Origin of the sequence: Paraburkholderia phymatum (assembly GCF_038900715.1) — a bacterium.
Taxonomy (GTDB): domain Bacteria; phylum Pseudomonadota; class Gammaproteobacteria; order Burkholderiales; family Burkholderiaceae; genus Paraburkholderia; species Paraburkholderia phymatum_A.
The window spans coordinates 1-57,671 of sequence record NZ_JAYMRZ010000036.1; the positions used below are offsets into that span (position 1 = coordinate 1).

The 57,671-nt window shown below is 61.9% G+C and carries 47 protein-coding genes and 4 pseudogenes; 33 read left to right on the forward strand and 18 right to left on the reverse strand.

What is annotated here, in order from left to right; genetic code table 11:
* Positions 1-331: 331 nt before the first annotated feature.
* Positions 332-1,183, forward strand: a complete 852-nt coding sequence (locus VSR68_RS39035; protein WP_342944852.1) for a fumarylacetoacetate hydrolase family protein — start codon at positions 332-334, stop codon at positions 1,181-1,183.
* A 276-nt stretch (positions 1,184-1,459) separates the two neighbouring features.
* The gene (locus VSR68_RS39040) at positions 1,460-2,926 is read left to right on the forward strand and encodes a bifunctional 3-(3-hydroxy-phenyl)propionate/3-hydroxycinnamic acid hydroxylase (RefSeq protein ID WP_342944853.1); all 1,467 of its coding nucleotides are present in this window, start codon (positions 1,460-1,462) and stop codon (positions 2,924-2,926) included.
* A 122-nt stretch (positions 2,927-3,048) separates the two neighbouring features.
* Here the strand turns inward: VSR68_RS39040 and VSR68_RS39045 are convergent, their stop codons facing one another.
* Complete coding sequence (locus tag VSR68_RS39045; protein ID WP_342944854.1) at positions 3,049-3,789, reverse strand: SDR family oxidoreductase; 741 nt, start codon at positions 3,787-3,789, stop codon at positions 3,049-3,051.
* 126 nt (positions 3,790-3,915) lie between these two features.
* Here VSR68_RS39045 and VSR68_RS39050 point away from each other — a divergent pair, with 126 nt between their 5' ends.
* From VSR68_RS39050 to VSR68_RS42955, 12 genes and pseudogenes are all read left to right on the forward strand, one after another.
* Positions 3,916-5,301, forward strand: a complete 1,386-nt coding sequence (locus VSR68_RS39050) for an MFS transporter (protein ID WP_342944855.1) — start codon at positions 3,916-3,918, stop codon at positions 5,299-5,301.
* A 41-nt stretch (positions 5,302-5,342) separates the two neighbouring features.
* Entirely contained in the window at positions 5,343-6,278 is a 936-nt protein-coding gene (locus VSR68_RS39055; protein WP_342944856.1) for a 3-carboxyethylcatechol 2,3-dioxygenase, read from the forward strand.
* Positions 6,275-7,150, forward strand: coding sequence for an alpha/beta hydrolase (locus VSR68_RS39060; RefSeq protein ID WP_342944857.1), 876 nt, complete (start codon positions 6,275-6,277; stop codon positions 7,148-7,150). The genes VSR68_RS39055 and VSR68_RS39060 overlap by 4 nt, the downstream gene beginning before the upstream one ends.
* 7 nt (positions 7,151-7,157) lie before the next feature.
* Positions 7,158-7,961: a 2-keto-4-pentenoate hydratase gene (locus tag VSR68_RS39065; protein WP_342944858.1), complete on the forward strand. Its 804-nt coding sequence runs from the start codon at positions 7,158-7,160 to the stop codon at positions 7,959-7,961.
* A 21-nt stretch (positions 7,962-7,982) separates the two neighbouring features.
* Positions 7,983-8,444 carry a nuclear transport factor 2 family protein gene (locus VSR68_RS39070; protein ID WP_342944859.1) on the forward strand — a complete coding sequence of 154 codons (462 nt, stop codon included), beginning with the start codon at positions 7,983-7,985 and terminating at the stop codon, positions 8,442-8,444.
* Positions 8,441-9,211, forward strand: coding sequence for an HpcH/HpaI aldolase family protein (locus VSR68_RS39075; RefSeq protein WP_342944860.1), 771 nt, complete (start codon positions 8,441-8,443; stop codon positions 9,209-9,211). Before VSR68_RS39070 ends, VSR68_RS39075 begins: the two co-directional genes overlap by 4 nt.
* Positions 9,208-10,833, forward strand: coding sequence for a bifunctional 3-(3-hydroxy-phenyl)propionate/3-hydroxycinnamic acid hydroxylase (locus VSR68_RS39080; protein ID WP_342944861.1), 1,626 nt, complete (start codon positions 9,208-9,210; stop codon positions 10,831-10,833). The genes VSR68_RS39075 and VSR68_RS39080 overlap by 4 nt, the downstream gene beginning before the upstream one ends.
* Before the next feature lie 125 nt (positions 10,834-10,958).
* On the forward strand, positions 10,959-12,113 hold the full coding sequence (locus tag VSR68_RS39085) for a porin (RefSeq protein WP_342944862.1): 1,155 nt from the start codon (positions 10,959-10,961) through the stop codon (positions 12,111-12,113).
* 144 nt (positions 12,114-12,257) lie between these two features.
* A pseudogene (locus tag VSR68_RS39090) lies at positions 12,258-13,430 on the forward strand (CaiB/BaiF CoA transferase family protein).
* Entirely contained in the window at positions 13,414-13,656 is a 243-nt protein-coding gene (locus tag VSR68_RS39095; RefSeq protein ID WP_342944863.1) for a hypothetical protein, read from the forward strand. Before VSR68_RS39090 ends, VSR68_RS39095 begins: the two are co-directional and overlap by 17 nt.
* Positions 13,653-15,611, forward strand: a complete 1,959-nt coding sequence (locus VSR68_RS39100) for a methyl-accepting chemotaxis protein (protein ID WP_342944864.1) — start codon at positions 13,653-13,655, stop codon at positions 15,609-15,611. The genes VSR68_RS39095 and VSR68_RS39100 overlap by 4 nt, the downstream gene beginning before the upstream one ends.
* 114 nt (positions 15,612-15,725) lie before the next feature.
* Positions 15,726-16,058, forward strand: a pseudogene (locus tag VSR68_RS42955) (hydroxymethylglutaryl-CoA lyase); the annotation flags it as partial.
* A 224-nt stretch (positions 16,059-16,282) separates the two neighbouring features.
* On the opposite strand, the gene VSR68_RS39110 reads toward VSR68_RS42955, so the two are convergent.
* The 6 genes from VSR68_RS39110 to VSR68_RS39135 all read right to left on the reverse strand — a co-directional run bounded on the left by VSR68_RS39110 (position 16,283) and on the right by VSR68_RS39135 (position 21,790).
* The gene (locus VSR68_RS39110; protein ID WP_342944866.1) at positions 16,283-17,635 is read right to left on the reverse strand and encodes an MFS transporter; all 1,353 of its coding nucleotides are present in this window, start codon (positions 17,633-17,635) and stop codon (positions 16,283-16,285) included.
* A 209-nt stretch (positions 17,636-17,844) separates the two neighbouring features.
* On the reverse strand, positions 17,845-18,231 hold the full coding sequence (locus VSR68_RS39115) for a nuclear transport factor 2 family protein (protein WP_342944867.1): 387 nt from the start codon (positions 18,229-18,231) through the stop codon (positions 17,845-17,847).
* A 69-nt stretch (positions 18,232-18,300) separates the two neighbouring features.
* Positions 18,301-18,861, reverse strand: coding sequence for a carboxymuconolactone decarboxylase family protein (locus VSR68_RS39120; protein ID WP_013093496.1), 561 nt, complete (start codon positions 18,859-18,861; stop codon positions 18,301-18,303).
* A 163-nt stretch (positions 18,862-19,024) separates the two neighbouring features.
* Positions 19,025-19,270, reverse strand: a complete 246-nt coding sequence (locus VSR68_RS39125) for a transposase (protein WP_342944906.1) — start codon at positions 19,268-19,270, stop codon at positions 19,025-19,027.
* 88 nt (positions 19,271-19,358) lie between these two features.
* A complete protein-coding gene (locus tag VSR68_RS39130) occupies positions 19,359-20,882 on the reverse strand; it encodes a bifunctional 3-(3-hydroxy-phenyl)propionate/3-hydroxycinnamic acid hydroxylase (RefSeq protein ID WP_342944868.1) in 1,524 nt (507 codons plus the stop codon).
* 56 nt (positions 20,883-20,938) lie between these two features.
* Positions 20,939-21,790 (reverse strand): fumarylacetoacetate hydrolase family protein, encoded by an 852-nt coding sequence (locus VSR68_RS39135; protein WP_342944869.1) that lies wholly within the window; start codon positions 21,788-21,790, stop codon positions 20,939-20,941.
* Positions 21,791-21,980: 190 nt separating this feature from the next.
* On the opposite strand from VSR68_RS39135, the gene VSR68_RS39140 reads away from it, so the two are divergent.
* The gene (locus VSR68_RS39140) at positions 21,981-22,502 is read left to right on the forward strand and encodes a VOC family protein (protein WP_342944870.1); all 522 of its coding nucleotides are present in this window, start codon (positions 21,981-21,983) and stop codon (positions 22,500-22,502) included.
* 163 nt (positions 22,503-22,665) lie between these two features.
* On the forward strand, positions 22,666-23,478 hold the full coding sequence (locus VSR68_RS39145; RefSeq protein ID WP_342944871.1) for an IclR family transcriptional regulator: 813 nt from the start codon (positions 22,666-22,668) through the stop codon (positions 23,476-23,478).
* 276 nt (positions 23,479-23,754) lie between these two features.
* Here the strand turns inward: VSR68_RS39145 and VSR68_RS39150 are convergent.
* Positions 23,755-24,197 (reverse strand): annotated as a pseudogene (locus VSR68_RS39150) (SET domain-containing protein).
* Between the two features lie 1,022 nt (positions 24,198-25,219).
* On the opposite strand from VSR68_RS39150, the gene VSR68_RS39155 reads away from it, so the two are divergent.
* Both VSR68_RS39155 and VSR68_RS39160 read left to right on the forward strand, forming a co-directional pair.
* Positions 25,220-25,672 (forward strand): PA2169 family four-helix-bundle protein, encoded by a 453-nt coding sequence (locus tag VSR68_RS39155; protein ID WP_342944907.1) that lies wholly within the window; start codon positions 25,220-25,222, stop codon positions 25,670-25,672.
* Between the two features lie 431 nt (positions 25,673-26,103).
* Positions 26,104-26,352 carry a hypothetical protein gene (locus VSR68_RS39160; protein ID WP_342944872.1) on the forward strand — a complete coding sequence of 83 codons (249 nt, stop codon included), beginning with the start codon at positions 26,104-26,106 and terminating at the stop codon, positions 26,350-26,352.
* Positions 26,353-26,797: 445 nt separating this feature from the next.
* Here the strand turns inward: VSR68_RS39160 and VSR68_RS39165 are convergent, their stop codons facing one another.
* Together VSR68_RS39165 and ctaD are read right to left on the reverse strand one after the other, a co-directional pair.
* A complete protein-coding gene (locus VSR68_RS39165) occupies positions 26,798-28,177 on the reverse strand; it encodes a nicotinate phosphoribosyltransferase (protein WP_342944873.1) in 1,380 nt (459 codons plus the stop codon).
* A gap of 233 nt (positions 28,178-28,410) precedes the next feature.
* Positions 28,411-30,003, reverse strand: a complete 1,593-nt coding sequence (gene ctaD / locus VSR68_RS39170) for a cytochrome c oxidase subunit I (RefSeq protein ID WP_342944874.1) — start codon at positions 30,001-30,003, stop codon at positions 28,411-28,413.
* 282 nt (positions 30,004-30,285) lie between these two features.
* Here ctaD and VSR68_RS39175 point away from each other — a divergent pair, with 282 nt between their 5' ends.
* The 11 genes and pseudogenes from VSR68_RS39175 to VSR68_RS39225 all read left to right on the forward strand — a co-directional run bounded on the left by VSR68_RS39175 (position 30,286) and on the right by VSR68_RS39225 (position 41,705).
* Entirely contained in the window at positions 30,286-30,756 is a 471-nt protein-coding gene (locus tag VSR68_RS39175) for a DDE-type integrase/transposase/recombinase (RefSeq protein WP_342944908.1), read from the forward strand.
* Between the two features lie 495 nt (positions 30,757-31,251).
* Positions 31,252-31,761, forward strand: a complete 510-nt coding sequence (locus tag VSR68_RS39180; protein WP_342944875.1) for a MaoC family dehydratase — start codon at positions 31,252-31,254, stop codon at positions 31,759-31,761.
* Between the two features lie 96 nt (positions 31,762-31,857).
* Complete coding sequence (locus VSR68_RS39185) at positions 31,858-32,094, forward strand: hypothetical protein (RefSeq protein ID WP_342944876.1); 237 nt, start codon at positions 31,858-31,860, stop codon at positions 32,092-32,094.
* Complete coding sequence (locus tag VSR68_RS39190) at positions 32,084-33,478, forward strand: amidase (RefSeq protein WP_342944877.1); 1,395 nt, start codon at positions 32,084-32,086, stop codon at positions 33,476-33,478. Before VSR68_RS39185 ends, VSR68_RS39190 begins: the two co-directional genes overlap by 11 nt.
* A gap of 120 nt (positions 33,479-33,598) precedes the next feature.
* A complete protein-coding gene (locus VSR68_RS39195) occupies positions 33,599-34,987 on the forward strand; it encodes an MFS transporter (protein ID WP_342944878.1) in 1,389 nt (462 codons plus the stop codon).
* A gap of 51 nt (positions 34,988-35,038) precedes the next feature.
* Entirely contained in the window at positions 35,039-36,487 is a 1,449-nt protein-coding gene (locus VSR68_RS39200; RefSeq protein ID WP_342944879.1) for an MmgE/PrpD family protein, read from the forward strand.
* A gap of 45 nt (positions 36,488-36,532) precedes the next feature.
* Positions 36,533-37,705 (forward strand): acyl-CoA dehydrogenase family protein, encoded by a 1,173-nt coding sequence (locus tag VSR68_RS39205; RefSeq protein WP_342944880.1) that lies wholly within the window; start codon positions 36,533-36,535, stop codon positions 37,703-37,705.
* A complete protein-coding gene (locus tag VSR68_RS39210) occupies positions 37,702-38,892 on the forward strand; it encodes a CoA transferase (RefSeq protein ID WP_342944881.1) in 1,191 nt (396 codons plus the stop codon). The genes VSR68_RS39205 and VSR68_RS39210 overlap by 4 nt, the downstream gene beginning before the upstream one ends.
* Positions 38,893-38,930: 38 nt before the next feature.
* Positions 38,931-39,674: a GntR family transcriptional regulator gene (locus tag VSR68_RS39215; RefSeq protein ID WP_342944882.1), complete on the forward strand. Its 744-nt coding sequence runs from the start codon at positions 38,931-38,933 to the stop codon at positions 39,672-39,674.
* Between the two features lie 59 nt (positions 39,675-39,733).
* Positions 39,734-40,543, forward strand: a complete 810-nt coding sequence (locus VSR68_RS39220; protein ID WP_342944883.1) for a CoA ester lyase — start codon at positions 39,734-39,736, stop codon at positions 40,541-40,543.
* A gap of 296 nt (positions 40,544-40,839) precedes the next feature.
* Positions 40,840-41,705 (forward strand): annotated as a pseudogene (locus tag VSR68_RS39225) (helix-turn-helix domain-containing protein).
* A 558-nt stretch (positions 41,706-42,263) separates the two neighbouring features.
* Here VSR68_RS39225 and VSR68_RS39230 read toward each other — a convergent pair.
* The 3 genes from VSR68_RS39230 to VSR68_RS39240 all read right to left on the reverse strand — a co-directional run bounded on the left by VSR68_RS39230 (position 42,264) and on the right by VSR68_RS39240 (position 43,749).
* Positions 42,264-42,782, reverse strand: a complete 519-nt coding sequence (locus tag VSR68_RS39230) for a sigma-70 family RNA polymerase sigma factor (RefSeq protein ID WP_342944909.1) — start codon at positions 42,780-42,782, stop codon at positions 42,264-42,266.
* A gap of 1 nt (position 42,783) precedes the next feature.
* Positions 42,784-42,996 (reverse strand): DUF2892 domain-containing protein, encoded by a 213-nt coding sequence (locus VSR68_RS39235; RefSeq protein ID WP_342944884.1) that lies wholly within the window; start codon positions 42,994-42,996, stop codon positions 42,784-42,786.
* A gap of 309 nt (positions 42,997-43,305) precedes the next feature.
* Positions 43,306-43,749 (reverse strand): SET domain-containing protein, encoded by a 444-nt coding sequence (locus VSR68_RS39240; protein ID WP_342944885.1) that lies wholly within the window; start codon positions 43,747-43,749, stop codon positions 43,306-43,308.
* 310 nt (positions 43,750-44,059) lie between these two features.
* Here VSR68_RS39240 and VSR68_RS39245 point away from each other — a divergent pair, with 310 nt between their 5' ends.
* Positions 44,060-44,338 carry an HU family DNA-binding protein gene (locus tag VSR68_RS39245; protein ID WP_342944886.1) on the forward strand — a complete coding sequence of 93 codons (279 nt, stop codon included), beginning with the start codon at positions 44,060-44,062 and terminating at the stop codon, positions 44,336-44,338.
* A gap of 373 nt (positions 44,339-44,711) precedes the next feature.
* Here the strand turns inward: VSR68_RS39245 and VSR68_RS39250 are convergent, their stop codons facing one another.
* The 4 genes from VSR68_RS39250 to VSR68_RS39265 form a co-directional block, all read right to left on the reverse strand.
* Positions 44,712-46,049, reverse strand: coding sequence for a TolC family outer membrane protein (locus VSR68_RS39250; protein WP_342944887.1), 1,338 nt, complete (start codon positions 46,047-46,049; stop codon positions 44,712-44,714).
* 272 nt (positions 46,050-46,321) lie between these two features.
* Positions 46,322-51,718 (reverse strand): beta strand repeat-containing protein, encoded by a 5,397-nt coding sequence (locus VSR68_RS39255; protein WP_342944888.1) that lies wholly within the window; start codon positions 51,716-51,718, stop codon positions 46,322-46,324.
* Between the two features lie 244 nt (positions 51,719-51,962).
* Positions 51,963-53,381 carry an HlyD family type I secretion periplasmic adaptor subunit gene (locus VSR68_RS39260; RefSeq protein ID WP_342944889.1) on the reverse strand — a complete coding sequence of 473 codons (1,419 nt, stop codon included), beginning with the start codon at positions 53,379-53,381 and terminating at the stop codon, positions 51,963-51,965.
* Positions 53,365-55,566: a type I secretion system permease/ATPase gene (locus tag VSR68_RS39265; RefSeq protein ID WP_342944890.1), complete on the reverse strand. Its 2,202-nt coding sequence runs from the start codon at positions 55,564-55,566 to the stop codon at positions 53,365-53,367. The genes VSR68_RS39260 and VSR68_RS39265 overlap by 17 nt, the downstream gene beginning before the upstream one ends.
* A gap of 351 nt (positions 55,567-55,917) precedes the next feature.
* Between VSR68_RS39265 and VSR68_RS39270 the strand changes: the two genes are divergently transcribed.
* From VSR68_RS39270 to VSR68_RS39280, 3 genes are all read left to right on the forward strand, one after another.
* A complete protein-coding gene (locus VSR68_RS39270; protein ID WP_342944891.1) occupies positions 55,918-56,211 on the forward strand; it encodes a hypothetical protein in 294 nt (97 codons plus the stop codon).
* 124 nt (positions 56,212-56,335) lie between these two features.
* A complete protein-coding gene (locus VSR68_RS39275; protein WP_342944892.1) occupies positions 56,336-56,596 on the forward strand; it encodes a type II toxin-antitoxin system Phd/YefM family antitoxin in 261 nt (86 codons plus the stop codon).
* Entirely contained in the window at positions 56,593-57,027 is a 435-nt protein-coding gene (locus VSR68_RS39280; protein WP_342944910.1) for a type II toxin-antitoxin system VapC family toxin, read from the forward strand. The genes VSR68_RS39275 and VSR68_RS39280 overlap by 4 nt, the downstream gene beginning before the upstream one ends.
* A gap of 362 nt (positions 57,028-57,389) precedes the next feature.
* On the opposite strand, the gene VSR68_RS39285 is transcribed toward VSR68_RS39280, so the two are convergent.
* Positions 57,390-57,659, reverse strand: coding sequence for a DUF1488 family protein (locus VSR68_RS39285; protein WP_342944893.1), 270 nt, complete (start codon positions 57,657-57,659; stop codon positions 57,390-57,392).
* Positions 57,660-57,671 lie beyond the last annotated feature (12 nt).

The window sequence follows — 57,671 nt, forward strand, 5'->3', positions numbered from 1 at the left end:
AGCGTCATGGTCGTGAGGGGCGACCCGCCGCCCGCCCGTGGACAACCCGCGACTCAACGCTTAACGGAGGCCAGATCACATCAAATTGCTGACTGCAAATCTGTCCGTCGAACCGGGTCAACCTCAATCTATGCATCTTCTGAGATCTTGTCTTGCGACTCTCGTGGGATCAACTTCCAGCGCCTGTCAGGCACCACGCGCCGACCGAAACGAAGTGCTTCGCCAGCTTGCCTGGGGATGGTTGAGGCTTGCATTCGAATCCTGCATGGCTTGACGATCGAACATAAATCTCGAATAATGAGATATATTAACTTTTATTGAAGGACATTAAATGAAACTGGTGAGCTTCGAATGGCAAGGCCGTGCAGGTTTTGGTGCGGTGATCGATGCAGGCATCGTGGACCTGGGTCAGGCGTTCAACGGGCGGTATGTCAGCCTGAAGGATTTGCTGGCTGCAGATGCCGTGGGTGAGGCTGCCGAGCTGGTATCGGGGCGCCAGGCAGATTTCCAGATGTCGGACGTGACGCTGCTGCCGGTGATTCCCGACCCCGGCAAGATCTGGTGCTGCGGTCTGAACTACCACGAGCACGTTCAGGAAACCAACCGCGAAGTCACTGAACAGCCGACCTTCTTCTTGCGCGTGGCAAGTTCCCAAGTCGGTCATGAGCAGGCCATCGTGCGGCCCAAGGAATCGACGCAGCTCGACTTTGAGGCGGAAATTGCTGTTGTCATCGGCAAGGGCGGGCGTCGCATCGCCCCGGCAGATGCGGCCCAGCACATCGCGGGTTATGCCTGCTACAACGATGGCAGCGTGCGCGACTGGCAGCGCCATACCTCGCAGTGGATTCCGGGCAAGAACTTTTGGCGCACCGGCGGATTTGGCCCCTGGATGGTGACCGCAGATGAAATTCCGTTTGACACGCGCCTGAAGATGGTGACGCGCCTTAATGGACAAGAGATGCAGAACACCACCACCGACATGATGATTCACAGCATCGCCAAGCAGATTGCTTACGTGTCCACCATTGCACCGCTTGAAGCGGGCGACGTCATCGTCACAGGTACGCCGGGAGGCGTCGGTGCACGACGCCAACCGCCAGTCTGGATGAAGGCGGGCGACGTGGTGGAGATTGAGGTGGAGCGCATCGGCGTGCTGCGCAATCCGATTGCTGACGAGCAGTGATTCGGCTCCGTACGAATTGAGCATCAGCCTTGGCTTCTTTCATGTTCAGGGTCATTCACAGACCGGCATGCAGACCCTATACCGATGCATGGTGGGCTGCGTGCCCATCGCATGGCCTCCTGTCCTGAACAGAGCTCAGAACTAGCCGTCTCAAGGTCGCGCAGACGTGATCTGCGGGAGCCCGAATCAACTCAATGGCTTCCAAAAAAAGGACGAGGCGATCCGGGACATCGCCATCAGGCAAACCAGAGCAAAGCTCTATCGAAAGAAGAATTTATGCACGACGTTGCGATCATCGGTCTCGGCCCCACGGGGGTAACGCTGGCAACCCTGCTCGCACAGCAAGGCCTTCGGGTGCTGGCGATCGACCGCGAAGCGGGCATCTATCCCCTGCCGCGTGCAGTGCATTTCGATGGTGAGTGCATGCGTGTGTTCCAGAGCATCGGCGTTGCCGATGCCTTGAAATCCCAGGTGCGTCCATCGCCGGGCATGAAGTTCATTGACTCCGACGGGCGGCTGCTGATTGATTGGTCGCGCGACTTGGAAATCGGGCCCATGGGCTGGTATGCCAGCTACCGTTGTCACCAGCCCTGGCTGGAACAAACGCTGCGGCAAAAACTGGCCGAGCACGCCGGTGCGGACATTCGCGTGAAGCACGAGATGCTCGATTGCACGGTTGCGTCAGACGGCGTCGATCTACGCATCAAGGATCTTTCCACCGGCGAAGCGTTGCAAGAGAAAGCACGCTACGTCGTCGGTTGCGATGGGGCGCGATCCATCATGCGTGGACTCATCGGAGCGCGTATGGACGATTTGCAGCAACACGAACAATGGATCGTGGTGGACGTGGTTCTGAATCATGAGCGCCCCGATTTGGGCGACTACAGCATCCAGTATTGCGATCCATCGCGCCCGGGAACTTACGTGCGCGGCGTTGGCATGCGCCGGCGCTGGGAGCTGATGCTGGTGCCGGGCGACGATCCAGCGACCATTACGCAGCCGGAATCCATCTGGAAACTGCTGTCACGCTGGGTCACGCCACAAGAGGCTACGCTGGAGCGCCCCGCGCTCTATACCTTTCGCGCTGTTGTCGCGCGCGGGTGGCGAAAAGGCCGCCTGCTGCTGGCGGGCGATGCTGCCCATCTGACGCCGCCGTTCATGGGGCAAGGCATGTGTGCGGGTATCCGCGATGCTTCCAACCTCGCGTGGAAGTTGGCGGCAGTGATTCGCGGCGAGGCAGGTGAAGACTTGTTGAACACTTATGAATCCGAGCGCGAGCCCCATGTGCGTGAGTTCATCTCAACAGCGGTGCGCCTGGGGCGCATCATCCAAACTACCGACCCCGATGTCGTGCGGCGGCGCGACAAGGAGTTTGCACAGCCTGAATTGTTTTCGACTCCGCAACCGTCGCTCGGCCCTGGCGCTCATGTGGGAGGCTCCCTTGGCGGACGCATGATCCCGCAGGCGGTTCGCGCCGACGGATCGCGCACAGACGATGACACGGGCTACGCCTATTCGTTGTTTGTATCTCCCGTCGCGCTAGGTGCAGTGAAGGCTCTGGTCAAGGACCGTGTGCCCATCGTCGTGGTCACCGAGCCTTCGCTGACGAATTGGATGGAGGCGTCGGGCATCGTTGCCGCGTTGGTACGCCCCGACCGCTATGTCGCGGGGGGCGCTGCGACAGACCGCGAGCTGGAGCAATTGCTGCAGGCACGCGGCGCAGATTCCCCGATCTGTGCATGAGCGCCGGCGGCAAGGGCCCCACAAACACTTGAGCAACACTTGCGCAGCGCAACCTGCGCAAGTGTTGAGGCGGGAGTGAAGCGTAGCGTAGCAGTTGGGAAGACTAAATGATTGGTGTTGCGTCAGACCGAGCGGGTTTCCCCGCCGTCGGCGCGCAGGTTCTGCCCGGTGATGTACGAGGACTCGTCACTCGCGAGAAAGCGTACGACCCGGGCCAATTCGGCGGTACTTTGAGCGCGGCGCAAGGGGATCTTGCTGGTCCATTCGGGCGGCACTGCTGCGGGATCGTCCTTTGTAAATCCGGGGAGGACGTTGTTCATGCGGATGCCTTGCGGCCCGTACTCATCGGCATAGAGCTTGGTGAACGAACCCAGCGCGGCGCGCAGCGTTGTCGAGATAGGGAACATCCGGTTGGGTTCGAAAGCCCCGGCTGTGGAGATGTTGACGATCGCGCCACCGCCCGACGCAAGAAGGTGCGGGGTAGCGATGCGAGCCATGCGAACGACGCTCAACAAGTACAGATCCACACCGTGCAGCCAGTCGTCATCGCTGAGGTCGAGCAGCGTCCCGCGTGCGGCGTGGCCACTGTTGTTGATCACCGCGTCAATGCGACCGAACTTTTCGATTGCGAGATCAACTGTCGCGCGCAGGTCCGCGATGTTGGTGTTGGAGCCATCAACGCCAGCACCGCCCAGTGACTCGGCGAGCATGCGACCGCGGCCGGACGGAGACAGGGCCACGACACGCCAGCCGCAGGCCGCAAGCTCACGCACGCAGGCTGCACCAATGCCGGAACCTCCTGCGACAACAATGCCTACCTTTTGCTTTTCCGTGCCTTCTGGGCTATCTCCAATCTCGGCCATGCGCTGACTCCTTCAAGTGTGTGGTGCTAACTGCGGCTCCGGGAATACGCTAACGCCGGAAATGACTTTTTTCTCAACTGTTGAGATATACTTGCGGAACCAATTATACAAAAGAGACGGCGTTTTATGAAAATTTCCGATCGCATCGCAGATTCGCCCATGACCAGATTGCAGCTGCGCGTCGTCTTGGTGTCGATCGTGCTCGTCGTGCTCGATGGTTACGACTTGACACTGGCGGCATTCGCTGCGCCGTTCATTGAGCGGGGCTTTGGCGTTTCAAAGACGCAGTTGGGGATGGTGCTGTCGGGCGCCCTCATCGGGATGTTGATCGGCTCGATCGTCGTCGCACCCATTGCCGACCGAATGGGGCGCCGCCTGACGGGTGTGCTCGCGACGTGCGTGATCGGGATCGGGATGTTGATTGGCCCGTTCGCTTCAGTCGACCGTGGAATCATGCTGTTGGTCATCAGCCGCATCATCACCGGCGTCGGCATTGGTGCCCTTGTCGCTGTGGTCGGCGTGATCCTGTCTGAATACACCGCCAAGCGCGTCTATCCGCTGGTGATGGCGATCTACGCGGCCGCGATCAATATCGGCGGATTGCTCGGCGCCATGCTTGTCGGGCCGATGCTGGCCACCCATGGGTGGCAATTCGGCTGGTGGGTCGGGTTCGTCCTCAGCGTGCTGGCCGCGTTCGGGACCTACTTTTTGCTGCCGGAGTCGCTCGCCTGGTTGGCCGAGGGGCGTCGTCACGACGCGCTGCTGCAACTGAACAGGATCCTCGCGAAGATGCGGCAGCCCACGCTGACCGCGTTGCCGGAGTCTTCGAATCCCGATGTCAAGGTGACCGGAGCGTTGCGCACCATTGCCAGCGCCCCGTTGCTCTGGCAGACGGTGCTGATGATCTTGTCCTACGTTGCCTACATGGTGAGCTTCTACTTCCTGACCAACTGGGCGCCCGCCACGGTGGCCAGCATGAACCACAAGCCGTCGCTGGCTCCCCAGCTCGTTGTTGCATTCAGCTTGGGTGGGATCGCCGGGAGCCTCGTCTTCGGCTTCATCGGCAACCGCATCAACTTGCGCATCTTGACGCCCATTTTCCTGGTGATGGCCACGGCGGCCATGTCGTACTTCGGCATCGCCGGCCCGGCGATGCCCGGTGCGATGTGGACGGTGTTCATCGCGTCGTTCTTCGTCTGTGCCGGAACGGCGGGTTTTTACGGGATCGTTCCGCTCCTGTATCCAACGTTGGCCCGCTCAACGGGCTACGGGGTGGTCATCGGCATGGGTCGCTTTGGCGGCATCGCGGCGCCCATCCTTGGCGGTATGAGCTTCGATGGTGGCATGAACATGGGTACGGCCTTCACACTGTTTTCACTTCCGATGTTGATCGCAGCCCTCGGCCTTTTGGTACTGCACGTTGGGCTTAAGCGCTCGGCATCACGTGAGCGCGCAACCTTGGCTGCGAGATCTGGTGGCAAGCAGGCCGACCACAGTCAGCAAGCCTACTAACAAGAGGGCTGCCCTTCAGGTCGCCTCGAAAAGGAATACACATGTCATTCGCTGTCGCAGCTCTATCCCATGCGCCGTCTTTCGGTAACGTCGATCCAGGCGGTACCACGCTTGCTGAAATCATGGCCGGCATCCAGCAGGTTCGCGCCTTCGTTGAGCGTTTCGCCCCCGAGGTCGTCGTCGTCTTCGGGCCCGATCACTTCAATGGCCAGCTGTATTCGTCCATCGCCCCGTGGGTGATCGGTGCGCAGGCTGAGGGAATCGGCGACTACGGCACGACCGAGGGCTTCATCAATGTTGATGGCGAGACCGCGCGCCAGCTGCATGCCGCAGTGCTGAATCAGGGCATCGACATCGCGCGATCGGAGCGAATGACGGTTGATCATGGCGTCATGCAGCCCGTGGACTTCTTGTTTGGCAAGAGTCATACGCGGCCCATCGTCCCGGTGTTCGTCAACGCAATTGCCTTTCCGTTGACACCGATGAAGCGTGTGCGCGAGATGGGTGAGGCGTTTGGCAAAGCTGCGCTACAGCTTGGAAAGCGCGTGCTCTTCATCGCCTCGGGGGGCATTTCGCATTCCCCGCCAATTCCGCGTTGGGAGGGGGCTCCTCCCGAACTGAAAGCACGTTTGGTTTCCTATGCCCCCACGCGCGAAGAGCGCCGCACACGTGAACAGGCCATCGTGGATGCGATCCAGAGGATTGCGGATGGCAAGGGTTCGAGTGCCCCGCTGAACGAGGCTTGGGATACCTTGCTGCTTGACACCTTCCGATCGGGTGATTTGTCACCGGTTGATACGTGGGACAACGACCAGTTCGTCATTGATGGTGGCTCAGCTGCACATGAGATGCGCAGCTGGATAGCGGCTTATGCCGCGCTCTCAACGGCTGGTAAATACAAGCTGTCTGTCGACCGTTATTGGGCCGTCAAGAGCTGGGGCGCCGGTTTTGCCGTTCAGGCGGGATGTGCAGCATGAACCGTCTTGTGACCTTCTGGGAAGCAGTGTCCGATCTTCCGCATCGTCTGCATTACGTTGACGTCGGGCCGTGGCGCACGCGTGTGCTCGACCTCGGCGAAGGTGACAGGGTCGTAGTGCTTGCCAATGGCACCAGTGGCCACATTGAGGCCTGGACGCAGAACGTGCGTGCGCTGGTTCAGGCTGGCTACCGTGTCATCGGTTACGACTATCCAGGTCATGGGTACACAACCTTGACCGATCACGACTTGGAAATCCCCGAGTACGAGTCGCACTTGCTAGGGCTGCTGGATGTGCTCAATCTCAAGCGTGTCCATCTTGCCGGGGAGTCACTCGGGGGATGGATCGCGGTCAAGTTTGCTGCCCACCACTCTAATCGTTTGCTGAGCGTGATTCTGAGTGCGCCCGGCGGCCGCGTGGTTGGCGAGCAGAAGGTAGACAAGGCGCAATCAGTGAGCAAGCAAGCGGTCACCGAGCCGACGTTCGAGAACGTCAAAAAGCGCCTTCAGGTCGTGATCCACGACCCACAGAAGATAACGGAAGAGTTAGTGCGCGTTCGCCAAGCTATATACAGCCGGGATCCGAGCGGGGCAAACATGGCTCATATCTCGGTGTTGCGTCAGCCGGAACAGCGTTGGAACAACCGTGTCACAGATCAGGATTTCGCGGCCATCCCCGTGCCAGCGCTCTTTGTCTGGACAGACCATGAACCCACTGGCGACGCTTCAGAAGGCCGGCGCTTGGCTGCGCTTATTCCTCAAGGCGAGTTTCTGCTTGTTGAGGGCGCTGCGCACTGGCCCCAGTGGGAAGGTGCGGAGGTGTTCAATGCGGCGGCCGTCTCATTCCTCGACAAACAGCACCGCCAGAGCTAGCCAGAACATGACCACTATGACCATCCCCTCTGAAACTATCCATAGCATCGCTCGTGAGCTCTACGACGCCCGCGTTGGTGTCTATACCGTTCCTTACGTCAGCCCGCGATTGCCTGAGCGCGACCTTGACGCGGCCTATGCAATCTCGGCTGAGTTCGCCGCACTGCGCGAACGGAATCTGGGCGTGCGCAGGGTAGGTCGAAAAGTGGGACTGACCAATCCGAACGTGCAAAAGCGCGTCGGCATTAGTGAACCTGACTACGGAGTCATCCACGACGACATGGTTTTCCAGTCGGGTGCGGTGTTGCCCAAGTCGCGCTACAACCGATTGCTAATCGAAGCCGAAGTCGCATTTGTGCTCAAGAGCGATATTTTCGATGCCACGCTCGAGCGAGTGGCGGCGGCCATTGACTACGTGACACCAGCGTTCGAGGTCGTTGATTTCCGCTACGACGGCAGCGTGGGGCAGATTGTGGACACCATCGCCGACAACGCCGGATGCAGTGGCATCGTGGTAGGCGAGGAAAAGCATCCCCATGGCTCGGTAGATCTCAAAGCGGTCGAAATGGTGATTACCGGGGGCGGCAAGGAGATTACGCGCGGCGTCGGAAGCAATGTACTTGGCGACCCGATCAACGCCGTGCTCTGGCTGGCCGACACATCCATCCGCACGGGGCAGCCGTTGAGAGCTGGCGAGGTGCTGCTCTCGGGATCGATCGGCTACATCGAGCCTTGGCCAGTGGATGTCGAGTGTGTTGCCACCATTACCGGTCTCGGCCGCGTGGTCGCGAGTGTCGATTCGAAGGCATGAGTTTAGAGAGAGAGCTACACCATGAGTAACTATTGCCCCGTTGATGCAGTCACCCGCGTCGAGATTGAGCAGCTCATTTCCGAGATGCTTTACCGCCTGGATCACAACCAGGCCGATACCGCGTGGGAGCTCTATACCGAAGACGGTGTCTCAGTCGGCCCCTTGGGCACGATGAATCGCGAGCAGAGCAAGGCTTGGGGTGCCAAGCGGGTGAAGCAAGCCGACATCGTCAGCCGCCATTTCATTGGTGGAGTGCGGTTGGTCTGGGACGGCGATGAAGTGGCCGGCACCGTGCAGTATCTGACGTTCCGCGACACCAACGAGCCGCAGACACAGCCCGCTTCTGTGGGTGAGTTCCGTGAGCGGTATCGCAAGGTTGAAGGTCAGTGGCGATTCGCCCGCCGTGAGATCGTGCCAGTCTTCGGAGGCAACGCTGCTGCTGCGCATGCGGCGCGGCTCACAGAACTTGAGAGCAAGCCATGAAAACAGCAGATCTCGCGAGCGGGCCCAAGATATTGGTGCATCAGACACTGCCTTCGTTCGCCATTCCGGAATGGGCGAAGGTTGCCGGCTACCACGGCGTCATCCTCGATCTTCAACATGGCGAACTCGGTCTCGACGCCGCGTGTGGGATCCTGCGCTCGATTCCTCGCGACAACGCTTACGCTTGGGCGCGTGTCGGCTCGACTGACCCCGGCCAGATCCTGCGCCTGCTTGACAGCGGCGCGCGCGGCATCGTTGCCCCCACGATCGAGTCGCGCGAGCAGGCACAGGCCTTGGTGGCTGCGACCAAATATCTACCCATTGGTAATCGCAGCATGGGACCGTCGAGGCCAGGGCTCTACATCGGTGATTCGTATGCCGAAGCAGGCAACCTCGCCGTCTCGACCATTGCCCAGATCGAGACCCGGATCGGCGTCGAACGCGCGGAGGAAATCATCTCCACTCCGGGGCTGGACTCGATCTACATCGGTCCTGCCGATCTTGCCGTTTCCTATGGCCTGCCGGGGCGTGGTGACTGGGACGACGGGCCTGTTCGCGACGCGATCGTCCACTTGCGCGAACTCACCCAGGCCCATGGCGTGACCCTCGGGATCTATTCAGGCAAATCTGCATACACCGCGGCGTTGTTGGCCGATGGACTGGTTGACTATGTCGCATTCGGTATCGACCTCGTTTTGTTGAATCGCGCGTTCGGCGACAACATCAACGAAGTCAAGACCGCTCTATCTACAAGGAATCGCCCATGAGCAAAACCGCGGACGTTCTCATCATCGGTGCGGGGCCTGTTGGCCTCATGCTAGCCAACCTGCTTGGACAGCAGGGAGTTAATGTTCTTCTCGTCGAGAAGAGCGAGACCCTGATCGACTACCCGCGCGCAGTGGGCATCGACGACGAAGCCCTGCGGGCGATGCAGACTGCTGGCCTTGTGGATGAGGTGTTGCCTCACACCATCCCCGATCAGAAGATCTATATGGTCAACGGCGATCGACAGATCCTTTCTGAAGTCAACCCGACAACTCGCGAGTTTGGGTGGCCCCGCCGCAACGGATTTGTACAGCCGCTGGTGGATAGGGTGCTGCTTGACGGGCTCAAGCGTTTTCCGAACACAGCGGTGCGGTTCAGTACCGAGGTCGTCGATTTGCTCGAAGATGGCGAGGGGGTGGTGGCCACGACTGAGCGTGGCGAGAAGCTGCGCGCACGCTACGTAGTCGCAGCAGAAGGCGGTTCCTCGCGCACTCGCACGCAACTGGGTATTTCGTTCGACGGCGAAACTCGACCATCCGCTGGCATCGTCATTGACGTTGCCAACGACCCCATTGGAACGCCACACGCCGTGTTCGGCGGCGACCCGAAACGCAGCTATGCCAGCATCGCACTGCCGCATGGGATCCGTCGTTGGGAATTCACGCTGTTCGAAAGCGAAGATCCTTCGGTGGTGGAAAACGATGACTATATCCACGCGCTGCTGGCACCGCATGTGCCTGACCCAACCAAGCTGGAGATCATTCGTCGTCGGGTCTATCGGCACCACGCGCGTGTGGCCGGACAGTTCAAGGTTGGCTCCATCTTCCTCGCGGGCGATGCCGCGCACGTGATGCCGGTGGTCGGTGGACAGGGATGGAACTCCGGCATCCGCGACGCATTCAATCTGGGCTGGAAGCTTGGTGCGGTGATCAATGGCGCATGCGGCGATGCTCTGCTCGAAACGTACGAGATGGAGCGAATGGGGCACGTCAAGCAGATGGTCGCCGTCTCACTTGGCATGGCCAAGGAAATGACGGATCACGACCCCGAGAAAGCTGCGGAACGAGACCGCATCGCTGCCAACCGCACACCCGAGGAACGCGAAGCACAGAAGCGGCAGGCCTTCAAGCCTCAACCCAAGTTCGACAAAGGTGTGGTGGTACACAGGCCGCTGCCGAGCTTCAAGACGCTGCCGGCGCGCGATGTGCCCCGCATGGCTGGTGCCATCTTCCCGCAGCCACGAGTGACCAACGCTGAAGGCGTCGAAATGCTGCTCGACGACGCCACCGGTCAGGGTTGGCGCGTCCTGATGTGGAACAACAATCCGATGGCTTTTATTTCGGCCGAACGTTGCGCTGCGCTAGCGCATCTGCGCGTACGACTTGTTCAGGTGGTGCCTAAAGCACAACTGCCGTGGGCGCGTCGTCACGCCCCTGCGGGAGTTACGGTGATCGGTGACTTGGGTGGAGAGCCCAGCTTGCAAGCGTGGTTTGACGCCAGGCCGGTCGGTGCGGTTGTCGTTCGTCCCGACCATGTGGTTGCCGCCGAATGCTTGGCACAGGAGCTAGACGATGTGCTGGCACGTGTATTAGACGCTGCGCATTTCTGTCTGCCGCAACAGTAATGTCGCTATAGGTCGTGCCAGACGTGGAAAATTGATCGGTTTATCAGGCACGTCGCGCGACTGCTTTCGGGCAATCCGCTTTTCGTATTGCAGTCCACTCTTATAACTACGCATTGGAGACGCATGTGAATTCGAAGTCACCCAACGCCGTGCTGCGCCGGAGCGCAGCATTGGCTTCCCTCGCCGCCCTGCTCTTTGGCGCGTCGACCGCGCACGCGCAGAGTTCGGTCTCACTCTATGGCATTCTTTCCACGGGGGTGGGCTGGGTGAGTAACGTGGGCGGGCACTCGGCCGTCGAGATGATTTCAGGCACCATGCAGAATAACCGTTGGGGCTTGCGCGGCGTTGAAGACCTGGGAGGCGGCCTCAATGCTCTCTTCGTGCTCGAAAACGGCTTTGACATTACCAACGGCAAATTCCAGCAGGGCGGGCGCATGTTCGGACGCCAGGCCTTCGTCGGTCTTAGCGACAGGTCGTGGGGTACGGTGACGTTCGGTCGCCAGTACGACATCCCCTTCGATTATCTCGACCGTTTCGAAGCGCCTGTTGCTTCGCTGGGCCTTGCCGCGCATATCGGCGACAACGACAATCTGTTCGGTTCTTATCGCTATAACAACTCGATCAAGTACCAGTCACCGACGGTCGATGGCGTGCGTGGGTCGATCATGTACGCGATGAGCAACGCGCCCGGCCAGTGGGCGCTGAATCGCTCGGTGAGCGCGGGCGTTTCCTACGATAACGGGCCGCTCAAGCTCGCGGTAGTCGGATTGAATACGAATAATCCGGGCCCAACGCAGAACCCGAACGGCGCGGTCACCGATGATTACATCGGGCCGCCGTTCCTGCTGTTCCATACCAGCCCGATCCACCCGAACGTCGGCGTGAGCCGTCAGCGCGAGTTCGGCGGCGCCGCGCAGTATGCCTTTAGCCAGCTGCGCCTGACCGGCATGGTCACGGACGTGCGGTACGACTATCTCGACCAGACGTCGCTGCATCTCGATAACTTTGACGTCAACGCGACTTACGATCTCACGCCGTTTATCGTCCTGGGCGCGGCCTATGTCTACACGAAGGGGCAATACGGTGGTGGAATCGACGCCGCCCCGCACTGGAACATGGGGCAGATCAGCGTGGACTATCTGTTGTCGAAGCGTACCAACGTCTACGTTTTTGCCAACTATCAGCGTGCCACCAACGCGAAAGCCGTTACCTACCTGCTAGCACCCTCGAGCAATGGGGAGCAGACGGCGATCGTGGCTGGCATTCGTCACCTGTTCTAAAGCGCGCACTTAAGTCGCATCGCGCCTGACTTCACCCGCTTGAAAAACGACGCCTTCGCAACGTGCCGGAACCGGCGAGACGGCGGCGTCGAAGCGGTGAAATTCGTACAACGCGAATACAGTCGAAATCTAGTCGGGATAGTCATGAGCAGCCAACTACTGACGGGCGTGCGCGTGCTCGATCTGACCAACGTGCTGGCCGGCCCGTTCGCGGGCTATCAGCTCGCGTTGCTCGGCGCCGACGCCGCGCTGAACCGGCGCGGCATGGGCACCTCCTCTCTCGCGCAGAACGCCGGCAAGCGCTCGCTCTCGCTGAACCTGAAAAGCGAGGACGGCGACGCGATTTTCCGGCGTCTCGTGGCGAGCGCGGACGTCGTGCTCGATAATTTTCGGCCCGGCGCGATGGACCGGCTCGGTCTCGGTTATGAGGCGCTGCGCGAAGTGCGCGACGACCTCGTCTACTGCGCGATCTGCGGCTTCGGGCAAAGCGGCCCACTCGCGGCGGCGCCCGCCTACGACCAGATCATCCAGGGGTGCTCCGGCGTGGTGAGCGTGACCGGCGACGCGCATTCCGCCCCCTGCGCGTGGGCTATCCGGTGTGCGACACGATCGGCGGCATCACCGCCGCGCTCGCCATCTCGAACGCGCTCGTGCGGCGCCAGGTCGACGGCACGGGCGGGTTTATCGACGTGTCGATGCTGGACTCGGCCATCGTCACGATCGGCTGGATCGTGTCGAACCAGCTGATCGCCAGGCGCAGCCCGACGCCGATGGGCAACGACAACTTCACCGCGAGTCCGTCTGGCACCTTCAGGACCCGCGAAGGACTATTTAACATTGCCGCGAACAAGCAGGAGCAGTTCGAAGCACTGTGCGGGCTGCTCGGCGCACCGGAACTGGTTTCCGACCCGCGCTTCGCAGCGCGAGGCGCGCAGGCTGAACCGCGCGGCGCTCACGGAAGCGCTCGAACGACATCTCGCCGCGCACGACGCGCCCACGTGGGAAACGCCCCTGAGCCAGGCCGGCGTACCTGCCGGACAGGTGCTGGACGTGTCCCAGGCGCTCGCACAGCCGCAGGTGGCGCACCGCGAACTGACGATGACTCTGCTGATCGACGATCCGGAGCGCGACAGCATCACGGTCACGCGCAGCGGGTTTCAGGTCGACGGCGCGCCACAGTCGGTCGCGCACGGGCCGCCGACGCTCGGGCAGCACAACGACGAGATCCTGCTTGACGCCGGGTTCACGATGAATGAGATCGCTGCGTGGCGCGCGAACGGAACGATCGGGGCACAACGACATGCACGTGCCGCATGAGAAAGCCTTCGACTTGCTCGCGCAGGTCAAGGCAGGACGGACCACGCGCGTCACCGACAACCGGCCAGGGCAAGGCGGCCGGATCAAGGGGCCGCTGCCGCCCGCGTCCGGCTACGCGTATGCCGGCAAGGATAAAACACTGCCCGCCCCTGGCATCCGCCCTACCGGTTTCGGCGTGCCGTTGCGCGCTGACCGCTTTCGAAACGCCTGCTCTCGGAAATCATGAAATTGTTGATATCGTTTATTGATCGCCTGCCTATCGCCCGAAAGCTTCTCCTGCTGGGGATCCTGATTCTGCCCACCATAGGCGTGCCAACGTACCTCCAGCTCAAGTCATCGTTGAACGCCGTGAGCGCTGCCAGCACCGAACAGGCAGGCCTCGAGTCCGCACGCGCGCTCCTGTCGTTGATTCAGCTGACGCTGCAGCACCGGGCGCAAGCCGCCACGCTGCTAGGCGGCAACAACACCGTCGCCGCGAGTCGCGAAGCGACGCGGGCAGCGGTGGGCCAGGCCATCGCCCGCATCGACCAGGATCTGAAAGCACGAACGCGCCGTCCCGACATGATGCGCACCTGGGAAAGCGCGGTCGCGAACTGGCGTGAGATTGCAGCGGCAGTCGACGCGCGCAAGCTCAGCGACAAGGAATCCACCGTGCGCCACACGGAGATCATCGAACAATACCTCTCCATTCTCGATCTCCTGCTCGACGACACCGGCCTCGCGCTCGATTCCGAGGTGGGGATGCACTATCTCGTGCGGGCGGCGCTCGTGAGCTTGCCGAAGGCCACCGCAACGCTGAGCCTCACGCGGTCCCGGGGCGCCGGAATACTGGCCAGAGGAGAAGCGAGCCCGACGGAACGGGCCATGCTCGCCTCGCTGGCCAACGCTGCATCGGATCAGGCCGACGATCTGGGAAAGGCTTTCGACAAGGCCTTTCACGCGGAGCCCGAACTCAGTGCCGCGCTCGCGGACGAGCTCGATCGCGCCAATACGTCGATTCGCGCGGCCCTTGATCTGGCGACCCGAGAGATCGTCAGTGCCGACGCGATCCACTACGCGGCAATCGACTACATCAAAACCTTCACGGGCGCGTTGGACCCGCTCTTTGCGCTCGAAGCCCGCGCGCTCGACAGCCTTAAGGCACAACTCGACCTCCGCTCGAACCGCGTGCATCGCGCGATGCTGGTCCAGGTCGGACTGCTCGGCATGATGCTCCTCATCGCGATCGTCTTGTCCAGTATTGTGGTACGCCGCATCACGGGGCCGCTCCGTAGTGCGCTGGCCCTGGCGAATCGCGTGGCCGACGGGGATCTCACGAGTCATATCGAAGTGGCCACCACGGACGAAACCGGCCAGCTAATGCAGGCGCTGAAAGCGATGAACAGCAGCCTGGCCAGCATGGTTGCCCGGATTCGCACGGGAGCGGAAACCATTTCCACGGGTTCGGCGCAGATTGCTGCCGGCAACACGGACCTCAGTTCGCGAACGGAAGAACAAGCTGCGTCACTTGAAGAAAGCGCGGCGAACATGATACAGCTGACGTCGACGGTTCGTCACAACACCGAAAGCGCGAGACAGGGCAACACGCTCGCGGCCCACGCATCCGAAATCGCTGCGCGCGGCGGCGAGGTGGTGGGGCGCGTGGTTCACACGATGCGCGATATTTCGAACAGCTCGACGAAAGTCGCCAACATTACCGCCACGATCGAATCCATCGCATTCCAGACCAATATTCTCGCACTCAACGCGGCCGTGGAGGCCGCACGGGCCGGCGAACAGGGGCGCGGCTTCGCGGTGGTCGCGAGCGAAGTGCGCAACCTGGCGCAGCGCGCGGCCACGGCCGCGAAGGAGATCAAGGACCTCATCAACGAGTCGGTGGATCACGTGACCGCCGGCACCGAACACGTGGACGAGGCCGGCCGGACGATCAACGAAGTGGTGTCCGCCGTGCGCCGCGTGGCGGATCTGATGGGCGAGATCGCCGCCGCCTCGGACGAACAGCACAAGGGCATCGAGCAAGTAAATTCGGCGGTGGTCCAAATGGACCAGGTCACGCAGCAAAACGCGGCGCTCGTCGAGCAGGCCACGGCGGCCGCCCAGTCGATGAGCGAACAGGCCGTGCTTCTCAAGCGCGCGGTGGATGTGTTCAAGGTGTCGGACGGATTGTTGATAGGCGCATAAAACTGACCCACTTCCGCTAGAAAGTGGGTCAGTTTCCGGCGCAAATCAACAATATCAGCGACTCATGTGGGCCGTCCGCAATGTGATGCGCGTGTGAGGCTTGATCGTTATGACGATGCAGGCATCCGCCATTTCGATGCGTCACTCGGCGGCCTTGGCGGCTGTCCTTTCGCGCCAGGCGCGAGCGGCAATATCTGCAACGAAGATCTCGTCCATATGCTCGATGCAATGGGATCCGCAACCGGCGTCGAATTGGAGCGTCTCATCGCCTGCGCTCGGCGCATGCCCGGCCTCGTTGGTCACGGCGTACCGGTGCAGGTGCAGCACGCGGGTGCGTGGGACCACCGCTTTCCGCCGCCCGCGGATCTGGAGGCGACGCGTGAACGCGCGCTCGCGCGCGAGTTGTCGGGTGACGCTTATCGTGCGATGCGCCCCGTAGTGGAGCGTTGGTCAACGCAGCAACCGGGGGCGACGACGCGAGCGCCCAACCTTTACGAAAATAATCCCGTGCGACCCGGCCGCTAGTCGGAGTGTAGGTCGTACGGCATTTGCACTTTTAATGTCTGAGACTATCCATCGGCGCCATGCCGCGCTGAATAAGCTTTTCAACGCGGAACCGCTGGCGCATCGTGAATTTCAGCAAACTCTGCTGCGATACAGGCCTTTCCCGCTCAAGTTTCCGGATTTTCCGCAGTGACGAGCGATTGCGCCGGAAACGTCGCGCTTGCCTGCCGATGCGACCTGGCGGTTATCCATACCAGGACGCCGCCTGCAGCAAACAAGGCCCCAAGTCCGATGAGGCCCGTGTCGAGCCGTCCGGTTGCTGCCTTGATGAGGCCAAGAGCGTAAGGCGCAGCAAAACCCCCGAGTTGTCCCAGGCTACTGACCAAGGCGATCTTTCCGGCAAGAGCTTTAGTGTTCAATTCCTTGAACGGAACGGCCCAGAAAAGCGGCATGCTGCCATACATGAAGGCGATGGCAACGGTCAGTTGCAGGATGACGAGCCAAAATGCCTGCACGTGCAGCGTGAGCGATGCCAGCGCGAGGCCGCCGAAGACAGTGCACGCTAGCAGGTGCCAGCGACGTTCCTGGCGGCGATCGGAGCTGCCCGAGATGATCGCGATGCCGATGCTACCGATCGCGTAGGGGACGGCGCTCCACATGCCGATCATGAAGGGATCGCGTATGCCGAAATCCTTCAAGATTGTCGGCAGCCAGAATCCAAAACCGAAATTGCCGCTATTCAACGTGAAGTAAGCAATCGCCAGGATATAGACATACGGGTCGCCGAACAGATCCCGGAACCGGATCTTCTCGGGCTTGCGGCTTACCTCGGGGCGCAGCAGTTCCTTGAGTTCCACCTTTTGCCCGGCATCGAGCCACCTGGCCTTGTCGATCGAGTCGTCGAGATAAAATATGGCGACGATGCCAAGAATGATGGAGGGAATCCCTTCCATCATGAACATCCATTGCCACCCGCGCAATCCGTATGCACCGTCGAGATAATGCATAATGGTCCCGGACATCATTCCGCCAACGATTCCGGAAAAAGCCGAGGTAACGAAAAACCATGAAATCACGCGGGCCCGATAACTTTCCGGGAACCAGCAGGAGAGGTAAAACACCAGTCCGGGGAAGAAGCCCGCTTCACAGGCGCCGAGCAGGAATCGCATGATGTAAAAATGCTCGGGTGTCCGAATCAGCATGGTCAGCGACGATGTCACTCCCCAGCAGATCATGATCCTTGAAAATGTTTCGCGCGCGCCAATTTTCTCAAGGTAGATATTGCTCGGGACTTCAAACAGCACGTAGCCAATAAAAAAGATCCCCGCGCCAAGTCCGTAAACGGCGTCCCCGAATCCAAGGTCTTGCTTGATCTGCAGTTGCGCGAAACCGATGTTGACGCGGTCGATGAACGCCATCAGCCAGCAAAGCAACAGAAAGGGAATGATCCGCAGCGTGACCAACCTTAGTAGCGGCGTGGGGCGCTCTAGTGGGGCGCTGGGTGTTGTTGGTGTATTCAACGTTGGCTCCTTGTGGGGCGAGGGGATGGTGATGCAAATATCCGATAAAGAGACTATTTGCCGCATTGGGACGAACCCGCCATCAAGAGACGATCGCACGCGTCTGCCGAGTGGCTTCACTCTGGTTTCGAACGGACCTTCGTAGACGGCGAGCCTATGAGGATGGCGTACGCCGAGATTCCGGGAGCCAAGGCGTGAGCCCAATGCACTCAGTCCGATAGGCGCCCTGAATGAAGGTATAGGAGCTTCCAGCCGGTCTCGCGTTTGATCCAAACCTGCGTGACGAGAGCACGGATGTTTATCTCCGAGCCGTCACTGCGGCGCTGCAACCATTGTTCAAGCTGGCCCGTCGTGATGACTAGCTCGGGGAGGAACCGGTACGCGAGAGACTGGGCACGCACGATTTTATGTGTCTTGACCTTGTCGCTGAGGAACGTGAGATATTCCGGCTTGTCGTGAACGTAGCCGGACGAATGGACGAAGGTCAGATCGTCATCCAGTAATGAGGCGAGCGTGAGCAGGTCTTCTGACACGGTAGCGTCGCAGCGCTGTTGCTCGAGCGCATCGACGGCGGATTTCACGGACGCGTGGTTCATGTAGATTCTCCTGGAAACGCGGCATGCGAGCTGATTGTCGGCAGGGCAGCTATCGGCCTTGAGGCTTGATCACTCTGGGAACGGCAGATCAATCTGCGAAGCTGTGCGAGTCTCAAACACGTTCAATGTCATTGCGACCAACGTGTAGTACCCAAGCAATCCCGTCAGATTGATGATGACGACATGGCCGAATCGATTCAGCGCTTGCGCGTACGTCTCGTTCGAGACGCGACGGGTCTCATTCAACTGCGTGGCGAAGTCGTAGATCAGGCGATCATCCTGGTCGTCAAACGTTGGCGTTTCGTTGCATCGAATTGACTCGGCAACCTCGGCAGGAAGTCCGGCTTTCAAGGCGATGGGATGGTGAATGTGCCACTCTGCCTGCGAGCGCCAATGCGCCGCCGTCACGAGAATCGCCAGCTCGGACAGACGCAGCGGTAACCCTGTGTCATAGCGGCAAAACGCGCCCAGCCGTTGCGCGCGTTGAGCGAATTCCGGACTATGGATCCAGCTTAAGAACGGGCCGTCCAAATTGCCGCGCGGGCCGCTCAGGATCTCGTCCAGCACGGCCACCTGTTCACTTGTCGCAATCGATCGGTCAAAAGCGGGAAGACGATTTGTTTCTTTCATAGCTATTCTGTCAAGAATGCACTATCCGTCGCTCTTGATGGACCGTCGGGTGCAAACACCATCCGAAGTCCGTAGGGCGAATCGTTCAATGTGCTGGATGTGCGAGCCGCTTGAACATCTCGCGGTCGCACACTGTTTATGATGAAAAGGTGCCAAGTTCTGTTCACATTCTCACGAGGGGTCCAAAGGCGCAGGCAAGCGAAGTAAGGGCGAGGTAGTTTCCCGCAAGCTTGTCGTAACGAGTGGCAACGCGACGAAAATGTTTGATGCGATTGAAGAAGCGTTCGACGATGTTCCGAGTTCGATACAGCACGCGGCTGTACCGACGCCTGGTCTTTCGGTTCGAGCGCGGATGGTGTTCACGAAGGCAGCGGCGCCGACCGGGTGGTGAGATAGCTCCATGACTCATCCAAAGATTGTTGGCTTCTTCGGCCAATAGGTGTGCGTGGCCGCGCTGTCTCGGTGGTTCAACGCTGTCTGCGCGGCGGCCGGGTCGGTTAAGCGGTGGCGGTTTGCAGTGCGGGGAATGCGTGCTCGAGCAAGCTGTACAAAGAAGCGGTGTCGTGTGCAATGCCATAGACGTAGCGGTCTGGGCGGATCAGCACCGCTGCGGCGCCCGTTGACGCTAACCACGTATTCACCGCGTCTGCATCGCAGACGATCTGGACGCCCGCCCGCTCAGCGCGCTCCGCAATGTCATCACATCCGGCGAGCAGCTCAGGCACCGCGACGAGCGCAAACCGATAGCCGACGACGTCATCCATCAGACGTCCGTCTGCCAGGCGCGGTTGGGGCGCGACCTGGCCCACCACGGCCGACGAGGATGCGTGGAGGTAGGCTCCGGGGCCGAGCTTCGGTTGCGGAGTGACGAAATGGCGAATCGCAGCGCTCATTTCGATGTCCTGGCTGGTCGCAGCCTCCGGATGGGTCGCCTGAATGACCGAACCAAGTCGCACCGCGGTTTCGATAAACTCGCGCACATGAGGCGAACGCTCTGATTCGTACGTATCGAGCAGCGTATCCGGCGAAGTGCCGCGAATGACGGCCGCGAGCTTCCAGGCAAGATTCGACGCATCGCGAATGCCGGCGGCCATCCCCTGGCCCATGAAGGGCGGTGTCTGATGCGCGGCATCGCCAGCCAGCAGCAATCGTCCGCGGCGCCAGCCGTTCGCCACGACCGAGTGGAAGGTATAAATCGCGGACCGCTCAAGTCGGGCATCGGCCGGGGAAATCCAGCGCGCGAGCTTATCCCACAGCCATTCGGGGGACGCAAGTTGCATCGCATCATCGCCCGGCATGACCATGATTTCCCAGCGGCGGCGATTTCCCGGACCACGGGTATAGGTCGTCGGGCGCACCGGGTCGCAATACTGAATGGAGAAATCACCGAGGTCGGGGCGCGGGGTGTCGAGCAAGACATCGACGACAACCCAGCGTTCATGCGATTTGAGATCGGTGAGTTCGGTGCCCATGAATCGTCGCGCAATCGAGCGCGCGCCATCGCATCCGACCACATAGCGAGCCGTCGCACGGCCAAGCTTGCCGCAGCTGGTGTCCTCGAAGCGGAGCTGGACGCCATCGCTGGTTTCGTCAAGCGCAAACACTTCGTGACGCAGCCGTACGTCGATGTTTGCCTGACCCGCCAGGCGATCGCGCAACGCGTTTTCGAGGTCGGGTTGATGAAATTTGTAACTGGCGCACCAGCCGTGCGGGCCAATGCACGTGGGGCGTGACCAGTCGATAAGGAGTTGGCCGGCGGCGTTCACGAATTTCATGCCGGGGCCGACAAACAATTTGGGAAGCAGCGTGTCGGCAAGCCCTATGCTCTGAAACACCCGCATGCATTCGCCGTCAAAATGCACCGCGCGGGGCAGCGCAAAAATGTCCTTATCTCGCTCCAGCACGAGTACCCGCAAGCCTTCGATCGCCAGTAAGTTGGCCAGCGTCGCACCAGTCGGGCCGAGGCCGATGATCGCGACATCGTAGCCGCATGCGTGCATCGAAATGGTTTTATCTGACATGTCTACATCCACTTCATGAGGCGCCGGAGGCGCGGGTGGGCTTCCGGCAACGGTCTTTATGCTTCGTCGGCGATCGGATTGGAGAGCACGCCAATCCGGTCGACTTCCACTTCGACCTGGTCGCCAGGCTTCATGAAGAGGGGCGGATTGCGCTTTGCCCCGACGCCGCCGGGCGTGCCGGTGACGATGACGTCGCCCGGCGCGAGCGGCGTGAAGGTCGACAGATAGGCAATCTGTTTGGCGATGCCGTGAATCAGCATCTGCGTGGTCGCGCGTTGCACTTCCTGCCCGTTCAGACGCGTGACGAGCATCATGAGGGCGTTCGGCTCGATTTCGTCGCTCGTCACCATCCACGGCCCGAAGGCGCCCGTGCGATAGAAGTTCTTGCCGGGTCCCCACTGGGTGGTGTGACGCTGCCAGTCGCGCACCGAGCCATCGTTGTAGCAGGCATACCCGGCGATGTGATTCCAGGCGTCGGCTTCAGCGATGCGCCGCCCACCCCGCCCGATGATCACGGCGATCTCACCCTCGTAGTCGAATTGCTGAGACTCGGGCGGACGCAGCATCGGCTGTCCATGGCCCACTTGCGAAGCTGGAAGCCGCATGAAGATGACCGGCTGCTCGGTGGTTTCCCGATTGGTTTCCTTGACATGCTCAGCATAGTTGAGCCCGACGCAGAAGATCTGCTCGGGGTTGGGAATCACCGGCAGCAGCGTCACTTCCGACAGCGGGTAGTCGCCCTGATCACCCTGAGCCGCTTGGGCGGCCTCACCCAGCGCGTTGGCGGCAATCAGTGCCTTCAGGTCGGCGTAACGGCCGTTCAGCCGCTTGCCGAGGTCAATCACGCTGTCGCCGCGAGCGACGCCGAAGGAGGGGCCTTGATGGGTCGAAAAGCTGACGAGTTTCATTGACGATCCAAGAAGATAAAAATCCGGTTAGACCAGCGCTGGCAACGTCAATAAAGTCGTAAACTTATCGTATTTTGATAATGAACTATGTTCAACTGTGGGCGCAACGTGTTTTTCGTTAGGGTTTATCACTACCGGAGACGAGCATGGACGGTATGAAGAAAGCGCGAGCGGGCTGTCGTTAAGCCATATGGGCTTCTACGTGAGCGATATGGCACGGGTGGAAGACTTCTATTCGCGGGTGCTGGAGTTCACCGTGACCGATCGCGGGACGCTGCAGACGCCGCACGGCGAAGTGCGGCTGGTGTTCCTAAGTCGCGATCCCGCGGTGCATCACCAAATCGTGCTCGCAAGCGGTCGACCGGAGCACCTGGCATTCAATCCGATAAATCAGATTTCACTCGAAGCGGACAGCCTCGACACGCGCAGGCAGTTTCACGCGCGCTTCGTCTCGGAAGGTCTGGAAGAGATCAATCCCGTCACACATGGCGACGCAATTTCGATTTATGCGCGCGACCCCGAGGGCAACCGGCTGGAGCTCTTCATCGATACGCCTTGGTACGTCGACCAGCCGATGCGGGTGCCAGTGGACTTCGACTTGCCTGACGCACAACTGATGGCGGCTGTTGAGCGCCACGCGAGCGGGCTGCCGGGATTCAGGCCGCGAAGCAATTGGCAAGCCGAGATGGCTGTGCACATGGGCTTTGCATAATCGAGTTGCTTGCTCGGTTGGCGGTCTACCGGGCAAGCACAAATCGCCGGCCGTGAAAGACAGGCTGTCGGGCGCGCCCGAGCGTTTGCCGTGAACCGGGAAGCCCGGCGGGAAAGCGCGCGAGTGGCATAATCCGCTCACATAGAAGGAGCTCAGCGCGCAGATGTCGAGCATCACCCGGCTTTTATCCATACTCGATCTGTTTTCGGAGGCCAAGCCATTCTTGTCCGCCGAAGATGTCGCTGCTGAACTGGAGTGTTCGGCGCCAACGGCTTATCGCTACGTGCGTGAACTCGTGGATGCGGGTTTGCTCGTCCGGTTCACGGGCGGAGAGTACGGGCTCGGCCCTCGCATAATCAGGCTGGATTACCGCCTGCGTGCTTCGGATCCGCTGCTGGCAATCGGCCAGCCGATCATGCACGAGTTAAGCGAGCATTCCGGCTTCGATGTGGTGATGTCGCGCTGGTACGGAAACGAGCTTGTTGACACACATCGGGAGACGTACAACGCGGCGCTTGATCTTCGATACGGCCGCGGCCGACCAAGACCTCTGTTTCTCGGCGCCGCTCCGAAGGCGATACTTTCGACCTTCCCGAAGGCCAAGCTCGCGATCCTGTTCGAACAATATCCCGAGGACATTGCACAGAGCGGCCTCGGGACGACGCTTGAAGAGTTTCGGGCTTCGCTGCTCAAAATCCGACGGGCGGGTTTTTATCTCTCAAGAGACGAACTGGAACACGGGGTTTCGGCACTCGCGTCGCCGCTATTCACCGACGACTCCAGTGAAGCGGTCGGATCGCTTGCGTTGATCATCCCGACTCAACGACTCGAGTTCGCTAATCTCGAGCGTCTCGTTGAATCGCTGCGGGAGGCCGCGGCGCGAACTTCACAACGCACGCGGGCGGCCATTGAAAGCCGTGGAACTGCAACAGCTTCGCTGTCGCACACCGTGTCGCCAACCAGGCGTTCGACATAATCCACGGCCATATGCGCCCATGATCGTCCGTCCAACTTTCGAAGGGCCGCTTCAAGACCGACCTGAGACGGCCACCGGGCATTCGTGAACGGCAGGAACGGGTCGCTAAGAGGCATCCGGATTTCCCAGGAGCAGCCATTCGCTGTGGCGTCGCATTCGCACTGACATCGACGCGGTGGCGAAGGTCTGTGAGAGTATGAGTCGCGTGTGGCCGAAAAGAATGTCAGCAAAAGCGGGATGGTATGGGGATGGGCAAAAGCGCGTTGGCCAGGTGTCCTAGTTGCCTGCCGCACCGAGCATCGACTGCCGGCACCCGGCAGTGCCGCACCGGCACGCGTACTGTTCCCTGACTTCGTCATTGAGTTCGCCGTCGATGACCAGCGCGTAGTCGATGAACAGCTCATGGCCGGGCGCGATGTCGGTTAGCGCATGAATGAACACGCGATCGCCCGTCTCGATTGCCTCGCAGTTCGGGGCACATGCGTGGTTCAGGAAGCGGGCGCTGTTTCCACCGCGGCTGCCGTCAATCACGCGCCCGTCGGACAGGCCAAACACAAACGTGTGGCCGGCCTCGGACCGCTGACTCCCGGCGGCGCGCTGCCAGCTGGTCACTTCACCCTTGTACTCGATGGCCGCTCGCCGGGGGCGATCGGCTGCAGCGCAAAGAGCCCCTTGCCATGTACGGACGAGGGTCGTGCTGTGATGCGTTTCAGTCGCATTGTGTGTCGTTTCCCGCCAGCCGGGTGTGTCCGGGATCGTGATTCCGGTTCTGCTGCGAAGCATACCGCTGCCATCGTCCGTATTCAACAAGGCGTGCCGGTTCTCATGCAACTAACCGTCTGGCGTTCTAGCGAACCGACCCGGCTTCGCCAAAATTCAGTCAGGCAGGGAAGCGGGGTGCCTGGTAGCGCCCAAAAGGAGGGCATTCTGAAAGTGTGTCTTGCTTCCGAAACGCTGGTTGGGAAGCCATGCTGAATACCTTCGTCACGAAGATCTCCAGTGAGCAGGAAGTGGCGAATTTGGTACGCCGCAAAAGCCAAATAGCGCATGACGTCCAGCATCGCTGCAACTTGACGCGAGGAGGGCGGCAGTTGCGGCAGTCGCCGCTGTAATCGGAGGGCCGCGCGCTAGCCGTTAAGAAAATCAGGTCGAAAACCCGATTGCGCATGCCTGTGACAGTCGATTGTTGCCGCCGAAACGGGCCCGGCGCGTAATCGTGCACCCGTTCATCCATGTTACCGGTCGCTCGTCAAGCCCTGGGCGCGCGCGAGATCCGAAGTCGCTCCTGCATTCCGTGAAAGAGATACGGGTGCAATCGTCCGCGCCGCATTGGACAACAGTGGGCGACGACACCTCGATGGCACGGACGTACCGGTTGCGGGATAGCATTTCAATTCGATGTAGATGCACTACGAGACGAAGCGGAATCGGCCGCAAGTATTGATGGCCCGAATCGGCGCGTAGTCATTCGCCGCTAGCCACCTCGTCAGCGATGCTACTCAAATGCGCCGTGCGAACCTGTTCCCAAGTTGTCCATTATGAACGGAAACATAGATCATGGCGGCGAGCGGACGATGCGGCGATGCAGGCTGCGCGTTCGCGTGGTTGCAGCTCGACATCCGCTTCGCGATCGGTTCTGCAGTGTGTCGCTATCGTTCGCTCCATGGACGGTGCGGCGCCTGACAGGCATGTCGGGTGCTGAAGGGTGGCGTCTCACGCGTCTACCGATGGGAGCGGACCTATGAAGGCTAATATCATTGCCCTGCTGAACGAGTTGATCGAAACGTCGAAAGACGGCGAGCGCGGATTTATGAAAGCTGCCGAGGAGGTACGGCACGCGAGCTTGAACGATGCATTGCTCGAAAGTGCCGAACTCTGCTCGCGTGACGCGCGCGAACTGCAGGACCTCGTGTCAGAGCTTGGCGGCAGGCCTAAAAGTGACGGCAGCGTCGCCGGTGTGTTGCATCGCGGATGGCTCGGTTTGAAGTCCGCAGTCGGCGGCCGCACCGATCACGCGATCCTTGACGATTGCGAAAAGGACGAAGATGCCGCAGAGAAGCGGTTTCACGATGCACTTGAGCAGGATCTGCCTGCTGATGTGAATGCTGTGGTCGAGCGGCTTTATCAGGGCGTGGCACAGGATCACGATCGCATTCGCGCGGTGCGCGACCAACATGCGCCCGTCAAAGCCTGAATGCGGCTGCCCAAGTGGGGATGCGATCTCCGTTCTGATGATTTCGGGCAGTTCGTGCTTCTCATGCGTGCCGAGGCAGGCATCTGGCCCGCCCTATGCGGTGAAACGCTGTCTGAATGGTCAGGGAAACGTCAACCACCTCGATTACGCACAGATGGTAAAAACTCCCAGCCATTGTCGGATGGCGAGCCGTTGCCGGGAAGCATACCGGTTATCCGAATCCCGTGAAGAACCGCCGACGTCCAACTGAGGAAAATCATCGGGCACACATGCTGCGTGAGTCAAACCGGTTTATCTTCAGCGCAGGCGTGCTCCTGGGTCACCAGCATGGTCTCGCCCTTCGCAAAATAATGCCGCGTTCAGTCACGACACCCGATCCGGATCCAACAGCTGCCAGAGGCGGTAACGTGCTATCGCCACGAGAACCCATCATGATACGCGCCACTACTCGCACGTTTGGCGTTCGCTGTCGTCCTGGACGGTTGCAGGTCATCACACTATGGCAGGTCATCGGTCAGTACGCGTCGCACGTGAAGCGCTGTCGCGCGGTGGCGAATAGCGGCGCGATCTACGAAGAAATGACGGTAATCCTCACGTGGGTCCCGGACGACGCGCTGGTCGCCATGGCAAACCGTCTTGCCGCGCTGCCGTGGGTGCTCGACGTATGGTTCTGCCCTTGATCGACCGGTGGATCCATGTCTCCTCGGCGAACGCCAGACTGTGCCCCATTGGAGCACCATCGCGTGCGACGATGTCGACATATCGGGCGCAATGGTCTGGCTACGCCGCGGCGAGGTCAGGCTCCGGCATCATGCGGAGCAATCCTCGCGGCCATCAAGCCTTGACACGACGGCAAGCCATCTTGCGGGCTTGCGCTGAAAATTACGAGGATACCTCGCGATCTCCGCCACGCTGTACGACGCGTCGTCATTTCGCGCGGATTTGAAGGGCATCGTCGGCAGGTATCGGAGACGTCCGGGCGATATGCTCTGCGGAGTCCGCCGCTCAGTCGCGCACACACTGTCAACGAAGCCCCGCGAATTCTTCAGTTGGCGGAGACTACGACAAGCGCGGCGCGAAGTCCGCGTTCAAACAGAACGTCGCACCACGTCCCGCTCTCGCCAGTTAGCGATCTGGAGTAGTCGCGGGCGTCATCGATCTGTCCACTTCACGTGTCAGCGCGCGCAGCGGCTCGGCGATGGTGACGGTGTATGGCTTTGTGCCGTTCATCGCTCGCAGCGCCGCAGGCAACGCTTCAATCTGAGCCTCGCAATAGACGCGAGCCTGATCGAGCGGCTCTGGCGGCCGGATGCGCTGCCCCGCCATGATGACCGGTCTGAGCAGCGCCATGCCATCCTGTTGATCTGTTGCGAGGGTGAGCACATCGTGCAGCAGGTGGCAGCTTTCATCCGCGTATCGATATACCTGCTTTCGGCCCGGCCACGTGGCCTTGTGCTCCGAGCGTTTGCGCCGCGCCCGACCGGCATATTCCTGCAGCTTGTAGACACAGTCGAGGTATGGTGCGTCTGCCGATGTGCCCACATGGGTGCCGACACCATAACCATCGATGGGTGCGCGTTGCCGTTGCAGTGCTTCCAGCCGGTACTCGTCCAGGTTTCCGCTTGCGAATATCTGCGTCTGCCGCAGTCCGCCCGCATCGAGGATGGTGCGCACGCGCCGCGCGTGTTCACCAAGGTCGCCACTATCGATCCGTACGCCGCGGATCTCGATGCCTTCGGCCCTGAGCCGGTGGGCGAGCGCAACAACCTTGCTGGCAGCGGCTTCCGTATCGTATGTGTCGATCAGCAGCGTGTTGTTTGCCTGGGCACGGGCGAATGCCTCGAACGCATCCAGTTCATCCTCATGCACCTGAATGAACGAATGCGCCATGGTGCCGAACAACGGGATGCCGAAGCAGGCGTTCGCGGGAACAGTTGCGGTGCCGGCAAATCCTGCCAGATAGCTGGCGCGCGCCGAGAGCAAAGCCGCTTCTGCTCCATGCGCCCGCCGCAGGCCGAAATCTATCACAGGCCTGTTCGCCGCGGCCTGCACACAACGGGCAGCCTTGCTGGCAATGAGCGTCTGATAATGAAGCAGATTGAGCAACCGGCTCTCCACCAGTTGGGCCTCGCGCAGCGGCGCAGCAATCTGGAGCAACGGTTCGTTCGGAAAGCAGACTGTACCTTCTGGCATGGCCAGGACGTCGCCGGTGAAGTGCAGATCGGCAAGCGATGCAATGAATGCCGGGGTAAATCGCCCGGTTCGATGCAGCCAGTCGCGTTCATCGTCGCGCAGATGCAGCGCGGTCAGATATTCAATGGCCTGTTCCAGCCCCGCCGCGACGAGAAAATTGCGCCGCGGCGGTAGCGTCCGGACAAACAGTTCGAACACAGCAAGCCCGTTCATGCCACGATCGAAATAAGCCTGCAGCATGGTGAGTTCATACAGGTCGGTTAGCAACGCACCGTCACAGGACGGCACGCCAGATGCGTCATTTATCGGCATACGTTCCTCCTGATGCTGCGTGCAAGCGTGCTTGTCGCTCGCCTACACGTGTCATCTGCCGACCCTCGTCATAGCCCTGACCCCTCACATCAGCGCATCGGGATCAGCCGGTTCGTTTAACCCGCGAACGGACTCAGTTCACCGTGCCCGGCGACATCCGTCTGCGCCGCGAAGCGTGGACCGTGCCCGCGGCGTTGCGCGTGCGCGGATGTTGTCGGGATGCCGCCGTCCGCCTACTGGACCACTGGCGGTGTCTCGAACGTGTGATAAGGCGCGGGCGTAGGAACGGTCCATTCAAGCCCGGCGGCACCGTCCCACGGTTTCGCATCTGCCCGCTTCAGGTCTGCGCCTCCGCGATACACGGGCAACGCGACCGCGAAAAGAAAATAGACCTGCGACAGGCCGAAGATGAACGCGCCGATTGTCGAAACCTGATTCCAGTCCGTGAATTGCGCCGGATAGTCGGCGTACCGTCGCGGCATGCCGGCGAGCCCCAGGAAATGCATCGGAAAGAACGTCAGGTTGAACGCGATCATCGTGAGCCAGAAATGGATCTTGCCGCGCGTCTCGTTGTACATCCACCCGGTCCATTTCGGCGACCAGTAATACCAGCCCGCGAACAGTGCGAATAGCGATCCCGCCACCAGCACGTAATGGAAATGGGCGACAATGAAATACGTGCCGTGGTACTGGATATCGAGGGGAGCCATCGCCAGCATCAGGCCTGTAAAGCCGCCCATCGTGAATACAAAGATGAAACCGATGGCGAACAGCATCGGCGTTTCGTAGGTCAGCGAGCCGCGCCACATGGTGGCGGTCCAGTTGAACACCTTCACGCCTGTGGGCACCGCGATCAGCATGGTCGCGTACATGAAAAACAACTGTCCCGTCACGGTCATGCCGATGGTGAACATATGGTGAGCCCAGACGAGAAACGACAGGATTGCGATGGCCGCGCCCGCATACACCATCGAGCTGTAGCCGAACAGCGGCTTGCGCGAAAAGGCTGGAATGACGTGCGAGATGATCCCGAACGCCGGCAGGATCATGATGTACACCTCGGGGTGGCCGAAGAACCAGAAGATGTGGATGTAGATCACCGGGTCGCCGCCGCCTGCCGGGTTGAAGAATGACGTCCCGAAATGGCGATCGAACAGCAGCATCGTGACGTCGCCCGCGAGCACGGGCATCACCGCGATCAGCAGATAGGCCGTGATCAGCCACATCCATGCGAACAGCGGCAGCTTCATGATGATCATGCCAGGCGCACGCAGATTGAGGATCGTCACGATGATGTTGATCGCGCCCATGATCGACGAGGCGCCCATGATGTGGACGGCGAAGATGGTCAGGTCCATGGCCGGGCCCTGCTGGACGGACAGCGGCGCGTACATGGTCCAGCCTGCCGCCATTGCGCCGCCGGGCGCGAGGAATGATCCGACCAGCAGCAGCGCGCCTGCCACCAGAAGCCAGAAGCTGAAGTTGTTGAGGCGCGCAAACGCCATGTCGGATGCGCCGATCTGCAGCGGCAGCAACCAGTTCGCGAACCCCACGAATGCCGGCATGATCGCGCCAAAGATCATGACGAGACCGTGAAGTCCCGTGAGCTGGTTGAAAAACTCGGGCCGCATGATCTGTAGCCCGGGCTCGAATAGCTCTGAACGTATGAGCAGTGCGAATACGCCGCCAACGAGGAACATCAGAAACGAAAACGTCAGGTACAACGTGCCGATGTCCTTGTGGTTGGTCGTCAGGAGCCAGCGCAGCACGCCCTCGGGCGGGCCGGCATGTTCGTGAACGGGATGAACAGGTGTCGCGCGATTCATTGACACACTCCGGGAGATCGGCCAATGCTTCGCACGCGCATGCGACGTGCCTCGCAGCGATGCCGCGAAGTGCATGCGTGAGGCCGTCCGCGCCTCGCCGTTGCCGTTGCGTTGCGGATGGACTGTGGAATGGTTGATGCGAAATGGCGATTGCAGGCTGCGTCGCGCGGCGTGATCCGGCGGCGTGCGCAGCGAGTAAGCAAAGGTGAAGTGACAGATGTATGCAGACTGGCGTAGCGCGAGTGGCCCGAGCGGTCGCCCCGGCGATGGCTGGCCATGCCAATGGCGACTGGGGCGCAACTGTGCGCTATCTTCCTGGCAATCCGCGGGCGCGATTGGAGTGCTGATCGGGCTCGTGGTCGCTACAGCCGCCTTCTTCGGCATATTTTTGCGTCTTGGCTGGTATTGCCATTCGCCGCGTTATGCGGCGCTGCCGTAGCGTCATCGTTCGTCTGCTACGCGCGCCATGCCACCGATGGCGAGACCGTGACGCTCGATTCGCTGACGCTGGTGGTCGTCGAACGGGAAACGCCCATCCGAATCCGGCAGGTCAAGTACCTGAACAATATTGTGGAACAGGATCATCGAGCGATCAAACGCATCATTAAACCGATGATGGGCTTCAAGGACTTTCGCTGTGCGCGTATCATTCTCTCTGGCATTGAGGTGATGCATATGATCCGCAAGGGGCAGATGAAAGTCGGCGCTACTCACCGAACGGTCGCCGAGCAGTTTTACTTGCTGGCAACGTAAGCCATCCTTATCAAATGCACTTACCTCGCCGCTCTTATCGCGACACAATTGCATCGGGCGGGGTTGGGCCGTCAATCCAGGACGCAGTGCGAGTGATCAGCCAGCACCGAGGACGCATCGGTGCATACGTTCCGCTATGGAACTTGCAGGTGGTCAACTCAAAAAGGATAGCATCTCTGCGTGGGATAAAATCTGGCGTCGGTAGTCGCCACCCGAACAGATGCGGAAGTGCAAACTGCCACCTGCGGTGGCACCCGATAATCCGGTGCAGATCAAGACAAAGTTCATTTTGCTTCACGGTAGTAACGTAGCGTATCGCGCTGTTTGCCGTCGCTGCGGTGGCTCTCTCAACTTCCGTTCTCGCCGCGCCTTGGCATAAACCCTGGCCGAGATTCCCGACTCCGTGCCTTGACAGCAATTCGTCTTCGCTCAATACTTTGTCCGTACAAAGTGACAATAACCGAACAAAGTCCGTCGAAACTGGAGACGCAGGCAATGGACGTGAAACGAGAGCAGGCTGGCGAAACGCGCCGCATCCGCGCCAGCTATGGGCGCTATCTGGAAGACTTCGAAATCGGCGACATCTACGAGCACCGGCCCGGACGCACGATCACCGAGGCCGACAACATCCATTTTTCGCTGCTGACGATGAACTTCCATCCAATGCATTGCGATGCCGCCCATGCCGCGAAGAGCGAGTTCGGCCGACTGCTCGTCAATAGTGGTCTGACCGTGGCAATCGTGCTCGGCATGACGGTCAACGACGTGAGCGGCAAGGCGATTGCCAATCTTGGCTGGAAGGAGATCAATCTCACGGCTCCCGTGTTTTGCAGTGATACGCTCTATGCGGAGTCCGAAGTGCTAGAGAAACGCGAGTCGCGTTCGCGTCCAACCCAGGGGATCGTCACCGTGCATACACGCGCGTTCAACCAGAACGGCGTGCAGGTGATGGATTTCGTGCGCAGTGCGCTGATTCCGAAGCGTGGTCACGGCGTCGGCGATTGATTTCCGCGGCCTTCAAGGTGCGCGGCGCGCGTCGTACTCAAATCACCTTATGCGCAGCGCCAGGGCGTTGCGGCTTTTCTCGCCGGACGGCATTGATTGCAGGAGGAGATGGGCGTGTCGAATGAAAGTCGCACGGATTTCAATGTTGGGGCGCAGTCGTGGGTGGAGCAGTTTGGCTCCGCAGCGCTGAGTTCCGGCCATGCCGTTTCACTGGTCGAGGCAGCGCACGCGATCGTGCGGGCGGTTGCCGATGCGGCGCAATCGCTCGACTGGCTCGAGGCCGACGCGTTCACGCACACTTTGCAAAACCTGGAGCCGGGCCATGAGCGCTGAGACATTCCCGCTGTCAACGCAAACATGCGAGCACCGCACGACAGCGGCGCTGCGCGAAGCGGAACGAGCGGGGCAGCGCGGCGGCTTCGTGCGGCTGCGCGAAGAGTCCGCATTATCGCAAGCGCGCGCAGTCGACCGGCAACCCGCCGAGGGCGTGCATGCCAGCCGTTTGCAGGGCGCGCCGCTCGCGCACAAGGACATGTTCTTCCGCGCCGGCGAACTGAGCGAATGCGGCAGCCGCATTCTCGCGGGCCATCGCGCCTCGCATACGGCCACGGTGTTGCGGCGACTCGACGCGGCGGGCGCAATCGATCTCGGCGCCTTGCACATGGCCGAGTTCGCGATGAGCCCCACCGGCTTCAATGCGCATCTGGGCCATGGCCGCAATGCATGGTCTGACGCGCATGTGAGCGGCGGCTCGTCGAGCGGTAGCGGCATTGCGGTGGCGCTCGGCCTCGTGGCGGGCGCGCTAGGTTCCGATACAGGGGGCTCGGTGCGCATTCCCGCGGCTGTGAACGGCGTTACGGGGATGAAGCCAACGCAGCACGCGATCTCGATGCAAGGGGTGATGCCGCTTTCGCCGAGTCTCGATTGTGTAGGCGTTCTCGCGCGCACGGCGCAGGACGCTGCCTCGATGCTCCAGGCGATCTGGGATGCCGATGCCGTAGATCCGCACTGCCTCGCGGCCGGCACACGGGATTTTGAACGCTCGATAGAGCGGCCATTGATGCGCGACGACATCATCGCCGTGCCCGCTTTCGACGACGGTGCACCTGTCTCGGACGAAGTGCGCGCGTCGGTATTGCGCGTTGCCGATGCGCTTGCGTCTTGCGGCGCGACGATTCGCAAGGTAGAAATGCCTGACCTGCGCGAAGCGGGCGCGCTCGCGACGCTGGTGCTCGGCGCGGAAGCCGCCTCCATTCACGCCAAATGGCTGCGCGAGCGCCGAGGCGACTATGGCGAACAGGTGCTGCGCCGTCTCGAACGCGGCCTACTGTATCCCGCCACGCGCTATATCGACGCATTGCGGTTGCGCGCGCGCTCTATGGCGCGGTTCGTCGAGCGCCACCTCGGCGGCGCCCATGCCTTGCTGCTGCCGGCGCTGCCCTATGCAGTGCCGACGATCGAGGAGACGCTCAAAGGCGACGTCGGCGAAATCGAGCGACGTTTCGGCGACTTCTCATACTGGACGCGCGGCATCAACTATCTCGGCTTGCCTGGTATGAGCGTGCCCGCGGGCAAGAGCGGCAATGGCATGCCGGTTGGCGTACAGCTCATCGGGCGCGCGTGGAGCGAGGACGTGTTGTTGCGCCTCGCCCACCAGTTGCAGCGACGTACCGACTGGCACTTGCCTTCGATACTTTCTCACCCACGAGCCGTCTGAAGCAGGACGACAATTTTTCCTTAAAAGCAACATGCAGGATAACTAATTTTATGATGACATTCGGCATCGAATCACGCTGGCGCAGTCTGGCGGATGCCGCATCGTTCAGGAGACAACCGCATGAACGTATCGTCTGTCAACGCAGGGGCCCGACTGGACCGGCTGCCGCTGGCGCGCTTTCACTGGAGGATTCTCGGCCTGATCAGTGGCGGCGCGCTGCTCGATGCCTTCGACGTGTACCTCGCGGCGGGCGTGCTTGCTGCAATGGTGAAGTCGGGCTTCTCGACGCTCGCGAGCAATGCCGCGTTCATTTCGGCCACGTTTTTCGGCATGCTGATCGGTTCGGCCCTGGCCGGCTGGGTGGGCGACCGCTTCGGCCGCCGCTATTCGTATCAGATTAATCTCGCGGTGTTCGGTATTGCGTCGCTGCTCGCGTGCTTTGCGCCGAACATCGAAACGCTGATCGTGTTGCGCTTTCTGATGGGCATCGGACTTGGCGCCGAGCTTGTGGTTGCCGCGGGCACACTTTGCGAATTCGTGCCACCCGCGTATCGCGGACGCTGGATCTCGCTCATGGGCCTTCTGATCAACTCAGGTCTTCTGATCGCCACGAGCGTCGGCTATGTGGTGATTCCAAACCTCGGCTGGCGCTGGATGTTCGCGATTGCCGGCGCGGGTGCAATCGCGATCTGGATCATGCGCAAACGCATGCCGGAATCGCCACGCTGGCTGGAATCGGTGGGGCGCGTTGCCGAAGCGGAAGCTACGCTCGCTGAAATCGAGGCGCAGATCGAGCGCGAAACCGGCAAGCTGCCGCCCGTGCTCGGCACGCAAGCCGTCACGCCGCGCCAACTGCCGCTCTCGGTGCTGTTCTCGCGGCCAGTGGTAGGCCGCACGCTGGTGGCGGCGCTGGTGTGCGTGGCGGTCAATGTCTCGGTGTATGGCTTCGTTGCCTGGCTGCCCACGTTCTTCGTCAAGCAGGGGCTTACGGTCGTGCAATCGCTCGGCTTCGTCACGCTGATGGCGTTCGGCGCGCCCGGCGGTGCGGTAGTCGGCTACCTGGTCGGTGACCGGCTTGGGCGGCAGCGCGGCTTGATCGTGTTTTCGCTGGCGACCATCGTCCTCGGCTTTCTCTATCCGCAGATGCGCGATCCCGTCGCGATTTCGGTCACCGGATTCGCGCTTGTCACGTCGATCTATACCTTTGTGACGCTCGGTCTCTACGGCTATATCCCCGAGCTCTTCCCGACGGCGTTCCGCCTGCGCGGCACGGGTTTCGCGGGCGTGTGCGGCCGCGCCGCTTCGATGTGCACGCCGTATGTGGCCGTCGCGCTGTTCCAGAACTTCGGCGTCACGGGCGTGCTCGCGATGGTGATCGGCATTCTGAGCCTTTTGATCGTCGCGCTGCTGGTGCTGCGCGTGGAGACGAGCGGCCAGTCGCTCGAGGAGATCGAAACGGTGGTCGAAGAGGACGTCACGGGCATGACCGCGGCGCACGCGGAACGCTGAACTCACCCAGCCGGTGCCGCGACGGCGGCCGGCGCAACCATTGGAGACGATATGAGCACTCAGGCTCTACGCAAGGAAGATCGGGAAGCGAGCACGGCGGCAGGTGGTATCTCGGGCGAGCTTGCGCAATTCGCGCTCGAACTGAAGCTCGAAGCCGTACCCGTCGCCGTGCGCGAGCGTGCCAAGCATTTGCTGCTCGATGCGATCGGTCTCGCGTATGCCGCACACGCCACCGATTTCGCGGGCGTGACGCTGGACGGACTTTCGGTGCTCGGCAAGGGCGATGCCACCGTGATCGGCTACGGCCGCGTGCTCACCGCACGCGACGCGATGGTGATGAACGGCGTGCTCGCACACGGCCTCGACTTCGACGACACGCATTCGCGCGGCGTGATTCATGCGACCGCGAGCCTCCTGCCGTGCGTATTCGGCGTGACCGATGGCCGGCCGCTCGACGGCGCACAAGCGCTCGCCGCCTATATCGCCGGCATGGAAGCCGCCACGCGCATCGGCTCGGTGGCGAAAAGCGGCTTTCATCAGGTCGGCTTCCATCCGACCGGCGTGGTCGGCATCTTCGGCTGTGCGCTGGCGGCTTCGCGCCTGCTTGGCCTGACGCGCCAGCAGGCGCAGATGGCCCAGGGCATTGCGCTTTCGATGGCGAGCGGCAGCCTTGAATTTCTGCAGGATGGTGCGTGGACCAAGCGCATGCATCCTGGCTGGGCGGCCCAATCGGCCTATACGGCGGCGACGCTTGCGTCGCGTGGCTATGTCGGCGCATCGGCGCCTTATGAAGGGCGCTTCGGGCTGTTTTCCAGCTACCTTGGTGAACAGCGCGGCAACGCCGATCTCTCACTCGCGACGGCCGGGCTCGGCGAGAAGTGGGAGATCGAGGAAGTCGCCATCAAGCCCGTGCCGGCCTGCCATTTCACGCACGCGTTCGCCGATGCCGGGACCGCACTGCATCACGAATGGCAGCGGCGCGGCTATAAGCTTACCGAACTGGTCGACCGCATTGAGCGTATTCGTGTGAAAGTGCCCGAGGGCGTCGTGAAGGTGGTGTGCGAGCCGGTAGCGAACAAGCGCCGCCCTGCCAACGCGTATGACGCTCAATTCAGCGTGCCGTATGTCACGGCGAGCGCGCTGGTGAAAGGGCGCTTCACGCTCGACGAACTGGAGCCCGCAGCGCTGCGCGACGACGCAGTGCTAGCACTGGCCGCCAAGGTCGAATACGAGATCGATCCGGACAGCACGTTCCCGCACCACTACACCGGCGAAGTGTGCCTGGAACTGGTGAGCGGCGAGACCCTGTCGCACCGCGAGGCAATTCATCGTGGCAGCGCCGACCGGCCGCTCAGCAACGAGGAGATCGTCGCGAAGTATCGTGCGAATGCATGCCGCGCCTTGCCAGGGCATCGCGTTGAGAAGATCCGCGAAGCCGTGCTCGCGCTCGATACGTTGCCGGGCGGCGCCTGGCATGCAGTGCTTGGCGAGGCCGTCTGAATCGTCGCGTAGAAATTCATTCAATTCGCAGTTCGGAGAAGTCACATGTCTCAAGTGGACGACAACGTAGTGGAACAGGCCGAGGACGATGCGCTGATTCTCGATATGCTGGACCGCTTCCTCAAGACCGAGGTCAAGCCCTATGTGCACGCGCTCGAAAAGGCCGACGAATATCCGGCCGAGATCGTCGAGCAGATGAAGGAAATGGGCCTGTTCGGTTGCCTGATCGCCCCTGAATACGGCGGCCTCGGCCTCTCGGCGCGAACTTATGCGCGCATCGTCGAGCGCATGTCGGCGGTCTGGATGTCGCTGAGCGGCATCGTCAATTCGCATCTGATCATGGCGATGACCGTGCAGCGCAACGGCACGGAAGAACAGAAGGCGCAATTCCTGCCGCGTTTCGCCACTGGCGAACTGCGCGGCGGCATCGGCCTGACCGAGCCCGATTGCGGCACCGACCTGCAGGCAATCCGCGCGACGGCCCGGCGCGAAGGCGACCACTATGTGGTGAACGGCGCGAAGACCTGGATCACGAACAGCCTCTACGGCAACTGCCTCGTGCTGCTCGTGAAGACTGATCCTGCCGCACAGCCGCGGCACAAGGGCATGAGCCTGTTGATCGCGGAGAAGGGGCCGGGCTTCGAAGTGAGTCGCAAGCTGGAGAAGCTCGGCTACAAGGGCATCGACACCTGCGAGCTCAATTTCGACGGCTACCGCGTGCCGGCCGACCGTTTGATCGGCGGTGTGGAAGGCCGTGGCCTGCAGCAGATTCTTGGCGGGCTCGAACTCGGCCGCATCAACGTGGCGGCGCGCGGGCTCGGCATCGCCGTCGCGGCGCTTGACGCTTCGGTGGCGTACAGCCAGATGCGCAAGACCTTCGGCAAGCCGATCTGCGAGCATCAGGCCATTCAGTTGAAGCTCGGCGAAATGGCTACACGCGTTCATGCGGCGCGCCTGCTCGTCGACGCTGCAGCGCAGGCTTACGATCGCGGCGAGCGCTGCGACATGGAAGCCGGCATGGCGAAATACTTCGCCACGGAGGCGGGTGTCGAGAACAGCACGGAAGCGATGCGCATACACGGCGCGTACGGCTATTCGAAGGAGTTCGAGATCGAGCGGCTGTATCGCGACGCGCCGCTGCTCGTGATCGGCGAAGGCACCAACGAGCTGCAGCGCATCATCATCGCGAAGCAACTGATTGCAAGGAGCCCCGTATGAGCCTGCCGCTTGAGGGAGTGCGAATCGTCGCCGTGGAGCAGTACGGCGCGGGCCCGTTCGCCACACAACATCTCGCGGATCTCGGCGCGGATGTGGTAAAGATCGAAAACGCGAAGGACGGCGGCGACGTAGGCCGCGCGGTCGGGCCGCATTATTTCGGCCCAGCAGACAGCCACTTTTACGAGGCCTTCAACCGCAACAAGCGCAGCATCGCACTGGACCTCAAGAGCAGCGAAGGCAAGGAGGTGTTGCGCAAACTGGTCGAGAAGGCCGATGCGGTGTTCGATAATCTGCGCGGCGATCTGCCCGCAAGCCTCGGGCTCGATTACGCGGCGCTTTCGCGAGCCAATCCGGGCATCGTCTGCGCGCATCTCTCGGCATACGGGCGCACGGGTTCGCGCAAGGCGTGGCCGGGTTACGACTATCTGATGCAGGCCGAAGCGGGTTATCTCTCGCTGACCGGCGAGCCCGACGGGCCGCCCGCGCGCTTCGGCCTCTCGATCATCGACCTGATGACGGGCACGACGGCGGCGATGGCGCTGCTTGCGGGCATCGTCGAGGCGCGCCAGAGCGGGCGCGGCCGCGACGTGGACGTGAGCCTCTTCGATGTCGCGCTCCACAACCTCGCTTACGTGGCGACGTGGTATCTCAACGGCGGCCATACGACGAAACGCGAGCCGCGTTCGAGCCACCCGTCGCTCACGCCGAGCGAGCTGTACCGCACGCGCGACGGCTGGATCTTCCTCATGTGCAACAAGGAGAAGTTCTGGGGCGTGCTCGCGAACGTGGTCGGCAAGCCCGAATGGATCGATGACCCGGAACTGTGCAACTACGCGGCGCGCCTGAAACATCGCAACCGCGTGCGCCGTGAACTGGACGACGTGCTGATGACGGCCGATACTTCGACGTGGATGGAGCGCTTCGCCGGCAAGGTGCCGGCTGCGCCCGTCTACGACGTTGCGCAGGCGCTCGACAATCCGTTCGTGGCCGAGCAGGCGCGCGTGGTGGAGTTCGAGCACCCCGAGCACGGGCCGATCAAGGGCGTGGCCTCGCCCGTGCGCATCGACGCGGCCTTGCCGACGCGTGCCGCGCCGCGCATGGGTGAGCACACCGACGAGGTGCTGCGCGAGGCCGGATTCGCGGAAGACACGATCGCTTGGCTGCGCCGGCAGGCTGTGGTGCAATGACAGCATCGCTTTCGCCGCGGGCTCCGCCGCTTTCCCGTATGACACCTTTGCTGAATCAGCAGCCTCGTTATCTGCAACTGGCGCAGACGCTCATCAATGAAATCCGCAGCGGACGGTACGCCGTTGGCGCGTTTTTGCCCACGGAGTACGACCTGTGCGAGCAGTTCGGCGCGAGCCGGCATACGGTGCGCGAGGCCGTGCGCCGGCTCGTGCAGATGGGCCTTGTCGATCGGCAGCCGGGTGTCGGCACGCGTGTGCTGGCCCGCGAGGCGGTGAGCGGCTATCAGCAGGTGATGAGGCAACTGAACGACCTGCACCAGTACACGGCCGACACGGAGCTGACGCTGCTCAGGCGCGATCTCGTCGAAGTGGACGACGCGCTCGCGAAGGTGCTGCGCGCGAGCCACGGCGAGACCTGGCTGCATCTCGAAGGGGTGCGCACGAGCGACAACGAGGTCGATCCGATCTGCGTGAGCGACATTTACATTCACCCGGCGTTTCGCGCGGTGGAAGTCGAGGGGCATTTGCACACGCCGATCTACGCGCTGATCGAGCAGCAGTTCGGCGAGCAGATTGCGGCGGTCCAGCAGGAGATCCGGGCGACGCTCATCACCGCGGCGCAGGCGCGTCTGCTCAACACGCAGGCCCGCTCGCCCGCGCTGTGGATTTGCCGGCGCTATCTGAACCGGCGCGAGGAAGTGGTGGAGGCGGCGATCAGCATTCACCCGTCCGGGCGCTTCAGTTATATGGAAACATTTCAGCGCGACTGGCGCGCGACCTGAGGCATCGTCCGGCGCGCGGACGATCTTCTCAGACGGTGCGCCCGCGCAAGGGACACTCAATGGAAGCGGCAACCAGTTATCTCTTCGTGCCCGGCGAGCGCGCCGAACGATTCGACAAGGCGCTCGCGAGCGGCGCGGCCCGCGTGATTCTCGATCTCGAAGACGCGGTGCTGCCCGAGGCGAAATCGCTGGCGCGCGATACGCTGCACAACTGGCTCGAACAGCATGGTGCCGATTCGCGCGTGCTGGTGCGCGTCAACGGCGTGGAAACGCCGTGGCATGACGACGACCTTCGCCTTGCGGCGCTGCCGGGCGTGGCCGGCATCATGCTGCCGAAGGCCGAACGCGCGAGCGACCTCGCGCATGTTCGCGCCGGGTTGCGTGAATCGCAGGCGCTCTATGCGCTGATTGAAAGCGTAGATGCCGTCGTGCGGCTGCGCGAGATTGCAGCAGTGGCGGGACTGACGCGTCTCGCGTTCGGCTCATTCGACTTTTGCTCGGACGCGGGCATCGGCGACGACCGCGCAGCGCTTGATCCGGTGCGCACGCAACTGGTGATCGAGTCGCGCCATGCGAGGCTGCCGGCGCCCGTCGATGGCGTGACGCTGACGATCGGCGACGACGCCGAGCTCGCCGAGGACGTTCGCCACGCGCGGATGTTCGGCATGGGAGCGAAGCTGTGCATCCATCCGCGTCAGGTGGGTGTGGTGAAACGCGGCTTCCTGCCGACCGACGCCGAATGCGCGTGGGCGCGCCGCGTGCTCGCCGCGATCGCGCAAGGCGGTGCGGGCGCTATCGCTGTGGACGGCAAACTGGTTGACCGTCCCGTGGTCGAGCGTGCGAAGATGATCATCGCGGGAGCTGCCTGAGCGGGAGCATCCCCCCGACTTGCTAAGCAGACGTTCGGACGTGTTGCCCATCGCTGTGCGGAACGGTACTTATTTGATGCTGTTACAGCTTCGGCCCCCGGCACCGCATAGCGGTTGCGCTAGCAACTTCCCGGTGAACGCCTGATTGCCAACGGAGCCTGGCTTTAAAGAAATCGATATAGTTGGGCCGGTGTGTCGACACGCGCATCAAGGCCTGCGGCTGAGACCGAACTCGATGTCCGCTTTCGCGCCGCGTAAGCTGTCCGGCCGCCGGTTGTCCGGCACGGGGAGCTTCGATGGCAGTCATGGAACGGATAACGATGACGATGCGAGAGCTGGACAGATTCAAGGTCATTCAGGATGTGGCGGACGGCAAACTCACGCCGTCGCGGGCGGCCGAGCGACTCGGGCTGACGACGCGGCAGATCCGCAGACTGGTCGGCCGATTGCGTGACCAGGGAGCGTCGGGGCTCGTATCGCGTCGTCGCTCGAAGCCCAGCAACAACCGCCTGGACGCCGTGACGGCCGATCGGGCCATCTCGATCATCCGTGATCGGTACGCGGATTTCTGGCCGACGCTGGCGTGCGAGAAGCTGTATGAATGTCATGGCATTCGCCTGGCGAAAGAAACGGTGCGCCGGCTGATGACAGACGTGGGGCTGCGGGTGCCGCGCCGGCAGCGGCCGCGGAAGGAGTTCTTACTAATTCGGGTGATGTACCTGCTGGACGACACGCTGTTTGCCCGCACGCTGATGCACGAATACGTCGAGGTGGTCGAGTATCCCGACGGGCAGATCGAGGTTCAGGCCCAGGGGGCGGTGCTGCCCTGCCGGCAGTACGATCGCATCGCACCTGTCGATCAGGGGGTGCCGAGGTCGAGAACAAGCGGCTCGCGAGCGTGCTGGAGGTTGCCCGGTGCGTGCAGGCGATCCGGGACGATCGCCGGGCTGCGGGCTCACCGTCACGCACGCATTGCGGTGAAGAGGTTTGCGCGAAGCAGGCGCTGCTCGGGCTGAAGAAGCAGCGGGCGATTGAGGTTGCCGACATCAATCAGGCTGTTCTTGAAGTCAGTGCCAAAGCAATGCGGGAACGGGGGGCGGCTGCGCCGCCCCAACCCGAAAACATAAGAAAGAGCACGGCAAAACCCGACATTTCTATTTAGCTGGAGCCACGACATTTAAACTTGGCGGAGACATCGCATGTAGCGGCTAAGTTGTAATCTATGGCAGTCGACTGCTGCATTGCGGGCAGCGACTTTCGTTCAGTTGGTGCTAGGCGACGTGTATCTGGAACTGCCGATTGGCTACACGGTGCCCGACGTTGAAGCGCGCTTTGCGCTGCAGATTGACGAGGCGGTGGCGGCTGCTCTTCGCTAAGAGCGCCGCATAAGGATGTCGAGCCACTGCATGCTGTGGTGTTGAAAGCACGGATTGTTGGCTATCTACAGGTCGATGTCGAATGGCCGAAGTTGGCCAGTAGGATCACTTCGACGAAGTGCTATAGAGCGCTGTCGTTGGAATCAGCATTGGCCGCTTCCACCGAACCGTATGAACGCGTACTGTCGGCCATGAAGCGACGTTCGTCCATCGCTTCGCTGGGGCCATTCAAGCGTCAGCTTCGCTCAAGCATCGGACAAGCATGCTCGAACTTGCCGAATCGATTTCTCATGGGCGTCACTATGCCGAATTTGCAGAGATGCGCGATGCGTGGGTCGTCGCAGTCAGGCAAGCAGGTATTCGCGCGCCAACGTGCGCGCGCGATGCAGGCGGCTTTTTGTCGCTGAGACCGATAAACCAAGTCGCGCGGCGATCTCGCCGATCGTGAGTTCTTCAAAGTCGCGAAGCAGGAGGACATCGCGGTAGTCGGGCGGCAGCGACTCCAGTGCGTCGATGAGTTCACGGCGCAGCGAATCGGTGTCGTGCCGCGCCAGCCATCGATCGACCTCCTCTTCGTTGTAAGGATCGAAGTTCAACGCCTTGCGACCGAGTCGCCTGCATTCGTGGCGTACCACGCTGAAGAGCCAGCCCGAGAATGCAGCGGCGGCGCGGACCGACTCGAACTTGCGTGCGACGATGAGCAGCACTTCCTGGACTGCATCGTCGACGTCCGAAATAAAGCAATTGCGCTGCGCATAGCGGCGTATGTCTGGCTGAAAGAGGAGCAGCAGGCGCTCGAGCGCGGCGGGGTCGCCCGAACGTGCCGCGTCGATTGCTGCTTGCTTTTGTGCGTCCAAGGCCATGTCACCGCTTCTGTTGTCTCGCGAGGCGCCGGCCCACCATCGCACAAGCGAGGCAGAACCCGACCAGACCGGAAATGGTGATGCCTGCGGCTGCCAGCGCTCCGACAATTCCGGCGACTCCCTTGAGGAACATGATTGCAAGCGCCGCGCCGACAACACCCAGAACGATACGGATAACGCGCTCCCAGCCTGGAACATTCTTGACGTAAAACATGTTTTGCTTCCCTTATCAACGTGAGAGACGACCTCTTCGGAAGCTAAGAGGCGGCGACAACGCGAACCGGTTCGCGCCCCATTTATTTTTGTTTTTCTTTTCGCGGATGTAACCGGCTCGTTGTGAACGGCTGCTAGATCTCGCAAAGAGGCATCCGGAGTTCCCAGGAACAGCCATTCGCTGTGGCACAGTCCGCACTGACGTCAACGCGGCGGCGAAGGTTTGCGAGAGAGTCGCGCGTGGGGCGAAAAGAATGTCGGCAAAAGCGGGATGGTATGCGGGCGGGTAAAAACGCGTTGGCCAGGTGCCTCAGTTGCCTGCCGCCCCGAGCATCGACTGCCGGCACCCGGCAGTGCCGCACCGGCACGCGTACTGTTCCCTGACTTCGTCGTTGAGTTCGCCGTCGATGATCAGCGCGTAGTCGATGAACAGCTCATGGCCGGGCGCGATGTCGGTTAGCGCATGAATGAACACGCGGTCGCCCGTCTCGATCGCCTCGCAGTTCGGTGCGCATGCGTGGTTCAGGAAGCGGGCGCTGTTTCCGCCGCGGCTGCCGTCGATCACGCGCCCGTCAGACAGACCAAATACAAACGTGTGGCCGGCCTGGGACCGCTGACGGGCGGCGGCGCGCTGCCAGCTGGTCACTTCACCCTTGTACTCGATGAGCCGCTCGCCGGCGGCGATCGGCTGCAGCGCAAAAAGCCCCTTGCCATGTACGGATGAGCGTCGTGCTGTGATGCGTTTCAGTCGCATTGTGTGTCGTTTCCCGCCAGCAGGGTGTGTCAGTGATCGTGATTCCGATTCTGCTGCGAAGCATATCGCCGCCATCGCCTGTATTCAACAAGGCGTGCCGTTTCGCATGCAACTAACCGTCCGGCGTTCGCGCGAACCGCCCCGGCTTCGCCAAGACACTCAGTCAGCAGGAAGCGTGGTGCCAGGTCACGAGCGTCATATGCTGCGATGCCTTTTCGACAGCCTCGCGGTTGCCGGGCGCCGTAGACATGCGTTCGGGTTGAGCGTCCTGTCCCGCATTGGGCGGGTGCTTTTATCAGAGGGAGCTCACATGAACAGGCAGGAACTCATCGATGCGGTCGCCGCCACCACGGGTGAAAGCAAGGCCGGCACGGGCGAGACCCTTGATGCCATCCTCGAAACCGTGACGGCGGCCGTGACGCGCGGCGAGACCGTCCAGCTGGTCGGCTTCGGTTCCTTTTCGACGGGCGCCCGCGCCGAACGTAGCGGGCGCAATCCGTCGACAGGCGAGACCATCACGATTCCCGCCGCGAAAACAGTGAAGTTCTCGGCTGGCAAGGCGTTCAAGGACGTCGTGAATGCGGCGTGAGCAGGCTGCGTCCAGCGCGCACAACGGCCATCGGACTTCGCGGCCATGTGATACCGACCGTGCGGGGCTGGTTGGCAACGCAACGTGATAGCGAGTCTCCCGCCTGTTGTCACGACCGAGGATGTGAGCGTCTACCAGACGTAGCCGCTCGGCTTCCTTCTGATAGGTCCGTTGCGTTGCCGACCACTCGTGCAGCGCGTGCCGCGTCTGCGTGGCTTCATGGTTGTTGGACGCATCGAGCGTGCAGATCGCGCGCGGCGCCCGGAAGAAGCAAGGCACTCGCGTTTGTGCCTGTTGTGTGTCATCTGGCAAAGCAAAGGCAGAAAGCGGCTCGCCTGCGATCGCCTGTACCCTTTGCCGGGCAACGCGATGGCTACGGCATTCGCGCGCTGTGGATCGCGACAGCCTCAGGCGGCATCGCGACATGCAGTGTGTCGAGCAGTTGCCCCATGCCTTCGAACACGCGATATGCGCTCGCCGCCTGGGCATATTGACCGCCGATATAGTCGGTGCGCGCGTTGTAGTACTCGTTCTCCGCGTTGAGCAGGTCGAGCAGCGAGCGTTGTCCGATGCCGAACTGCAATGAATACGCCTCGCGGGTCGCCGCGCTGGAATCGACGTATTGCTTGAGCACGACAACCCGGTCGCGTGCCGTGAGGTACGCATTGAACGCGAGCGACACGCTTTCCTCGATCTGGCGGCGGGTGCGGTTGCGAGTCTCTTCGGCTTCGCGGACCTGGGCATGCGTCTCGCCGATTCTTGCCTTGTCGGCACCGCCCTGAAAAATGTTGTAGCGAAGCCGAAGCATGACGCGGCGGTCGTTGGTCGGTCCGAGAATGCCCTCGCGATCGTTCAACGTGCTGACTTCGAGATCGAGTCGTGGCCACAGTGCGGATTTTGCGACATCGTGTTGGGCGCGCGCCTGTTCGACGTCCGCATCAGCACCCGCGAGCGCCGGATGATAGGCCAGCGCTGCATCGACGGCCAGTTGCACGTTTGGGGGCATCCCGCTCTCCGGTGCGACTGGCTTGACGAGTGCGTCGGGCGGCATGCCGACCAGACGGACATAGGCGATCTGGGCATCTTTCAGGCTGCTCTGTTCAGAACGCAAATTGTCGCTGGCGAGAGCCAGCCGGGTCTCAGCCTGATAAAGATCGGCGCGGCGTCCTACGCCACGCTCGCTGCGCAGCCTGATCTGCTCATGGATGCGCCGATGCGCTTCGATATTGTCCTCGGCGGCGGCCGTCGTTTCCTGGCGGCGCAAGACTTCGAGATACGCGCCCACGACGCGCAGCGCCACGTCTTCCGACGTGGTGGCGACAGCATAGGCTGAGGAATCGATGCGTGCTTTCTGACGCGCGACCTCGCTCTTGACGCCGAAGCCGTCGAACAACATTTGAGTCAGCGTCACGCTGGTCGTGCGATGTGTGAACGTTGTTTGACTCACGCCGAGCAGACGGGTCTCCGCGTCGTCTCGCCGTTCGCGCCCAATGGCGGCGTCGAGGTCGAGGCGCGGCCAGTATCCGGCCTGCGCACCTTTCAGCCCTTCATCTGACGCTTCCCGGTTATGCGTGGTGGCAAGCACCTCGGGGTTGGTCCTGACAGCCAGTTCGACGGCTTCCTGAAGGGTTTGCGCGTTCGCATGTGACGTCGAGAGCGCGATGCCCGACGCCAGCAAGAGCAGGGCCGCCAACAGCTTGTTGTTCTTCATTGCGCGTTTCCTGTAACGCATGGGCGGCTTGCCTTCCGGGGTGCACAAGCACAAATCGACATCTCCCCGACGCCCGGAACCGCATGGCGACTCATGTTACTTGACACACATTGCGGTTTCAAGAAGCGCAAATACCGTTGACGGGATGCCCGATAACGGAACATCGACTTCTTCAGATTTCGAGAGCAAGACGTTGAGAATCGAGGCATCCGCAAGCGATGCCCGAGCCGGTCGACGGCCGGCGAAAGGGCTCGCTTGCGGTGTACCTGCGTTCAATACTCCTGGATATGCGGAGGGGCGACGTAGGTGACGATCGTCCCGCTGCCCTGGTCGTGCGCCAGATGGAATCCGGCACCAGACAGGTTGCCTTGCATCGAGATGTTTGCCGTATGCACGCCATCGCTGACGGTCAGCGTGCCACCCGTTCCCGTGGCATTGGCCGCGAAGCTGAGCGTCGTGTGATCGCTGTTCAGCACGTCTGCCAGATCGAGGGTGTCGCCAGCTGCGAATCCCGACACGGTGCCCGTAAAGCCGGCGGCCTGGTCGAGCTTGAGCGTGCCTGCCGCACCATCCGCGAAGGTCGCGTTGACTGCCGATGCCGCGCCGAACTCGAGCGTCGCTGCGCCGCTGATGATCGCGTTTCCGCTGCCCGTGACGTCACCATGAACCATCAGATTGCCGCCGTTGGCCCACAGGTTGCCCGAGTTGGCTACGGCGCCGTTGATTTCGAGGCCTCCGGCGCCTGTTGCTTCGAGCGTGCCTGTGTTGACGACGGCGTTGGTTCCAGTATCGATCAGCAGTGAATGGGTGCCGTTCGCGACGATCGTGCCGCCATTGACGAGGCTGAGTTGGCCCGCACCAATCTGACCCGCGCCGGAGATTGTATTGTCGACGTTGATGAGCGTCGCATCCGCGGTGCCGCCGAAGATCACGTTATGACTATCGTCGGATAGCGTGACGGTTCCGCCGCCTTTCAGCGTTGCATCCCTGACGAGGACTTCGAGGTCCGTCTCGTGGCCCGTCGAAGCCAGCGCGATTGTCCCCGTGTTGTCGATCGTGCCGCCGAGCGGAAGCATCGCGCCATCGTTCAGTGTCATGACGCCCGCGTTCGACATGACGGGCGTCTGATCGAAGACGAAGTTGCCTGCCGTGAGGTCGGCGGAATGGACGCCGAGCACGGTGATGGTTTCGTTGGCGCCGAGCGTGATCAGTGCGTTGCCGTGGGCGTCGTCGGTCATGTGGGCTTGCAGGTCGGTGAAGCTCGTGATGCCCGTGAAACCGACGAGATCGATCTTGTCGGCCGCGACGTTCATGTCATGCACCGTATCGTTGCCGATCGGCTGCGCGAAGACGAACAGATCGCCGCCGCCGGAACCCGTCAGGTGATCGTCGCCGGACCAGGCGAAGATCGGTGCATTGGCGGCATACGCTTCCACATTGTCGGCGACTGTGAACGTCGCGTGGCTGCCGTCGGCGTTGGTCCAGTTCTCGGTCACCGTGAGGACGGTAGCGCCTGTGAACGACGCCGGTGGAGTGACAGTGAGCGCGCTCAGATTGTCTGCCGGGACGGCCCACGTGCCGTTGCCGAGGTCGGTTCCGGCATTCAGCTGCCAGCCGGACGGGATGCCCGCGATCGTCACCGTCAGATCGGCCGCATGGCCGGACGGGTCCACCAGCGCGAGATTGATTTCCGAACCGGCCGTACCAGCGGGGGCCTTGCTAGTGGAGGATTGCGTGTTGCCCGCGAGGTCCCACTCGGTGACGCTCAACGAGTGGTTATTGAGTCCTTGCTGAGAGAGGGTCCATGTTCCGGCGGATTGCTGGACTGCGCTGTAGTCGGCCGCCGTCGTGTTGTCGTGGACTGTGACTTTCCAGACGTTGGACGCATCGGTGTTGGCGGTCAGAGTGTTTCCCTTGTATTGCCACGAGAGGGTGGACGGCGGCGTCGTGTCGAGCGTAAAGCTGAAGTTCGTCGCGCTCGAGACATTGCCGGCGACGTCGGTCTGGCGGACCTGGACATTGTTGAGGCCTTCGGTGGCGCTGAAGCTGCCACTCCACGTATGGCCGCCATCAACCGAATACTGGAGTGTGGCACTGCTCTCGACGCCGGTGACGCTCAGCGTGCCGGTATTGGTGATGTGGTCGGTGGCACTGCTGCCCGAGTCGGTCGTGAGTGCAACGCCTGGCGCCGCGGCTGACGTGTCGAGGGTGAAGCTGAAGCTGGTGGCGCTCGAGACATTACCGGCAACGTCGGTCTGGCGCACCTGCACGGCATTCATGCCTTCGGTGGCGCTGAAGCTGCCGCTCCACGTGTGGCCGCCATCCACCGAATACTGGAGCGTGGCGCCGCTCTCGACCCCGGTGACGCTGAGCGTGCCGGTATTGGTGATGTGGTCGGTGGCGCTGCTGCCCGAGTCGGTCGTGAGCGCAACGCCTGGCGCGGCGGCTGACGTGTCGAGCGTGAAGCTGAAGCTGGTGGCGCTCGAGACATTGCCGGCGACGTCGGTCTGCCGCACCTGGACATCGTTGACACCTTCGCTCGCGCTGAAACTCCCGCTCCAGGTCTGCCCGCCGTCGGTGGAATATTCAACCGTGGCGCCGCTCTCGACCCCGGTGACGCTGAGCGTGCCGGTATTGGTGATGTGGTCGGTGGCGCTGCTGCCCGAGTCGGTCGTGAGCGCGACACCCGGCGCCGCGGCTGACGTGTCGAGCGTGAAGCTGAAGCTGGTGGCGCTGGAGACATTGCCGGCAACGTCGGTCTGGCGCACCTGCACGGCATTCAGGCCTTCGGTGGCGCTGAAAGTACCGGTCCAGGTCTGCGCGCCATCCACCGAATACTGGACCGTGGCGCCGCTCTCGACGCCGGTAAGGGCCAGCGTGCCGGTATTAGTGATGTGGTCGGTGGCGCTGCTGCCCGAGTCGGTCGTGAGCGCGACACCCGGCGCCGCGGCCGACGTGTCGAGCGTGAAGCTGAAGCTGGTGGCGCTGGAGACATTGCCGGCGACGTCGGTCTGGCGCACCTGGACATCGTTGACGCCTTCGCTCGCGCTGAAGGTGGAACTCCACGTGTGGCCGCCGTCGGTCGAATACTCGACCGTGGCACCGCTCTCGACCCGGGTGACGCTGAGTGTCCCGACGTTGGTGATGTGGTCGGTGACGCTGCTGCCCGAGTCGGTCGTGAGCGCAACACCTGGCGCGGCGGCCGACGTGTCGAGGGTGAAGCTGAAACTGGTGGCACTCGAGACATTGCCGGCGACGTCGGTCTGGCGCACCTGGACATCGTTGACACCTTCGCTCGCGCTGAAGGTGGAACTCCACGTGTGGCCGCCATCCACCGAATACTGGAGCGTGGCGCCGCTCTCGACGCCGGTGACGCTCAGCGTGCCGGTATTGGTGATGTGATCGGTGGCGCTGCTGCCCGAGTCGGTCGTGAGCGCGACACCTGGCGCGGCGGCCGACGTGTCGAGCGTGAAGCTGAAGCTGGTGGCGCTGGAGACATTGCCGGCGACGTCGGTCTGGCGGACCTGGACATCGTTGACACCTTCGCTCGCGCTGAAGGTGGAACTCCACGTGTGGCCGCCATCCACCGAATACTGGAGCGTGGCGCCGCTCTCGACGCCGGTGACGCTGAGCGTCCCGACGTTGGTGATGTGATCGGTGGCACTGCTGCCCGAGTCGGTCGTGAGCGCGACACCCGGCGCCGCGGCCGACGTGTCGAGCGTGAAGCTGAAGCTGGTGGCACTGGAGACATTGCCGGCGACGTCGGTCTGGCGCACCTGGACATCGTCGACACCTTCGCTCGCGCTGAAACTCCCGCTCCAGGTCTGCCCGCCATCGGTGGAATATTCAACCGTGGCGCCGCTCTCGACGCCGGTGAGGGCCAGCGTGCCGGTATTGGTGATGTGGTCGGTGGCGCTGCTGCCCGAGTCAGTCGTGAGCGCGACACCCGGCGCCGCGGCCGACGTGTCGAGCGTGAAGCTGAAGCTCGTGGCGCTCGAGACATTGCCGGCGACGTCGGTCTGGCGCACCTGCACGGCATTCAGGCCTTCGGTGGCGCTGAAACTCCCGCTCCAGGTCTGCCCGCCATCGGTGGAATATTCAACCGTGGCGCCGCTCTCGACCCCGGTGACGCTGAGCGTGCCGGTATTGGTGATGTGGTCGGTCGCGCTGCCGCCCGAGTCGGTTGTGAGCGCAACGCCCGGTGCCGCGGCTGACGTGTCGAGCGTGAAGCTGAAGCTGGTGGCGTTCGAGACATTGCCGGCGACGTCGGTCTGGCGGACCTGGACATCGTTGACACCTTCGCTCGCGCTGAAACTCCCGCTCCAGGTCTGCCCGCCATCGGTGGAATATTCAACCGTGGCGCCGCTCTCGACCCCGGTGACGCTGAGCGTGCCGGTATTGGTGATGTGATCGGTGGCGCTGCTGCCCGAGTCGGTTGTGAGCGCAACGCCTGGCGCGGCGGCTGACGTGTCGAGCGTGAAGCTGAAGCTGGTGGCGCTCGAGACATTGCCGGCGACGTCGGTCTGCCGCACCTGGACATCGTTGACACCTTCGCTCGCGCTGAAGGTGGAACTCCACGTGTGGCCGCCGTCCACCGAATACTGGAGCGTGGCGCCGCTCTCGACGCCGGTGACGCTGAGCGTGCCGGTATTGGTGATGTGGTCGGTGGCGCTGCTGCCCGAGTCGGTCGTGAGCGCAACGCCTGGCGCGGCGGCCGACGTGTCGAGCGTGAAGCTGAAGCTGGTGGCGCTCGAGACATTGCCGGCGACGTCGGTCTGGCGCACCTGCACGGCATTCAGGCCTTCGGTGGCGCTGAAGGTGGAACTCCACGTATGACCGCCATCCACCGAATACTCGACCGTGGCGCCGCTTTCGACGCCGGTGACGCTCAGCGCGCCGGTATTGGTGATGTGATCGGTGGCGCTGCTGCCCGAGTCGGTCGTGAGTGCGACGCCTGGCGCAGCAGCAGCCGACGTATCGAGCGTAAAACTATACGAGCATGCAGCCGAAGTATTCCCCGCAACATCCGTTTGCCGGACCTGCACGGTATTCAGCCCCTCGACTGCGCTGAAGCTGCTGCTCCAGTGCGCGCCATTATCGACGCTGTATTCGACGTTCGCGCCATGCGCAATTCCGTTGACAGCCAGCGTGCCGTCGCACGAAATGCAGTCCGTATTCGAAATCCCCGTGTCATGCGCAAGCGTGACCGAGGGTGGTGGCGGTGCGATATCGATATACGCGGTCGCCCAGCTGAGCGTCCCGTTGCCGAGCCGGATTGCATACGTGAAGTTGTCCTGCGCGCAGCCGGCGGTACTGAAACTCTGCGAGAGCCAGGACGCGTCCAGATGGCTCGCGTCGTATCCGACCTTGCCGTCCGCCGTGATCCAGATATGCGCACCGTGCGCGCTGTAGTCCGCGCTGATGGCTTCGGCTCGCGCGGTATCCTGAATGAGCAGAGCTTTCTGCTCTAGCGATACAGTGGTTTCCGTTCCGGAGTCGAGCGAGTAGAGCGACTTTGCCGCGCCACCCTGGTCGTTGGCCATCACGTTCAGATAGACAACGCCGAGCGAGCTGTTGCTAAGTCCCGTCTGCGCCGATGTAAAAAGATCGTTGTTCGCCTGCGGCGTGTTGCTGATGGAAACCGCGGTTCCGTTCGAGATCGTCGCCATGTTGCTCCCCGTTATTGTCGATATGTGTCACTGAAACGCAGCCCGCCGTGCCTGTTGTCGCGGCGGACACTGCTGATTTGCAAACTGGATCGCCGTACGTTCGGGCGATGACGAAGCCGACGTTCGACGCAAGCTGGCAGTCACGTAGGCGTTGTACTTGCGATTGCCGACATTTCTTCTTCCCCTGGTTGCCAGACCGTACATCCGCGATCGGCCATCTGTTGTCGATTTCCGCCCGCGCGCCTCAACGCTCGCGCAACGCCGCTTCCTTCGTCTTGATCACGGGCTTGAGGAGGTAGTGCAGCACTGATCTGTGCCCCGTGTTGATGTCGACGGTGGCGATCATGCCCGGCACGATCCTAACCGGCTGGCTCTGGCCGTCCGGCTTGTTCGTCTTCGTGCGTACCAGAACCCGGTAGTAGCTGTCAGATTTCTCGGCAGGATGCTCGGGCATCAGCGTGTCGGCGCTGATGTCTTCGACGGTCGCGGGAAAGCCGCCGTAGATGGAGAAGTCATACGCGGATAGCTTGACCATGGCATCCTGCCCCGGATGCAGGAACGCGATGTCCGACGGGCGCACGCGTGCCTCGACCAGTAGCGTATCGTCGAGCGGCACGATCTCCAGCAGATCCATGCCAGGCTGAACCACGCCGCCGACGGTATTGATCTTGATCTGCTTGATCATCCCCTTTACGGGCGCCCGCACCAGCGTGCGCGTAACGCGGTCTTCCAGCGCGACATTGGCTGCGCTCAAGGCGGCCTGTTCAGCACGCGCGTCGTTCAGGTCCTTCATCGCTTCGGCGCGAAAGTGTGCGGTCAGCTCATCCATCTTCTGGCGAGCCTCGCTATAGGCGGCTTCGAGGCGCGGCATCGCGAGCCGCGTTGCGTTGAGATCGCCTTTCATGTCGTTGGCTTCGCGCTCGAGCCGGAGCACTTCGACGTCGGATACCGCGCCCTTCTGCACGAGCGGGCTCGTCAACTCAAGTTCTTTCGCGACAAGGCTGTAGCTGTGCTGCAGTTGAGCCTCTCTCGCGCGTTTCTCGGACAGCTCCTGCCGGTGCTGCTCGGCCTGCTGCCTGAGCACCGCGAGGTTCGTGTGCAACTCGCGCTGCCGCGACTCGAAGAGCGATCGTTCTTCATTCAGCAGCGCCGGATTCGTTGCTTCCAGCCGGGCGGGCGCGACGAACGGCGTGTCGTTTGCCTCGGCCGTGAGGCGCGCGATCCTCGCAATCAGTGCGGAGTCCTTTGCCTGTCCTTCCTTGTAAGACGACGTGAAACGCGTATCGTCGATGCGTATCAGCGGCTGGTCCTTCTGCACCGTCTGTCCGACGTGCACCATGATCTCCGATACGATGCCGCCCTCGAGGTTCTGCACCACCTGCACGCGGCTGGTCGGAATGACCTTTCCCTCTCCGACGGTGACTTCGTCTATCTGCGCCAACGCCGCCCACGTCAGCGCGGCAATGAAGAAAGCCAGCGTCGACCAGAGTATCCAGTGAGTGAAGTACCGCGGCCCTTCCATCACGGCTGCGCTGGTCTCCCGCATGAACGCGGTGTCGTCCGCGCGCGGCCGCAGCGCCGCGATGATCCAGCGGGCCAGCGTGGCGAGCGCGCCGCGGCCCCGCCGTAACGAATCCGCATTGGACTCAGCCAGCAGCGACATGGAGCTTCCTCCCTGCAAGAGCGGCGAGGACCTGGTCCTTGGGGCCATCTGCGATGACCCGGCCCTGATCCATCACAATTACACGGTTGACCAGCGAGAGCAGCGAGGCGCGATGCGTGATGACGATCAGCGTGCGGTTTTCCAGTTCGGCAGCGAGTCTGGCCTTGAACATCTCTTCGGAGCGGTTGTCCATTGCGCTGCTTGGCTCGTCGAGCACCAGCACGGGCGGCGCCAGTAGTTCCGCGCGCGCGATGGCGATGGCTTGCCGCTGGCCTCCCGACAACGCTTCGCCGCGTTCGCCCACAGGCAGATCGAAGCCGTTCGGCAAGCGGTTGACGAAATCCGTCACACCGGCGATCTGCGCGGCGCGCAGCACGGCAGCATCGTCCGCGCCGGGCGCGCCGAGCACGATGTTGTCCTTGACGCTGCCGCTGAAGAGCATGACGTCCTGCGGTACGTGTCCGATCCCGCGCCGAAGGGCGGCAGGGTCCCATTGACGGTGTTCGACGCCGTCGATCAGCACGTTGCCCGAAGTCGGCGGATAGAGGCCCAGGATGAGTTTTTCGATCGTCGTCTTGCCGGAACCGACGCGTCCGATGATGGCCAGGCGCTCTCCGGCGGCGATGCGAAACGACACGCCATCGAGCGCCGTGCCGCTTTGGCGAGGGTAGGCGAAGCTGACGTTCCTGAATTCGATGTCGCCACGCAGCGTCGGACGATGCACGAAGCTTCTGTCGGCCGGCCGCTCGCCTGGCAGGTTCATCAACTGGCCGATCGATGCGAGCGCGCTGCGCGACTGGTGGTAGCGGGTCAGGAGCGTCGCGACCTGGCCCATCGGAGACAGTGCGCGGCCCGTGAAGATCGTGCAGGCGATCAGGCCGCCCGTCGTGAGCTTGCCGTCGGCGATCATGTAGACGCCGCAAAGAACGACGGCGAGATAGGCGATCTGCTGCGCAAAGCTGGCAAAGTTGACCGCGCATCCAGAAAGAAAGCGCGAGCGCAGGCCGAGCCTCGCGAGTTCGCCGATCGACTGCTCCCACCTCGCTTGCATTGGGCCTTCGGCGCCCGTGATCTTGATCGCTTCGAGGCCCACCAGTGTTTCAATGAGGAGCGACTGGCGCTGGGCTGCGTGGCGCTGGGTGGATTCGACGGCTTTTGCGAGCGGGCCCTGTACGGCGATACCGACGCCGACCACGAGCGGCAGCACGACAAGCGGCAGCCAGGCGAGTGCGCTGCCGACCCAGAACATCGCCAGCACGAACACGACCGAAAACGGAAGATCGATCACGGCGACCGCCGTCGCGGAGGTGAGGAACTCCCTTACCGCCTCGAATTCCTGGATGCCCGAAGCAAACCCGCCGACGGATGGCGGACGCACGGACATCTGAATGCCCAGCACCTTCTCGAACATGTTGGCGGAGAGGATCACGTCGATCTTCTTGCCGGCAATGTCGATGAAGTAACCGCGCAACGTTCGCATCAGCAGATCGAACACGATCACGAGGATGATGCCCGCCGCCAGTGCCCACAGTGTTTCGAACGTGTGGTTCGGCACCACCCGGTCATAGACGTTCATGGTGAAGAGCGGCATCGCCAGCGCGAACAAGTTGACGAGCAGCGATGCGAGCATCACTTCGCCGTAGATCGGCCAGGCCGTTGCGACTACGCCCCAGAACCAGTGTCGAACGCGAGGCACGGCGCTCTCGTCGCTGCGCTCGTCAAAACGGTGAGCGGGTCGCGCAAACAGCACGTGCCCCGCATAGCGTTGCCGCAGATCGTCTGTGCTGATCTCCTGTTCGCCCGTGCCCGTCTCAGGCAGTATGACGCGCAGGCTGCCGTCCGCGCTCCTTTGCACCAGCACGCATGCCTGCCCATCGTTGAGCAGCAGAACGGCGGGCAGAACGAGATCGGAGATGCTCTCCAGAGAGCGCCTCGCGAGTCTCGCGGAGATTCCCACACGAACAGCGGCGCGAACAAAGAGGTCGGGCGTCAGACGACGGCCGTTTAACGGCAACCCGGCGATGAGCGTGTCGGCTTGTGTTGGTCGGTCGAATAGCCGGGCCAGGACGAGCAGGCAACCCAGCAAAGGATCGTCTTCGACACCGGACGTCGGCCGAACGTCCCACCCTCGGGCAGCGCGTTGCCCCGCTGACCCGGCCGCGGTTCCTGTCGTGGCGGAATGCATCTACAGCACGCCGGCACGCAAGCAATGGTCTGCTTGTCCCAGCAATCCTGACGATGCTGGAATCCCTGTCGGGAAGTCCCCGGCCCTGTACATGATGAACCCCGTTTATGGTTGTTTATGATTGTTCTTGTAGCTGCGTTTTCAGCTACTGGTCTTAGGAAGGGCCAAAAGCAAGTAGCGCGCCATGCGTGCCCGGCTGCGGCGTGGCGTACGGCGTGCCAGACGCGGATTGCGCGCCAACGGAAAAAGCAGACGATTCTGTTTCACAACTGAAACCTGATTTGGCCGTCGAATGTCTGAACCCGCACGTCGCGAGCCCCCCGTGCCGTCGCGACCTGGAGGTTCAGCGCGATGCAGCGCGGCATGAAGTCCCGCGCCGAAAATGTTGCGGTTCTGAAACGTCCGTCTCCTTATTCGCGTGATTTTGCTTCATGTGATCAAGCTGGCGCGCCGATGCGCGTGCGACGCGCACTGCCGCTAGCGGTTGGGCTGCGAGTCGATCACGGCGCCCGGAGCGAATGGCGTGGCGCGGACCTTGCCGAACTGGCCACGGCGGAGAAAGTTCGTGTGAACGATGAGATCGCGCGTGCAACGTTTTCGGCAAGCCGCGCTCCCTGCGGCCGCGTGTATATCGAACGGCAATGAACGACGCGGTGGAGTGGTGCGGTGCGCGTGAAATGCATCGTGCAGGCGCTTGTACCACGAAACAATGTAGTAACATTTCTACACCGATTGTAGTAACGTGACTACCCGCTAAAGGGGAGCGATTGTGACCACCCGTCATACTTACAGCAGCCGCGAGTTCAACCAGTACGTCAGCGAGGCGAAGCGGGCCGCCAACGAAGGTCCTGTATTCATTACCGACCGCGGCGAGCCTGCGCACGTGTTGTTGAGCATCCAGGAATATCGCCGTCTGCAGGGCGATTTTGTATCGCTCGCCGACGCCCTTGCGCAGAAGGGTACGGAGGCGGACTTCGACTTTGACTTTCCGTCCATCGACCTCGACATAAAACCTGCGGACCTTTCCTGATGTACCTGCTCGATACCAACGTTATTTCCGAACTGCGCAATCCTGCGAAGACCGACCCGAACGTCCTGGCGTGGGCGGCTTCGCAGCCGGTCACGGACCAGTATCTTTCGGCAATTACGGTGCTTGAACTCGAACTGGGTGTGAAGCGTGCCGAACGAGCTGATCCCGCGAAAGGGCAGGTGTTGCGCAAATGGCTGGATCGTCAGGTATTGCCCAGATTCGGCGATCGAATTCTGTCTTTTGATGCGCGTGTTGCGATCCAGTGTGCGGGACTGCATGTGCCCGATCAGCGTCCGCTAAAAGACTCCATGATCGCGGCAACTGCTCAGATTCATGGCATGAAGGTTGTCACCCGAAATATCAGGGACTTCGAAGGAATCGCGGTGGGGCTTATCAACCCATGGGAGCAATGGCGCGGCCCCGAAAACTGATTGCGGAAGTACGGATACCGTTTTATTGATGACATCATCGAAACCGTGACGGCGAGCATGTCGGGTGCGAGGCAGGTCGCCATGCAGGTGATCACAACGCGCTCCGGTCAGTCACACCGCATCGTTTGCGTTTATCCAGATGCGCCGGATCCCACCGGGCGCCCGGTGTTGAGTCGGTTGCCCGTTCGCGCCATGCAAACGGGTTCGCCGACAACGAGATAGCAAGGCAGTTCGACGCATGCTTCATCGTCGAAGCTCAGGGTGTTTGACCTGGTAGCACCGGCACACGGGCGATTTTCCATCGGTGCTCAGGTCACATTCTGCTGTCGTAGTCACAGAAGTGAGGGTCATCACGCACGGCGTCAGGGCCTTGCAAAATCATCCGCCGTCAGTTCGAGACGCGCGGCCGGATGGGCGAGCAGTTTGCGCCCGGCGATCGCGCGGATGCGGCCGTACCCATCCCGGAACGTCTTCAGGATGCGGGCGTCGCTGGCCCGGGGTTCGAGCCAGAAATACGTTTCGAGTGCCGCAAGCGTGATCATGCAGTCGACCGTGACGTTCTGATGCACGAGACCAAAGGCGACGCCACGACGGTTTGCAAGTACCTGCGGTTCAAGGTCCAGGGTTTCCATAACGGTAAAAGG

Coding starts and splice junctions, on each gene's coding strand:
- VSR68_RS39115 (WP_342944867.1), bottom strand. CDS start 18,231: ATGAACCACGCGTCCGTGAAATCCGCCGTCGATGCGCTCGAGCAACAG.
- VSR68_RS39180 (WP_342944875.1), top strand. CDS start 31,252: ATGGACGTGAAACGAGAGCAGGCTGGCGAAACGCGCCGCATCCGCGCC.
- VSR68_RS39215 (WP_342944882.1), top strand. CDS start 38,931: ATGACACCTTTGCTGAATCAGCAGCCTCGTTATCTGCAACTGGCGCAG.
- VSR68_RS39035 (WP_342944852.1), top strand. CDS start 332: ATGAAACTGGTGAGCTTCGAATGGCAAGGCCGTGCAGGTTTTGGTGCG.
- VSR68_RS39080 (WP_342944861.1), top strand. CDS start 9,208: ATGAGCAAAACCGCGGACGTTCTCATCATCGGTGCGGGGCCTGTTGGC.
- VSR68_RS39070 (WP_342944859.1), top strand. CDS start 7,983: ATGAGTAACTATTGCCCCGTTGATGCAGTCACCCGCGTCGAGATTGAG.
- VSR68_RS39270 (WP_342944891.1), top strand. CDS start 55,918: ATGCAGCGCGGCATGAAGTCCCGCGCCGAAAATGTTGCGGTTCTGAAA.
- VSR68_RS39120 (WP_013093496.1), bottom strand. CDS start 18,861: ATGAAAGAAACAAATCGTCTTCCCGCTTTTGACCGATCGATTGCGACA.
- VSR68_RS39200 (WP_342944879.1), top strand. CDS start 35,039: ATGAGCACTCAGGCTCTACGCAAGGAAGATCGGGAAGCGAGCACGGCG.
- VSR68_RS39220 (WP_342944883.1), top strand. CDS start 39,734: ATGGAAGCGGCAACCAGTTATCTCTTCGTGCCCGGCGAGCGCGCCGAA.
- VSR68_RS39065 (WP_342944858.1), top strand. CDS start 7,158: ATGACCACTATGACCATCCCCTCTGAAACTATCCATAGCATCGCTCGT.
- VSR68_RS39095 (WP_342944863.1), top strand. CDS start 13,414: ATGCACGTGCCGCATGAGAAAGCCTTCGACTTGCTCGCGCAGGTCAAG.
- VSR68_RS39230 (WP_342944909.1), bottom strand. CDS start 42,782: ATGGCCTTGGACGCACAAAAGCAAGCAGCAATCGACGCGGCACGTTCG.
- VSR68_RS39285 (WP_342944893.1), bottom strand. CDS start 57,659: ATGGAAACCCTGGACCTTGAACCGCAGGTACTTGCAAACCGTCGTGGC.
- VSR68_RS39100 (WP_342944864.1), top strand. CDS start 13,653: ATGAAATTGTTGATATCGTTTATTGATCGCCTGCCTATCGCCCGAAAG.
- VSR68_RS39155 (WP_342944907.1), top strand. CDS start 25,220: ATGAAGGCTAATATCATTGCCCTGCTGAACGAGTTGATCGAAACGTCG.
- VSR68_RS39135 (WP_342944869.1), bottom strand. CDS start 21,790: ATGAAACTCGTCAGCTTTTCGACCCATCAAGGCCCCTCCTTCGGCGTC.
- VSR68_RS39255 (WP_342944888.1), bottom strand. CDS start 51,718: ATGGCGACGATCTCGAACGGAACCGCGGTTTCCATCAGCAACACGCCG.
- VSR68_RS39235 (WP_342944884.1), bottom strand. CDS start 42,996: ATGTTTTACGTCAAGAATGTTCCAGGCTGGGAGCGCGTTATCCGTATC.
- VSR68_RS39130 (WP_342944868.1), bottom strand. CDS start 20,882: ATGTCAGATAAAACCATTTCGATGCACGCATGCGGCTACGATGTCGCG.
- VSR68_RS39265 (WP_342944890.1), bottom strand. CDS start 55,566: ATGCATTCCGCCACGACAGGAACCGCGGCCGGGTCAGCGGGGCAACGC.
- VSR68_RS39060 (WP_342944857.1), top strand. CDS start 6,275: ATGAACCGTCTTGTGACCTTCTGGGAAGCAGTGTCCGATCTTCCGCAT.
- VSR68_RS39210 (WP_342944881.1), top strand. CDS start 37,702: ATGAGCCTGCCGCTTGAGGGAGTGCGAATCGTCGCCGTGGAGCAGTAC.
- VSR68_RS39050 (WP_342944855.1), top strand. CDS start 3,916: ATGAAAATTTCCGATCGCATCGCAGATTCGCCCATGACCAGATTGCAG.
- VSR68_RS39125 (WP_342944906.1), bottom strand. CDS start 19,270: ATGAGTCATGGAGCTATCTCACCACCCGGTCGGCGCCGCTGCCTTCGT.
- VSR68_RS39245 (WP_342944886.1), top strand. CDS start 44,060: ATGAACAGGCAGGAACTCATCGATGCGGTCGCCGCCACCACGGGTGAA.
- VSR68_RS39075 (WP_342944860.1), top strand. CDS start 8,441: ATGAAAACAGCAGATCTCGCGAGCGGGCCCAAGATATTGGTGCATCAG.
- VSR68_RS39165 (WP_342944873.1), bottom strand. CDS start 28,177: ATGCCGATAAATGACGCATCTGGCGTGCCGTCCTGTGACGGTGCGTTG.
- ctaD (WP_342944874.1), bottom strand. CDS start 30,003: ATGAATCGCGCGACACCTGTTCATCCCGTTCACGAACATGCCGGCCCG.
- VSR68_RS39140 (WP_342944870.1), top strand. CDS start 21,981: ATGGGCTTCTACGTGAGCGATATGGCACGGGTGGAAGACTTCTATTCG.
- VSR68_RS39260 (WP_342944889.1), bottom strand. CDS start 53,381: ATGTCGCTGCTGGCTGAGTCCAATGCGGATTCGTTACGGCGGGGCCGC.
- VSR68_RS39160 (WP_342944872.1), top strand. CDS start 26,104: ATGATACGCGCCACTACTCGCACGTTTGGCGTTCGCTGTCGTCCTGGA.
- VSR68_RS39190 (WP_342944877.1), top strand. CDS start 32,084: ATGAGCGCTGAGACATTCCCGCTGTCAACGCAAACATGCGAGCACCGC.
- VSR68_RS39240 (WP_342944885.1), bottom strand. CDS start 43,749: ATGCGACTGAAACGCATCACAGCACGACGCTCATCCGTACATGGCAAG.
- VSR68_RS39055 (WP_342944856.1), top strand. CDS start 5,343: ATGTCATTCGCTGTCGCAGCTCTATCCCATGCGCCGTCTTTCGGTAAC.
- VSR68_RS39145 (WP_342944871.1), top strand. CDS start 22,666: ATGTCGAGCATCACCCGGCTTTTATCCATACTCGATCTGTTTTCGGAG.
- VSR68_RS39195 (WP_342944878.1), top strand. CDS start 33,599: ATGAACGTATCGTCTGTCAACGCAGGGGCCCGACTGGACCGGCTGCCG.
- VSR68_RS39040 (WP_342944853.1), top strand. CDS start 1,460: ATGCACGACGTTGCGATCATCGGTCTCGGCCCCACGGGGGTAACGCTG.
- VSR68_RS39205 (WP_342944880.1), top strand. CDS start 36,533: ATGTCTCAAGTGGACGACAACGTAGTGGAACAGGCCGAGGACGATGCG.
- VSR68_RS39045 (WP_342944854.1), bottom strand. CDS start 3,789: ATGGCCGAGATTGGAGATAGCCCAGAAGGCACGGAAAAGCAAAAGGTA.
- VSR68_RS39175 (WP_342944908.1), top strand. CDS start 30,286: ATGGCGACTGGGGCGCAACTGTGCGCTATCTTCCTGGCAATCCGCGGG.
- VSR68_RS39250 (WP_342944887.1), bottom strand. CDS start 46,049: ATGAAGAACAACAAGCTGTTGGCGGCCCTGCTCTTGCTGGCGTCGGGC.